Origin of the sequence: Haloarcula sediminis, from assembly GCF_035656455.1 — an archaeon.
Classification (GTDB): Archaea; Halobacteriota; Halobacteria; order Halobacteriales; family Haloarculaceae; genus Haloarcula; species Haloarcula sediminis.
Window position 1 is genome coordinate 219567 of sequence record NZ_JAYMGA010000007.1, and the last position, 56274, is coordinate 275840.

General features: G+C 67.2%; 54 protein-coding genes and 1 tRNA gene (2 of these 55 running past the window's edge). 36 read left to right on the top strand and 19 right to left on the bottom strand.

All coding sequences use genetic code 11. From position 1 onward, the window contains the following. Positions 1–105: the 5' end (the start) of a malate dehydrogenase gene (gene mdh / locus VJ162_RS13615; protein ID WP_324665057.1), read on the bottom strand. Its footprint begins 810 nt before the window's first position; 105 of the gene's 915 nt are visible here — the first part of the coding sequence; the start codon lies at positions 103–105; the stop codon falls past the left edge of the window. A gap of 171 nt (positions 106–276) precedes the next feature. Between mdh and VJ162_RS13620 the strand changes: the two genes are divergently transcribed. Further along, on the top strand, positions 277–1101 hold the full coding sequence (locus VJ162_RS13620; RefSeq protein WP_324665058.1) for an Sjogren's syndrome/scleroderma autoantigen 1 family protein: 825 nt from the start codon (positions 277–279) through the stop codon (positions 1099–1101). A gap of 78 nt (positions 1102–1179) precedes the next feature. On the opposite strand, the gene VJ162_RS13625 is transcribed toward VJ162_RS13620, so the two are convergent. After that, positions 1180–3678 carry a DEAD/DEAH box helicase gene (locus VJ162_RS13625; protein ID WP_324665059.1) on the bottom strand — a complete coding sequence of 833 codons (2499 nt, stop codon included), beginning with the start codon at positions 3676–3678 and terminating at the stop codon, positions 1180–1182. A 135-nt stretch (positions 3679–3813) separates the two neighbouring features. Here VJ162_RS13625 and VJ162_RS13630 point away from each other — a divergent pair, with 135 nt between their 5' ends. Continuing rightward, positions 3814–5511 carry a histidine kinase N-terminal 7TM domain-containing protein gene (locus VJ162_RS13630; protein ID WP_324665060.1) on the top strand — a complete coding sequence of 566 codons (1698 nt, stop codon included), beginning with the start codon at positions 3814–3816 and terminating at the stop codon, positions 5509–5511. 30 nt (positions 5512–5541) lie between these two features. Then, on the top strand, positions 5542–6420 hold the full coding sequence (locus VJ162_RS13635) for a UbiA family prenyltransferase (RefSeq protein WP_324665061.1): 879 nt from the start codon (positions 5542–5544) through the stop codon (positions 6418–6420). Here VJ162_RS13635 and VJ162_RS13640 read toward each other — a convergent pair. Genes VJ162_RS13640 through VJ162_RS13650 form a run of 3 tightly spaced genes read right to left on the bottom strand, consistent with a single transcriptional unit; the run spans position 6417 to position 9613 of the window. Then, positions 6417–6998, bottom strand: coding sequence for a dolichol kinase (locus VJ162_RS13640; RefSeq protein ID WP_324665062.1), 582 nt, complete (start codon positions 6996–6998; stop codon positions 6417–6419). The two genes, VJ162_RS13635 and VJ162_RS13640, sit on opposite strands and share 4 nt — an antisense overlap. Beyond that, complete coding sequence (glyS, locus tag VJ162_RS13645; RefSeq protein WP_324665063.1) at positions 6999–8771, bottom strand: glycine--tRNA ligase; 1773 nt, start codon at positions 8769–8771, stop codon at positions 6999–7001. Further along, on the bottom strand, positions 8768–9613 hold the full coding sequence (locus tag VJ162_RS13650) for a CBS domain-containing protein (RefSeq protein WP_324665064.1): 846 nt from the start codon (positions 9611–9613) through the stop codon (positions 8768–8770). The genes glyS and VJ162_RS13650 overlap by 4 nt, the downstream gene beginning before the upstream one ends. 390 nt (positions 9614–10003) lie before the next feature. On the opposite strand from VJ162_RS13650, the gene VJ162_RS13655 reads away from it, so the two are divergent. Then, the gene (locus VJ162_RS13655; protein ID WP_324665065.1) at positions 10004–10171 is read left to right on the top strand and encodes a DUF7556 family protein; all 168 of its coding nucleotides are present in this window, start codon (positions 10004–10006) and stop codon (positions 10169–10171) included. A gap of 92 nt (positions 10172–10263) precedes the next feature. After that, entirely contained in the window at positions 10264–11850 is a 1587-nt protein-coding gene (gene serA, locus VJ162_RS13660; RefSeq protein WP_324665066.1) for a phosphoglycerate dehydrogenase, read from the top strand. A gap of 14 nt (positions 11851–11864) precedes the next feature. Here serA and VJ162_RS13665 read toward each other — a convergent pair whose 3' ends face one another. From VJ162_RS13665 to VJ162_RS13685, 5 genes are all read right to left on the bottom strand, one after another. Further along, positions 11865–12074 (bottom strand): hypothetical protein, encoded by a 210-nt coding sequence (locus tag VJ162_RS13665; RefSeq protein ID WP_324665067.1) that lies wholly within the window; start codon positions 12072–12074, stop codon positions 11865–11867. A gap of 87 nt (positions 12075–12161) precedes the next feature. Beyond that, positions 12162–17387 (bottom strand): DNA polymerase II large subunit, encoded by a 5226-nt coding sequence (locus VJ162_RS13670; protein WP_324665068.1) that lies wholly within the window; start codon positions 17385–17387, stop codon positions 12162–12164. Further along, the gene (locus VJ162_RS13675; RefSeq protein ID WP_324665069.1) at positions 17388–17810 is read right to left on the bottom strand and encodes a PPC domain-containing DNA-binding protein; all 423 of its coding nucleotides are present in this window, start codon (positions 17808–17810) and stop codon (positions 17388–17390) included. Positions 17811–17974: 164 nt separating this feature from the next. After that, positions 17975–18487: a 2'-5' RNA ligase family protein gene (locus tag VJ162_RS13680; RefSeq protein WP_324665070.1), complete on the bottom strand. Its 513-nt coding sequence runs from the start codon at positions 18485–18487 to the stop codon at positions 17975–17977. A gap of 92 nt (positions 18488–18579) precedes the next feature. Beyond that, on the bottom strand, positions 18580–18768 hold the full coding sequence (locus VJ162_RS13685) for a DUF7554 family protein (RefSeq protein WP_324665071.1): 189 nt from the start codon (positions 18766–18768) through the stop codon (positions 18580–18582). 88 nt (positions 18769–18856) lie between these two features. Between VJ162_RS13685 and VJ162_RS13690 the strand changes: the two genes are divergently transcribed. From VJ162_RS13690 to argF, 12 genes are all read left to right on the top strand, one after another. Next, positions 18857–19909 (top strand): helix-turn-helix transcriptional regulator, encoded by a 1053-nt coding sequence (locus VJ162_RS13690; protein WP_324665072.1) that lies wholly within the window; start codon positions 18857–18859, stop codon positions 19907–19909. A gap of 128 nt (positions 19910–20037) precedes the next feature. Beyond that, positions 20038–20955, top strand: coding sequence for a hypothetical protein (locus VJ162_RS13695; protein ID WP_324665073.1), 918 nt, complete (start codon positions 20038–20040; stop codon positions 20953–20955). Then, complete coding sequence (locus tag VJ162_RS13700; protein ID WP_324665074.1) at positions 20955–21689, top strand: DUF7345 domain-containing protein; 735 nt, start codon at positions 20955–20957, stop codon at positions 21687–21689. The genes VJ162_RS13695 and VJ162_RS13700 overlap by 1 nt, the downstream gene beginning before the upstream one ends. Before the next feature lie 359 nt (positions 21690–22048). Further along, positions 22049–23296 (top strand): argininosuccinate synthase, encoded by a 1248-nt coding sequence (locus tag VJ162_RS13705; protein ID WP_324665075.1) that lies wholly within the window; start codon positions 22049–22051, stop codon positions 23294–23296. A 4-nt stretch (positions 23297–23300) separates the two neighbouring features. Further along, positions 23301–24797 carry an argininosuccinate lyase gene (gene argH / locus VJ162_RS13710; protein WP_324665076.1) on the top strand — a complete coding sequence of 499 codons (1497 nt, stop codon included), beginning with the start codon at positions 23301–23303 and terminating at the stop codon, positions 24795–24797. A 161-nt stretch (positions 24798–24958) separates the two neighbouring features. Then, complete coding sequence (gene lysW / locus VJ162_RS13715; RefSeq protein WP_324665077.1) at positions 24959–25123, top strand: lysine biosynthesis protein LysW; 165 nt, start codon at positions 24959–24961, stop codon at positions 25121–25123. A 69-nt stretch (positions 25124–25192) separates the two neighbouring features. After that, positions 25193–26173, top strand: a complete 981-nt coding sequence (locus VJ162_RS13720; RefSeq protein ID WP_324665078.1) for a RimK family alpha-L-glutamate ligase — start codon at positions 25193–25195, stop codon at positions 26171–26173. Beyond that, positions 26170–27207, top strand: coding sequence for an N-acetyl-gamma-glutamyl-phosphate reductase (gene argC, locus VJ162_RS13725; protein ID WP_324665079.1), 1038 nt, complete (start codon positions 26170–26172; stop codon positions 27205–27207). The genes VJ162_RS13720 and argC overlap by 4 nt, the downstream gene beginning before the upstream one ends. 19 nt (positions 27208–27226) lie before the next feature. Then, the gene (locus VJ162_RS13730; protein ID WP_324665080.1) at positions 27227–28063 is read left to right on the top strand and encodes an acetylglutamate/acetylaminoadipate kinase; all 837 of its coding nucleotides are present in this window, start codon (positions 27227–27229) and stop codon (positions 28061–28063) included. A 40-nt stretch (positions 28064–28103) separates the two neighbouring features. Then, the gene (locus VJ162_RS13735) at positions 28104–29231 is read left to right on the top strand and encodes an aspartate aminotransferase family protein (protein WP_324665081.1); all 1128 of its coding nucleotides are present in this window, start codon (positions 28104–28106) and stop codon (positions 29229–29231) included. Continuing rightward, on the top strand, positions 29228–30283 hold the full coding sequence (locus VJ162_RS13740) for a [LysW]-lysine hydrolase (protein ID WP_324665082.1): 1056 nt from the start codon (positions 29228–29230) through the stop codon (positions 30281–30283). Before VJ162_RS13735 ends, VJ162_RS13740 begins: the two co-directional genes overlap by 4 nt. A gap of 2 nt (positions 30284–30285) precedes the next feature. Then, the gene (gene argF / locus VJ162_RS13745; RefSeq protein ID WP_324665083.1) at positions 30286–31176 is read left to right on the top strand and encodes an ornithine carbamoyltransferase; all 891 of its coding nucleotides are present in this window, start codon (positions 30286–30288) and stop codon (positions 31174–31176) included. A 157-nt stretch (positions 31177–31333) separates the two neighbouring features. On the opposite strand, the gene VJ162_RS13750 is transcribed toward argF, so the two are convergent. Further along, positions 31334–32062 (bottom strand): SDR family oxidoreductase, encoded by a 729-nt coding sequence (locus VJ162_RS13750; RefSeq protein WP_324665084.1) that lies wholly within the window; start codon positions 32060–32062, stop codon positions 31334–31336. A 251-nt stretch (positions 32063–32313) separates the two neighbouring features. On the opposite strand from VJ162_RS13750, the gene VJ162_RS13755 reads away from it, so the two are divergent. Both VJ162_RS13755 and VJ162_RS13760 read left to right on the top strand, forming a co-directional pair. Beyond that, the gene (locus tag VJ162_RS13755) at positions 32314–32931 is read left to right on the top strand and encodes a class I SAM-dependent methyltransferase (RefSeq protein WP_324665085.1); all 618 of its coding nucleotides are present in this window, start codon (positions 32314–32316) and stop codon (positions 32929–32931) included. Between the two features lie 59 nt (positions 32932–32990). Further along, positions 32991–33506 carry a hypothetical protein gene (locus VJ162_RS13760; protein ID WP_324665086.1) on the top strand — a complete coding sequence of 172 codons (516 nt, stop codon included), beginning with the start codon at positions 32991–32993 and terminating at the stop codon, positions 33504–33506. Here the strand turns inward: VJ162_RS13760 and VJ162_RS13765 are convergent. Together VJ162_RS13765 and VJ162_RS13770 are read right to left on the bottom strand one after the other, a co-directional pair. Next, positions 33503–34354 (bottom strand): translation initiation factor eIF-2B, encoded by an 852-nt coding sequence (locus tag VJ162_RS13765; protein WP_324665087.1) that lies wholly within the window; start codon positions 34352–34354, stop codon positions 33503–33505. The genes VJ162_RS13760 and VJ162_RS13765 overlap by 4 nt on opposite strands. A gap of 61 nt (positions 34355–34415) precedes the next feature. Continuing rightward, a complete protein-coding gene (locus VJ162_RS13770; protein WP_324665088.1) occupies positions 34416–35597 on the bottom strand; it encodes a site-2 protease family protein in 1182 nt (393 codons plus the stop codon). 97 nt (positions 35598–35694) lie between these two features. On the opposite strand from VJ162_RS13770, the gene VJ162_RS13775 reads away from it, so the two are divergent. The 13 genes from VJ162_RS13775 to VJ162_RS13835 all read left to right on the top strand — a co-directional run bounded on the left by VJ162_RS13775 (position 35695) and on the right by VJ162_RS13835 (position 48709). Beyond that, positions 35695–37728 (top strand): DEAD/DEAH box helicase, encoded by a 2034-nt coding sequence (locus tag VJ162_RS13775; protein ID WP_324665089.1) that lies wholly within the window; start codon positions 35695–35697, stop codon positions 37726–37728. Between the two features lie 59 nt (positions 37729–37787). Further along, the gene (locus VJ162_RS13780; RefSeq protein ID WP_324665090.1) at positions 37788–39374 is read left to right on the top strand and encodes a hypothetical protein; all 1587 of its coding nucleotides are present in this window, start codon (positions 37788–37790) and stop codon (positions 39372–39374) included. A gap of 72 nt (positions 39375–39446) precedes the next feature. Continuing rightward, the gene (locus VJ162_RS13785) at positions 39447–41306 is read left to right on the top strand and encodes an SLC13 family permease (RefSeq protein WP_324665124.1); all 1860 of its coding nucleotides are present in this window, start codon (positions 39447–39449) and stop codon (positions 41304–41306) included. A gap of 56 nt (positions 41307–41362) precedes the next feature. Beyond that, positions 41363–41433 (top strand) — tRNA-Pro (locus VJ162_RS13790). A 316-nt stretch (positions 41434–41749) separates the two neighbouring features. Continuing rightward, on the top strand, positions 41750–42181 hold the full coding sequence (locus VJ162_RS13795) for a group I intron-associated PD-(D/E)XK endonuclease (protein ID WP_324665092.1): 432 nt from the start codon (positions 41750–41752) through the stop codon (positions 42179–42181). Between the two features lie 165 nt (positions 42182–42346). After that, a complete protein-coding gene (locus tag VJ162_RS13800; protein WP_324665094.1) occupies positions 42347–42913 on the top strand; it encodes a metal-dependent hydrolase in 567 nt (188 codons plus the stop codon). Positions 42914–43040: 127 nt separating this feature from the next. Further along, complete coding sequence (locus VJ162_RS13805; protein WP_324665095.1) at positions 43041–45137, top strand: minichromosome maintenance protein MCM; 2097 nt, start codon at positions 43041–43043, stop codon at positions 45135–45137. Beyond that, positions 45137–45409: a DUF7854 family protein gene (locus VJ162_RS13810; protein ID WP_324665096.1), complete on the top strand. Its 273-nt coding sequence runs from the start codon at positions 45137–45139 to the stop codon at positions 45407–45409. The genes VJ162_RS13805 and VJ162_RS13810 overlap by 1 nt, the downstream gene beginning before the upstream one ends. A gap of 39 nt (positions 45410–45448) precedes the next feature. Further along, on the top strand, positions 45449–46018 hold the full coding sequence (locus tag VJ162_RS13815) for a DUF7504 family protein (RefSeq protein ID WP_324665097.1): 570 nt from the start codon (positions 45449–45451) through the stop codon (positions 46016–46018). A 44-nt stretch (positions 46019–46062) separates the two neighbouring features. Continuing rightward, entirely contained in the window at positions 46063–46398 is a 336-nt protein-coding gene (locus VJ162_RS13820; RefSeq protein WP_324665098.1) for a DUF7855 family protein, read from the top strand. Beyond that, on the top strand, positions 46395–47216 hold the full coding sequence (locus tag VJ162_RS13825; protein ID WP_324665099.1) for a DUF7856 family protein: 822 nt from the start codon (positions 46395–46397) through the stop codon (positions 47214–47216). Before VJ162_RS13820 ends, VJ162_RS13825 begins: the two co-directional genes overlap by 4 nt. Positions 47217–47249: 33 nt before the next feature. Then, positions 47250–48047: a DUF7857 domain-containing protein gene (locus VJ162_RS13830; RefSeq protein WP_324665100.1), complete on the top strand. Its 798-nt coding sequence runs from the start codon at positions 47250–47252 to the stop codon at positions 48045–48047. After that, positions 48044–48709, top strand: coding sequence for a MinD/ParA family ATP-binding protein (locus VJ162_RS13835; RefSeq protein ID WP_324665101.1), 666 nt, complete (start codon positions 48044–48046; stop codon positions 48707–48709). The genes VJ162_RS13830 and VJ162_RS13835 overlap by 4 nt, the downstream gene beginning before the upstream one ends. Here VJ162_RS13835 and VJ162_RS13840 read toward each other — a convergent pair. Further along, positions 48688–49548, bottom strand: a complete 861-nt coding sequence (locus VJ162_RS13840) for a transcription initiation factor IIB (RefSeq protein WP_324665102.1) — start codon at positions 49546–49548, stop codon at positions 48688–48690. The two genes, VJ162_RS13835 and VJ162_RS13840, sit on opposite strands and share 22 nt — an antisense overlap. 170 nt (positions 49549–49718) lie before the next feature. Here VJ162_RS13840 and VJ162_RS13845 point away from each other — a divergent pair, with 170 nt between their 5' ends. The 3 genes from VJ162_RS13845 (at position 49719) to VJ162_RS13855 (ending at position 52169) form a co-directional block, all read left to right on the top strand. Beyond that, complete coding sequence (locus VJ162_RS13845; RefSeq protein WP_324665103.1) at positions 49719–50213, top strand: DUF7858 family protein; 495 nt, start codon at positions 49719–49721, stop codon at positions 50211–50213. A gap of 208 nt (positions 50214–50421) precedes the next feature. Continuing rightward, the gene (locus VJ162_RS13850) at positions 50422–51942 is read left to right on the top strand and encodes a hypothetical protein (RefSeq protein WP_324665104.1); all 1521 of its coding nucleotides are present in this window, start codon (positions 50422–50424) and stop codon (positions 51940–51942) included. Continuing rightward, on the top strand, positions 51942–52169 hold the full coding sequence (locus VJ162_RS13855; RefSeq protein ID WP_324665105.1) for a hypothetical protein: 228 nt from the start codon (positions 51942–51944) through the stop codon (positions 52167–52169). The genes VJ162_RS13850 and VJ162_RS13855 overlap by 1 nt, the downstream gene beginning before the upstream one ends. Here the strand turns inward: VJ162_RS13855 and VJ162_RS13860 are convergent. The 5 genes from VJ162_RS13860 to VJ162_RS13880 are packed head-to-tail and all read right to left on the bottom strand — an operon-like array spanning position 52155 to position 55523. After that, positions 52155–52598 (bottom strand): TIGR00725 family protein, encoded by a 444-nt coding sequence (locus VJ162_RS13860; protein WP_324665106.1) that lies wholly within the window; start codon positions 52596–52598, stop codon positions 52155–52157. The two genes, VJ162_RS13855 and VJ162_RS13860, sit on opposite strands and share 15 nt — an antisense overlap. Positions 52599–52640: 42 nt before the next feature. Then, positions 52641–54080 carry a class III poly(R)-hydroxyalkanoic acid synthase subunit PhaC gene (gene phaC / locus VJ162_RS13865; RefSeq protein WP_324665107.1) on the bottom strand — a complete coding sequence of 480 codons (1440 nt, stop codon included), beginning with the start codon at positions 54078–54080 and terminating at the stop codon, positions 52641–52643. 1 nt (position 54081) lies between these two features. Continuing rightward, entirely contained in the window at positions 54082–54624 is a 543-nt protein-coding gene (locus VJ162_RS13870) for a poly(R)-hydroxyalkanoic acid synthase subunit PhaE (protein ID WP_324665108.1), read from the bottom strand. Positions 54625–54667: 43 nt separating this feature from the next. Further along, on the bottom strand, positions 54668–55219 hold the full coding sequence (locus VJ162_RS13875; protein WP_324665109.1) for a hypothetical protein: 552 nt from the start codon (positions 55217–55219) through the stop codon (positions 54668–54670). Between the two features lie 7 nt (positions 55220–55226). After that, positions 55227–55523, bottom strand: a complete 297-nt coding sequence (locus tag VJ162_RS13880) for an AbrB/MazE/SpoVT family DNA-binding domain-containing protein (protein ID WP_324665110.1) — start codon at positions 55521–55523, stop codon at positions 55227–55229. Positions 55524–55822: 299 nt separating this feature from the next. On the opposite strand from VJ162_RS13880, the gene VJ162_RS13885 reads away from it, so the two are divergent. Further along, positions 55823–56274: the 5' portion of a MaoC family dehydratase gene (locus VJ162_RS13885; protein WP_324665125.1), read on the top strand. 97 nt of this gene lie beyond the right edge of the window; only the first 452 of its 549 coding nucleotides appear in the window; it begins with the start codon at positions 55823–55825; its stop codon lies off the right edge, out of view.

A 56274-nucleotide genomic window follows, 5' to 3' on the forward strand; every position in this document is an offset into this window, starting at 1 on the left:
GATGTCGACGAAGACGAGTTCGTCGGCGATGTCCCGCAGCGCGATACTGTAGCCCGCAGCGGCACCGACGGTCCCGGCCGCACCGACAATGCTTACCTTTGTCATACCGAGTGGAAATGGTGGCCGCGGGGAGGTAAACGCTTCTTTTTCTCCCCCGCCTTTCCTCTCCCGGTGCGTACCACTCCCCTCCGTTTACCCGGCCGGAGCCCCCGACTGGGACCGCCCGCTGGTCGCCGGCCCGCAAGCCCTAATCCGCTCGCCCGTCTGTCCACGCACATGAGCGACTTCGACAAGGAAGCCGAACGCGAGAAGCTCCGCGAGAAGTACGGGCAAGAGGAGGAAAAGCGCCAGGCGACCGAGCAGATGAGCGAGTTGCTGTTGAAGGGCGCGACGATGACCAACGCCCACTGTACGGACTGTGGGGACCCCATCTTCCGGTACGACGGCCAGGAGTTCTGCCCTACCTGTCAGAAGCCGGTCGCTCGCGACCAGTCGGGCGCCGACGCCGATGGTGACCAGGACGGCCACATCGAAGTGGCCGACCCGAGCGACGACGCCACGGTCCAGTTCGGCGACGGACAGGACGGCGTCGACGCGGGCGAGACTGAGCAAGACGCCTCCGCGGCGGCCGAGCAGGCTCGCGCGAACGACGCCGCGGATGCGAGCGCCGACGCTTCGGCGGCGGGCAGCGACGCCGCGAGACAGCAGCCGGCCCCCGACCAGCCCGCCGACGCCGCTGGACACCCGTCGCCCGCCGACGCCACACAGGGAGTCCCCTCGGCCGACCCCGGCCGAACGCCGGCAGCGGGCGACGCCCGGGAGCGCGGTGCCGACACACAGTCGGCTGACCCGCCAGCTGATGCGGTGGCGACGGGGTCGGACGCATCAGCTTCGACCCCCGACCGCTCACCGGCGTCGAGCCGGCGCAGCGGCGGTGACGAATCGGTGACGACGGAGCTGTCGGCGGCCGAGTCGCTGCTCGCCGAGACGGTCCACCGGTTCGCACAGCGGGCCGCCGAGACCGATGACCCGCGAACCGCTCGCGAACATCTCGGTGCGGCCCGCGAGGCAGCCGAAGCCCTCGACGCCGTCCGGTTCTAGCTGTCACACTGCGTCACGTACTGTCGGCTGGCCGTTCGTAGAGATAGCCGCTATCCGGGGCGGCGAATCCCGCCAGTCTCAGGGCTCGTACTCGCTGCCGACGACCGAGCGGATGCGCTCGGCTGTCACCTCGCCGATGCCGTCGACGTCGAGGAGGTCGTCGTGGGTGGCGGTCATCACCGACTCGACGCTGCCGAAGTGTTCGAGTAGACTCCGGGCGGTGACGGGGCCGACCTCCGCGACCGAGGCGACGACGTACTCCTGTTGTTCCGCGACGGTCTTTGACTGTTTCTCGCCGTGGACGCTGACCTCGCGGTCGCCGTCGTCCTGCTCGCGGGTCGCGATGGTCTCAAGCAGATCGGCGGTCTCGTCCTGGTCGTCGGTCCGAAGCACGCTCGCGCCGAAGTCAACGGCCAGGGAGGCCAGCGCGCCGTTGATGGACTTTGCGTGGACGTTGCGCTCGCCGTAGAGGTCGCCGCCCTCGATGACGACCACCGGCCGCGCGTAGTTGCGGGCTGCGTCGCCGACCTGCTCGAACATCGAACGGTCCCCGCCGGTCAGCGTATCGAGGAAGTCCGAGACGGTCTTGCGCTCGACGGCGACGCGGTCCGAGAGGACGTAATCCCCAACGGCGAGCGTCTCCAGGCGCGTCTCGACGCCCTCGCGCGTCGAGAGGTCCCGCGCGATGGTCGAATCCAGTTCGCGCTGGTCGGCGACGATCTCAACGGCGTCGGCGTCGCCGCCGGCTTTGGCGACGACACTGTCGTCGCCGTCGTTTTCGGCCACGTCTTGGCCGGCGTCGTCACTTCCGGCGTCATCGTCGTCGGCACTTTCGGCAGCCTCGGCGCTGTCGCTCTCGCCTGTGGCCATGTCCTCCCCGGCGAAGGCGTCCAGCCCGGCCTGACCGTCGTCGGCGCTGGTGCCGTTCGCGGCTGTTTCCGTCGCCGACGCTGTCGCCGCTGTGTCACCGGCCCCCGTTCCGTCCCCCTCGTCTTCGTAGTCGTCCAGCCCGGTCTGGTCCAGCTCCGCGGCGAGTTCGCCGGCGACGCTTTTGAGCTCGTTCAGCTCCGATTTCATCCGCTTTTGGTCGTTGCGGGCCTTCCAGAAGTACGCCTCGTCGCGGGTGTCGTTCGCGAGCAGGACGACGACCCGACCCTTCGCCTGGCGGCCCGTTCGGCCCTTGCGCTGGATGGCTCGAATCGCCGTGGGAACGGGCTCATAGAAGAGGACGAGGTCGACCTCCGGCACGTCCAGTCCCTCCTCGGCGACGGAGGTCGAGACCAGCACCTCGAACTCCCCGTTCCGGAACCGTTCGAGGGTCTCCTGCTGTTCGGTCTGGGTCATCCCCTCGCTGCCGTCGGTGTCGCTTTGCCCGACGAACTTCCGTGTCGTGAAGTGGTCCGAGAGGAAGTCGACCAGCGTCTCGGCCGTGTCGCGCGACTCGGTGAAGACGATGACCCGCTCGCCGTTCTCGATGCCCAGCGTCTCGGCGAGCAGCATCCGGGTCCGGCGGAACTTGGGGTGGAGGTCGTCGTAGCGCTCGGCCTTCCGCATCGCCTCGCGAATCTTGGGCTCGCTGACGAGGCGCTGGTCGGCCTTCGAGGCCCCCGAGGAGCGGGCGGCCTCCTTCAGCCGCTCGAAGTACCGGCGCAGCGACTCGACGCTCTGGGTCTCGACGTAGGTGACTGCGGTCCGCAGTTTGCGTATCTCCGCCAGCAGGCTCATCCCCTGGTACCCCTCGCTCTGGTCGTTGTTCATCAGCTTTCGGAGCTCGGCCTGCATCCCCTGGATGTCCCGCTCGGAGAGGTCCGGCGAGGACTTGTTGGTGACGCCCAGCTCCCTGAGCTGGTCCAGCCGGTCCGCGACCACCTCGTTGATGGCGTCCCGTATCTCGATGACGACCTCCGGCAGGTCGATGCGTTTCCAGTCTACGTCCGTGTCGTGTGTGTACTCGGCCACGTCGGCGTCGTCCTCGGTCATCACCGCGACCTCCGAGAGCCCGAGGTTCTCACAGACCTGCAGGATGGCCTCCTCGTCGTCGCCGGGGGAGGCGCTCATCGCGGTCACGAGCGGGTCGGCGGCGTCGGCGTGGTAGCGGTCGGCGATGTAGTTGTAGGCGTAGTCGCCGGTCGCCCGGTGACACTCGTCGAAGGTGCAGTGGGTTACCCGTCCGAGGTCGATGCGGTTGCCCACGAGGTCGTTCTCGACGACCTGCGGGGTCGCGATAATCACGGTGGCGTCCTCGAAGAGGGCAGCACGGTCGTCGGGACGCACTTCCCCGGTGAAAACGACGATTTCGTCGTCTGGAACCGTCAGGGCCTCGCGGTAGAACTCGGCGTGTTGCTGGACGAGGGGTTTGGTCGGCGCGAGCAGCAGGGACTTCCCGCCGACCTCGTGCAAGCGCCGCGCGGTCACCAGCAGGGAGACGGCCGTCTTGCCCAGCCCCGTCGGGAGACAGACCAGCGTGTGGTCCCCGGCGGCGGTGTCGGCGAGTTCGACCTGGTACCGGCGGTTCTCCAGGAACCCCCCCGTGACCAGCGGATGTTCGAGATGCTCGCCGTCGACGGTGGTCGCCATTGGCGTGGCGTAGTCGCCGTCGGCGGTTAAGGGTTCAGGTACCGCGGTGGAAGTAAAGCGAACCGACCCCGGCGGACGCCAATTTATAAAACGTTTGTCGGAAAGAGTTTAGCTCGGCTGTAGTCTAGTGGCTGCATGGGTTCGGTCATGTCGGTCGAGGCAGCGCTTGTCGCCTTTTTTATGGTTTCCGGGCTAGCACTGGCCGGGCTGGCGCTGTATCTCCGCGCTTCGGGGCTCCCGAACCGGGGTATCCGCTCGTTTATTTCGCTGCTGGTGTTGATGTCGGTGTGGTCGTTCAGCGCCGTCGCGAAGCTGACCATGCCACCGGTCGTCGAGCGGTTCCTGGTCGCGCTGGAGCTGCCGATGGGTGTCGTCTTTGCCCTTCTCTTTTTGGTGTTTGCCTCCCAGTACACGGGCCGGCGGTGGCACCGCTATCGGCCTCTCACCGCCTACGTCGTTGGCTCGCTGCTGGTCCTTGCCGTTGGGCTGTTGACGAACCCGGTTCATGGCCTGTTCTGGGACCGAATCGCGCTCTCGACGGCCGTCTTCCCACACTACGTCCACGAGGGACTCGGACCGCTGTATTTCCTGTACGTGGGCCTCGCGTACTGTCACTTCACGGCAGGGGTGTACGCGCTGGTGAACCTCCACCTCCGGAGCCGCTACAACACGACGGCGATGATGCTCATCACTGTGGGGGCGGCCCTGCCCTTGCTCGTCAACCTCATCTCCATGTTCGACCGGGCGCCGATACCGGGACTTGACTACACCCCCGTCGGGCTGGCCGTTTTCGGCCTCGCGACCACCGTCTCGTTGCAGCTAGAGCTGTTCGACATCGTCCCCATAGCCCGCGACACGGCGGTCGAACAGAGCGGCGAGGGCATGGTCATCCTCGACTCGAAGCGCCGCGTCCGGGACTTCAACCCGACGGCCGAGACCCTGCTCCCGTCGCTACCGGCCCACCGCGGCGACCCCATCGAGAAGGTCATCGACGACACGACCGATCTCTTCGATACGACCACGCCGACGACGATTACGGTCGACGACGGCGACGAACTGACACACCTCTCCGTCCAACTCTCGTCGATTCGAGACGGGCCACACCATCTCGGCTGGACGCTCGCTCTCTCCAACGTCACCGAGCAACACCGACGGGAACGGCACCTCGAGTTGGTCTCCCGCGTCCTCCGGCACAACATGGCCAACCGCATCAACATCATCATGGGTCACGTCGAGATGCTCGCCGACGGCGCCGACGAGACGGACCGCACCCATCTCGACGCCATCGACGACAGCGCGACCGATATCATCGAGACGAGCGCGAAGCTCCGGACTATCCAGGATATCGTCACCGGCGGCCGACCCGCCCGGCCGACCGATATCTCGCGGACGGTCGCGGCCGTCACGAACCGGTACGCCGACCGCTACCCCGAAGCGGCCGTAACGACCGAGATACCCGACGGTGTGTTCGCCTGCTGCCCGAGGGGGTTCCAGGCCGCCCTGGACAACCTTGTCGAGAACGCCATCCAGCACAACCCCGACCCCTCGCCGTCGGTCACGGTTACCGTCTCTGTCACGGAGACGCGGGTCCGCGTCTCCGTCGCCGACGACGGCCCCGGCATCCCGGAGAGCGAGCGCCGCATCCTCGAAGACGGGGAGACCCCGCTCAACCACAGCGCCGGCGTCGGGCTCTGGCTGGTCTACTGCTTCGTCGAGCAGTCGGGGCACGGGCTCACCTTCGAGCGGTCGGCTGCCGGCGGAAGCGAGGTCTGGTTCGACCTCGACCGGGCTGGCGAACCGTCCGGGTCCGGTTCTGACCCCGAGGGGTGGTAATGACGGTCTTCCGACGCGTAGCGGCCCACTGTGCAAGCACACAGTGACTACCGAACCGAACAGAACTGGGAACCGCTCGCGGGGCTTCTCCGGTGGATTCAGCAGTTCAGTCTGCTCCAGGGCCTCGTGGCGGCGGCCAAGACCGGCTTCGCGATGGCGTTGCTCGGCGTCGGCACAGCGCTTCCCGCGGTCGCCGTCGGTCTGGTCGCCTTTGCCGTCTACACGGCCAACGACCTCGCCGACCTCGAAGAGGACGCCATCAACAACCCCGAGCGCTCGTCGTTCGTCGCCGACCATCCCGGCGTCGTGGCCGGCCTGGCCGTCGGGACGTTCGCGCTCGGTGCCGCCCTCGCGTGGCGGGGCGGGGGGTTTGTCGCACTGGCCGTCGCGCTCGTCCCGCTCGCGGCCTCCGTGTTGTATAGCCTCCCCGTCACGCCCGCCGGCCGGCGGCTCAAAGACGTGCTCGGGGTCAACACGGCCCTCGTCGCGCTCGCGTGGGCCGTCACCGTCACCGGCGTCCCCCTGGCCGTCGCCGGACAGCCGGCCGGCCCGGTCGCCGTCGCCGTCTGTCTCTTTTTCTTCCTGCGGACGTTCATCTCGGTGGAGGTGTTCAACGTTCGGGACATTACCGGCGACGCCGCCACCGGGGTCGACACCATCCCGGTGGCGCTGGGCGTGCCCCGGACCCGGCTGATTCTGGCGCTGTTCGAGGGCTGCTCGCTGGCGCTCGTCGTCGCGCTCATGACAGTTCCGTCGGTCGCACTGGTCGCGCTGGCGGCCCTGCCCGTGCTTGGCTACTCGCTGGGATTGACGTGGTTCCTGAGCGAGACCGGTCGGATGGACCGGTTCTGCCTGGCCAAGGACGGCGAGTACCTCCTGCTCGGGCTGGCGGCGCTGGCCCTGGTCTAGAGGACGAGGACCCCGACCCACATCGCGGCGGCGCCAAACACCGGAATCGAGAAGTTGTCGTCGACGACGTAGCCGGCGACAGTCGGCTTGACGCCGTCGGCGAAGGTGGCCGCGACCCCGCCGAGCACCGCCGCCGCGGTCGGGACGAACGGGGCGGCAAGCAGCGTACAGACCCCGAACATCACGAGCAACACCCACGCCTGCTTGACGTTGCTGGCGTCGGCCGACCCCAGCAGGCCGCTGATGGGGTCCCCGATGGCCAGCATGAACATCGCGGCGACGGCGACCCCCGTCGGGAGCCCGACGCTGACCGCCCCGGCCACCGCGGCCATCCCGACGATGTACAGCGCGTACCCGGCCGGATTGTCCTGTTCGTACTCGCGGGTGAGCCGGTCGTAGACGGCCCAGTCCAGCCCGACCGACAGCCGCAGAAACTCAAGGGCGACGACGATGACTACGGCGCCGGCGAGAAACAGCTGGACGACCCGCCAGCTCACGAGATCGCCGCCGAACAGGTAGCCAAGCGGCACCGTTGACCCCGTCACGTGGACGAGCCGGCGGGCGACCTCGTCGGCCATCTACAGCTCGTCGAAGGCGACGTCGCCGTCGACGAGCCGCCCGACCGTCTCGGCCAGCCCGTCGATGGGGACCCGTTTCTGTGCCGTGGAGTCCCGTTCCCTGAGCGTGACGGTGTCTACCTGCAGGTCGTCGGGGTCTTCGCCGTCCTTTGGCTCCCCTATCGACTCGTAGTCGACCGTCACGCAGTACGGTGTCCCGATTTCGTCCTGGCGGCGGTAGCGCCGACCGATGGCGCCGGAGTCGTCGTAGGTGACCGAGTGGCCGGCCTGCCTGAGTGCCTCGGCCAGCTCGCGGGCGTACTCGCCCAGGCCGTCGCGGTCCATCAGCGGGAAGACGCCGACCGTCGTCGGGGCCTGCTCGGGGGGCAGTTCGAGATAGGTCCGCTCCTCGCCGTCGACCTCGTCCTCCCGGTAGGCGTGGGCCAGCACGGTGTAGATGAGCCGACCGACACCGAAGGACGGCTCGACGACGTGGGGGGTGATATGCTCGCCGTTCTCGGTCACTTCCTCGACACTGAAGCCGGTCTTCTCGACGGGGACGGAGACCTCGTCGCCGTCGAGTTCGACGGTGACATCCTCGTCGGCAAACGTGTCGGGCTCGCTCTCGGCCAGCGCTTCGAGGGCGTCGGCGACCGCGCCCGCGTCGCCGCCGAACTCCGGCCCGAGATAGCTCATGTCGGGGTCGACCGTGGGACGCTCGACCGTGACGGGCTCGTCGTACTGTTTGAAGACGGTGTAGTCCTCGCCGGAGTGTTCGGCGTGTTTCTGCAGGTCGTAGTCACCGCGGTAGGCGAAGCCGGTGATCTCGATCCAGTCGCCGTCGATCTCGGCCTCGGCGTCCCAGCAGTCCGAGGCGTAGTGAGCGAGTTCGCCGGGCAGGTGCTGGCGAAAGCGGAACCGGTCCATGTCGATGCCGATGCGCTCGTACCAGTCGCGGGCGACGCCAAGGTAGTAGGCCACCCAGTCGCTGGTGATGACGCCCGAATCGACGGCCTCACCGACCGTCAGCTGCTCGACGCCGCCGCCGTCGGCCTGCTGTGACTCGCCCGAGTAGAGGGGCAGTGTCACGTCCGCCACCTGTTCGAGCGGCGGCTCGTCCGTCTCGGGGTCGACGAAGTGTTCCAGCTCGGCCTGCGTGAACTCGCGTACGCGCACGAGGGACTTCCGCGGGGAGATCTCGTTGCGGTAGGCTTTGCCTATCTGTGCGACGCCGAAGGGGAGCTGGTTGCGGGCGTACTCCGAGAGCTGGGGGAACTCGACGAAGATGCCCTGGGCGGTCTCGGGGCGCAGGTAGCCCGGCGAGGACGTGCCGGGGCCGATGTTCGTCTCGAACATCAGGTTGAAGTTGTCGACCGGCTCGTCGGCCAGCGACGCCTGACAGGAGGGACAGGGGATGTCGTGGTCGGCGATGATCTCCATGACCTCCTCGTTGGGGAGTGACTCGGCTTCCTCGATGTCGGTGTTGTCCTCGACAATGTGGTCGGCCCGGTGGGTCGCGCCACACTCCCCGCACTCGATTATCATGTCGTCGAAACCGTCTAGGTGGCCAGAGGCCTCGAAGACGGGTTCGGGCATCACGTCGGGCGCGGATATCTCCTGGTGGCCGGCCCGGACGACGAAGCGGTCGCGCCAGGCGTCCTCGATGTTGTCCTTCAGGGCGGCGCCCTGGGGCCCGTAGGTCCAGAAGCCGGCGGCGCCGCCGTAGGCGCCCGCGGCGGGGAAATAAAAGCCCCGTCGCTTTGCCAGCTCGGTCAGGCGCTCGCCCTCGTTCATAGCCCCTCCAGCAGGTCGATGTCCCGGACGATGCCGGTGAGTTCGTCGCCCGAGACGAGCGGAATCTGTTCGATGTCGTGCTCTATCATCAGCTGGGCGGCCTCCTTGGCGGTGCGCCGTTTGCTGACGGTGACGACCTCGCCGGTCATGAACTCACGGACGGGTTCGACCGGTATCTCGACGTTGCGGGTGGGCATGTAGCGCCCGCCGACGGCCTTGATGCCCTCCCAGGCCCAGTCGTCGTCCTGGTTGGCGATGGAGTCGCCGGTGTCGTCCTCGCCCTCCACGACGCGGGCGACCTCGATGATGTCGACTACGGTGAGCATTCCGGTCATCTCGCCCTCGTCGTCGAGTACAACGCCGTAGGGCACTTCGGCGTGGGACAGCTCCCGCTCGGCGACGGTCAGCGGGCTCCCGGCATAGAGGCAGTTGATGTCGCTGCGGGCCAGCCCGCCGACCTCGCTGTCGCCGGCGGCGTCGCCGTTGGCGATGGCGTGGACGATGTCGGTTATCGTGACGATACCCTCCAGCCGCCCGTCGACGACCGGCACCCGGCGCTCGCCCTCCGTGAGCATCAGCTCGGCCGCCGCCTCGATGGTGGCGTCGGCGGTGATGGTCGGGACCTCCTCGACCAGCAGAGCGAGCTGGTCCTCGTCGGGCTGGTCGATGAGGGCGTCCCGGGAGACGAGCCCCCGGAACTGCTCGCCGTCGTCGGTCTCCTTGATGACGGGAACTGACGAGAAAGCCCGCTTCTGAAGATACTCCAGCACGTCGTCACGGGTGCCCGGAATCTCGACCGTGACGACCTCCGAGCGCGGCGTCATAGCGTCTGCGACGTTCATACTGGCCAAAGCTCCGCCCCGCACCTACTAAGTAGTTAACATCGGGCTCGCGGTCTCGGCGAACCTGTCCCCTGCCGGGTTTTCGCTGTCTGACGGCCGTCGGCTCGTGGGGATGACCCATTGACCGCGTCTCCCCGCGGTCCGCGCCACTGTTCCCCACGGCGAACTGACCTGTCGACCCGACGGGGTAGACGTCGTTACCGGCTGTGGCTGCCACTGATAAGAACGCCATACCTAGAGATATCGGCCGATAACGCCCTCGTACGCCCACATCGGCACTCCTGTTTCAGTCGTTGATTCTCGCCCGGTATGGTTCAGAACTATGATACTACGGCCGCGTTGTCCGTGGATTTCGCAGTTTTTATATACGGGTGTTACATATTGACATGCATGGAGCCGGATACGGTTGCCCCAGCGCAGGTTGCTGCCGAATCGGAGGTCATGGCTTCCGTCGAGGAAGGGCCGACTGACACGTTCGTCATCGCGGACGTCTCGACCGACGACGCGTACATGACACTCCCGCTTGCGGACGCCGCCTCGCTCCCCGAGTGGCGGTAGCGAAAGACGTTTCTCCGGATTCGCTGTGCCGATAGTGACCACCTCGCGCCGAGAAAACAAGCGTTATGCCGTCCCGGTAAGTTCGGTCCGGTATGAAGGTACTCGTCACGGACCCCATCGCGGACGCCGGGCTCGACCGGTTACGCGAGGCGGGCCACGAAGTTGTCACAGCCTACGACGTCGAGGGCGACGCGTTGCTCGATGCGGTCTCGGATGCCAACGCGCTCATCGTCCGCTCGGGCACCGAAGTCACCGACGAGGTGTTTGCCGCCGCGTCCGACCTCATCATCGTCGGCCGCGCCGGCATCGGCGTCGACAACATCGACATCGACGCGGCCACCGAACACGGCGTCATCGTCGCCAACGCCCCGGACGGTAACGTCCGCGCCGCCGCCGAACACAGCGTCGCGATGGCCTTTGCCACCGCCCGCTCCATCCCGCAGGCCCACGACCGCCTCAAGGGCGGCGAGTGGGCCAAAGGGGAGTTCCTCGGCACCGAGGTCAACAACAAGACTCTGGGCGTCGTCGGCTTTGGCCGCGTCGGCCAGCAGGTCGCAAAGCGCCTCGGGAACCTCGGCATGGACATTGTCACGTTCGACCCCTACATCAGCGAAGAGCGCGCAAAGCAGTTCGGCGCGACGCTGGTCGACGACCTCGACGACTGTCTCGAGGCTGCGGACTTCGTCACCATCCACACGCCGCTGACCCCCGAGACCGAGAACATGATCGGCGAGGAGGAACTCGCCCTGCTTGAGGGCGGCTACGTGGTCAACTGCGCCCGCGGCGGCATCATCGACGAGCCCGCCCTGGCCGACGCCGTCGAGGACGGGGTCCTCAACGGCGCCGCGCTGGACGTCTTCGGCGAGGAACCGCTCCCCGACGACAGTCCGCTCCTCGACGTCGACGACATCATCGTCACGCCCCACCTGGGCGCCTCGACCGAGGCCGCCCAGGAGAACGTCGCCACCTCCACGGCCGACCAGATCATCGCCGCGGCCAACGGCCAGCCGGTCGCCAACGCCCTGAACGCTCCGTCGCTGGACCGGGCCACCTTCGAGGCCGTCGAGCCGTACCTCGAACTCGCCAGCACGGCGGGCCGCATCGCCGTCCAGCTGTTCGACGGCCACATGAGCTCCGTCGAGGTCACCTACGCCGGCGACATCGCCGACGAGGACGTCGAGTACGTCACCGCGAGCGCGCTCGAAGGCGTCTTCGCCCCCTCGGACATCCAGGTCAACGCCGTCAATGCCCCCCAGATCGCCGAGGAGCGGGGCATCGACGTGACCGAGTCGAAGACCTCCTCGGCCGAGGACTACCAGAGCCTCATCACCGTCACCGTCTCCGACGGCGCCGAATCGGTGTCGGTCTGTGGGACCCAGTTCGGCGGCGAGGAGTCCCGCATCGTCCGCATCGACGGCCACCGCATCGAGGCGGTCCCCCACGGCCACATGCTCGTCGTCCGCAACCGCGACGAGCCCGGCACCATCGGCTTCATCGGCACCGCGCTGGGCGAGGCCGACATCAACATCGCCGGGATGTTTAACGGCCGCGAGACAATCGGCGGGGAGGCCCTCTCCATCTACAACCTGGACGAGAAGCCCGCCACCGACCTCATCGACCGCCTCAACGCCGACGACCGCATCATCGAGACGACTTACGTCGCGCTGGGCGGCGAGTAACGCAGCGACCCCCGTTACCGCTCGGCCAGTAGCCGCTCGTAGCGGTCGACGACGGCCTGACGCTTTTCGCGCTCGGCTTCGAGTTGCTGTTCCAGAGCGGCCACGTGACACTCCAGGACGGCCACCTGGAGCTCCTGGACGGTGGTCGAAACCGCTCGCGCCTCGCGCGAGTCGGGGACGGTCGGCGACCGGGGTGGTGCCACTCGGTCGGGATGCGTTGTCATACCGAATACGATGCGGGTGACTCGTCAAAAGCACCCATCGGACGGCCGGCGGACGCCCGTCTTGCGGCCTGACCTGGAAAGGTAGAGCTACATGAAATCGGCGATGCCGGACTGTTTGTTGTGGTCGTTCTGGAAGACGGACTCTATCTTGGTCTCCAGAATCTTGAGCCGCTGTTTGGTGTAGTCCCGGGCGCCGAACTCGTCGGCGACGCGAATCGCCGTGTCGATGTACTTGTTGACCGAGCCCTGGTGGACGGTGAGGTTCACCCGGCCGCCACACTCCCGGCAGTCGCCGGTCAGGGGCATCCGCCGGTACTTCTCGCCACAGTCCAGACAGCGGACCTCCTGGCGGGAGAAGGCCCGGAGGTTCCCGATGAGGTCAGGCAGGAAGTGGTACTCGATGATGCGTTCGGCCACGTCCGACTCCACGACGGCCCGTAGTTTCCGCGAGAGATGCAACTGGGCGTCCATCTTCTCCTCCATCGACCCCAGCGTCTTGTACGCCGAGAGGTCCGGTCCCGCGGCGATGTTCGTGGTGTCGTGGGTGTGGCGGAAGTCGGTGTACTCGCGGTCGGTGCCCAGCGTCTCCTCGGCGATGGTCATGATGTCCTCGACCTCCTCGGGGGCGGTGAGTTCGCGGGTCGCCTCGTAGAACTCCCGCGGGTACCGCTCCATGATGTCCATGTTGTGGGCCTCGTCGTCGATCTCGCTCGGGTCGATGCGGGAGGACATCACGAGCGGGGCGTCCATGCGGCCGCCGCGCTTGTCGGGGAGATAGGACTTGCTGAAGTTGAGGAGGCCGTCCATCAGCAACATTACGCAGTCTTCGTCTCCATCGCATTGCGAAACCGACAGGTCTTCTGCGACCAGTGAGTGTTTCTCTTCGACAGTGAGACAGTAGACGTGGTCGGTGTCAGACTGCTCGAAGGTTGTTTCTGCAACTGGGTCGAGCAGGAAGTCGTCGGTGTCAGACTGCTCGAAGGTTGTTTCTGCAACTGGGTCGAGCAGGAAGTCGTCGGTGCCACCGTCGAACGCGTACGCAGGGGCGGCTCCTACGTTCGTTGTCCGTACAGTCTCGCGGAGTTGCGTACGCTTGCGGGAGAGGTGGAGAGCCACTTTTTGATCGAACGTCACTGCATCTTCCCGTGAAACAGCGATTCGGTAGCATGGCCGCGAGACCGATTCGTCATCTTCGTCGTAGAACTCGGGGAACTGCTCGGATAGTAGCTGTGGCTCTCGCGTTCGAACCTGCGCGGTCATACCTAGCCGCGAAAGGAGTCCAACGATATCGGACTTGAGTTCGGTGCTGACCGTTGTAGCCGCGATTCGTGGCGCCTGCCCATCGACTGCCCCGTCACCGCTGAAGTAGCCACCGAGATACGCGCCCACTATCGAGTCCGGGGCATCGAATATACACTGGGGCACGCGTTTGGTGTGGGCGTGTGACCGCGCGTCCAGCACGGTATCGAAGAACGTCCTGAGCAGCCGGCCCGAGACGGTCACTTTGGCGTGATTCTCGACGTACGGGTCGACGCCGAACTCGGTTTCGAGCACGTCGAGGAAGAGCTCTCTTGCCTCTGTTTCGGTCCCGCAAATTGTCGTCTGGTGTATCGTTCCCTTCGGCGTCTTTTGCTCTCTGACGAACCCCTCAGCGGCGTAATAGCCGAGCAGCGTCGCTGTCCGATCGGTGAGTGGAATGTGACGGTTAATCTCCGTTTTGTCTCGCTTCATTCCGAGCGTCACGCCGTCAGGCACGAACGCGAGCAAGTCCTCCTTCGTCTCGAAGAACTCACCGAGCAGACTCACCGGGATGCTCTCCCGATACAGGTAGTTGCTCAACGCCTTCTTCGTCAGTCCGAGATGCTCCGCCGTACTCTGTAACGGGTAGAATCGCCCGTCCCAGTCATCGGCCAGGCGTTGCTCAAATAGCTCGTACAGGCGGTCCTTCTCTAGCCCTTTGACCATCAGCCGGTCGTTCTCGATACTCTCGGCTTTGAGGAACTCCTCCAGCAGGTCGAACCGTCGTGGTCCGGCCGTCGGCTCGACGCTATCGAGGTGTGCAGGTGTAACGAGTGTCTGGCTCTCGTCTATCTCGCTGGCGGCGACTTCGACGATACGGCCGAGGTCAGCGTCGTAGACGTGCACCTCGTGGTCTGGCGTCAGCCGGAGACTCCGGCCGGACTTCGTCTCGATGTGGACGAGATGGTCCGGTGCCGGGTGTTTGCTGAGGGCCTCGACCTGCTGTGCGGACTGCTTGCCATCGTCTCCGAGCGCAGGCACCCGCAGTGTCCCGTCGAGCCCGTCCAGTTCGTCAACGAGCGTCCCGAAGTCGTCTTCTTCCGCCCGCTCCGGGTCGAGATACGTTTCGACGAGGTCGTCAATCCGCTCGTGGTGCCACTCGTCGTCTTCATCCTCGTACCAGACTTTCGTCTCCGGATGGAAGCAGTTGCGCCGCTTAGCCGCGTGAAAATACGGATGCGCATACCCGACCGCAGCTGATGTAAATCCGACAACTCTGCCAACTGTCGCCGCGCTGGTGTGTGGGGCCATCCCGAAGACGAGTTCGCCCACCAGGTCGTCGCGGTCGTCGAACTCGTAGTACCGCTCCAGTCCGTAGTACTGCTCCAGCAGGTCGTCGACGAACGCCGCGGTCTGGAGCATGTGTTCGGCGGCGCCCTCCGAGAGGACGATGTCCTGGACTTTCAGCTCGAACAGCTGGTCCTCGCCCGTCAGCGGGTCGCCGTGGATGTCGGTCTCGTAGCCGAGCGCCCGCAGGCGCTCGGGGTCGACGTCCAGCTCGGCGGGCCGCAGCGCCGTCACCGGCAGGTCGGTCATGTCGTAGCGGACGGTCCCGTCCTTGAACGCCGAGACGTCGTGTTTCGCCCGGAGGATGCCCTTCTCCATCGGTTCGGGGAGCTTGGTCTCGCTGGTGAGCCCCTTGACGGCTTTCAGCGTCTCGAAGGCCGTCTCGCGCTCCTCGGCGTTCTGCAGGGCGTCCCGATAAATCTCTTGCAGGTCCAGTTCCTTGTACTGGGTCGGCGAGGCCATCGTCTCACAGCGGCCACACTCCGCGCGGCCGGACTCGTCGGGCTCGACCTCCCGCTCGCAGTCCGGACAGACGTAAATTGTCTCGGCCAGCGAACCACACGACGGACAGCGGGCCTCGTGGCCCTCGGTGCCGCAGTCGGGACAGCGCCGCCGCGCCACTTCGACCTCGACGCGGCCCGGCGTCTCCGTCATCGAGTCCGAGTGCTTCGTCGCGGCGGCCACGTCGCGCTGTGCGCCGCCGGCCTCGCCGATGGGAAAGAGCGTGTGGACGGCCGGCGAGAGGTCCCGACGCTCGGATTTCTCGGGTCGACCCATCCGGTTGCCGATTCGGGTCGGCGCCCGTTCGCGGACCTCGAAGGGGGATATCTCGTTGACCGCCTCGATGGCGTTGCGACCCGCCACGTCGCCCAGCTCGTCGTCGACGTAGCCGATGGCGTCGCTCGCCTCCTGCTCGCCGTAGGTCCGGGCGTGCTCGGAGAGGTCCTCGGGGGTCCAGTCCCGGGAGAGCGACCGCGAAAACCCGAGCGTCCGGACCAGCGGGAGCCAGTCCGCCACGACCAGGCGGTCGCCGTCCTGCGTGTGTTCGACGAGCAGGCGTTCGAGCGCCGCCCGAACGAGGTCGGTGTTTTCGAGGACGAGGTCGCCGTCGCTCGCTTCCGGCGACTCGACGACGGCTCCGTCGGTGGCTGTCACATCGGCCGTCTCGACGGCGTCGGCCAGCGCCTCGAACTGCTCGATTGTCACGTCGTGCCAGAGGTAGGTGTATTTCGGGTGCAGCGGGGCGTCGTACTCCCTGGCCCAGTCGAGGGCTTCGGCGGCGCTGGGGTCCGCGAGGTCGACGCCCGGGTCGTCTCGCATCGCCTGCACGTCGGCGCCGGCGGCCTCGAAGTCCTGCTCCCACCACTCGACGGTGTAGGACGCGGGCGCGAGCGGGTGGTTGTTCTCGACGAACTCGCCGTAGTTGACGAGGTACTCGCCCAGATCCAGTATCTTCTCGACGCCGTTGCCGATCTCGCGGGCCGTCTCCACGTCGTCGATGCGGCGCACGTCGCCGTTGGCCAGCCGAACCGTCGGCCCCTCGATGCTGTCGACGGGGACGACGCCGGCGGCTTTCCCGGGTCGCTCGGTCTTTATCTGCGTCCCGGTGGCGAGGAAGTCGTCGACGAGATGCATCGTCGCCGGATGCACCCCGGCGGTCGCGAAGCCGTGATTGCGGGCCCGACCGTACCGCAGCCGGAACCCGCCCGACTTGGAGGGATGAGAGAAGACCGGGCGGCCGGCGATGAGGTCCCGGAGGTACTTTTTCGCTGGGTCGACCCGTGGCGGGCCGGCCCGCTCGTCGCCCTCGCCGTCGGCGTCCCGGTCCTCGGTCGCGGCGTCGCCGCTCGCGTCCTCCGAGGCCTCCCCCTCGTCGGCCTCGCTCTCACCGATGGTCCCGTCGATGAGGTCCTGCAGCCACGGCCAGTCGACCTCGTCCAGATTTCGCGTGTAGCGCTGAATCTTGGGCGCTTTCAGCGCGATACCCTCCGCGAGGACGAGACACATGCCGCCGCGAGCGGAGTTCGAGTCGACCCGCTCCAAATCGCGGTACCCGGAGACCTCCTCGTCGCCGGTGGCCTCCCCGTCCAGCATGATGGGCATGTGCTCGGCGATGAATTTCGTCTCCTTTTCCTTGGGTGAGTACTGGAGGCCGGTGTCCTTGTCGTAGAGGTCTATCTCCTCGGCGTAACGGCCGATCTCCTCCTCGCGGGCGTTGTACTGCTCGATGCCAAGCAGCGCGCGGGCGTAGTCGGCCACGAGGACCGAGAGCGCCTGTGCCGTCCCGCCGGCGGAGCGAATCGGACCGGCGTAGTAGACGTTGATGAACTCCGTCCCGTCGTCGTTTTCGAGCAACTCGACGCGGTCTATCCCCTCGATAGGGGCCGCGACGACCCCCTCGGTCAGCAGCGCGACGGCGGTCCGGACCGCGCCCTCGACTTTCCCCTCGCGGGTGTCGTAATCGCCGACGGTGCCCTCGACGAAGTCATCCACGAGTTCGAGGGCGGCCTCCTCGCGGGACATCTCGCCTTCGAGCTCGCGGACCCGCTCGGCGACGCCGTCGATGCCGAGGATGTTCTCGACCCGGTCGGCCATGTCGCGGGCGGTCGGAATCTCCACCTCGGGCTCTGGGTCGCCGCCGCGCTCGCGGGCGCGCTCGGCGACGCGCATGGCCGAGTCGAGCTCGGTTTCGAGCGTCTCGAAGTAGCGCTCGTCGGCCTCGCGCATCTACAGCTCCCAGAGGTCGAGGTCGGTCGGTTCGTCGTGAACCCGCTCCAGCTCCGCATCGAAGGCCTTGACGTACAGCTCGCCGGCCCAGACGGTCGCGCTGTTGAGATGGCCAGCGATAGCCTCGCCGTCGGGCCGCGAGAGGACGGCGTGTGTGTGGGCAAAGCGGTCGCCGTCCAGCCACGAGACGTTGCCCACGCAGGCGGCGACCTCCAGTGGCTCCGAGAAGACCATCGAGTCGTACTCCAGCCGGTCCTGGTCGTAGAACCACACCTCGGCGTCCTCGACGGCGCCCAGACCGTAGAAGAACCCGGCGTCTATCCCCTCGTCGTCGGCCAGCGACTCGATTTCGGCGCGCCAGTCCGCGCCGTGGTCCAGCCGGCAGACGTACTCCTCCGAAGTCTCGACGGACCGATAATCCATACTCGATATCGAGGGTGGGCGGCGGCAAAAGCGTTGCTACGTCGCTCCGGAGGTTCATACGGGATGCCGGTGCCACCACTGGCCATGCGCTGACCAGCGCCCCGGAGCGGGACGCGATTGCGCGGCACGACGCTCCGGGCCCGCGAGTGCCGCCTGTTCGCCACTCACGCCGGGAGCGACACCCGGCTGACCGACTGGCCCCGCTCGGCGTCGAAAAAGACCAGTTCCTCGACGGTCCACTCGATGGGCTCTATCTCCCGCTCGGCCAGCCGCCGGGCCGCCGCAGGGTCGCCGCCCCGGGCTATCGTCACGTGGGGGACGTAGTCGCCGGGGCCTTCCATCCCCGCGACGGGGTCGAACGCCCCACAGAGCCGTTCGTGAAGCGCCCGCAGCGGCGCGCTCTCGACGGCCAGGTAGACGACCGGCGAGGGGCCGGTCTCGGCCGCCTCGAAGCAGTCGACGCCGGTGACGCGGACGCCGAAGGGACCAGTCCCCCGGAGGGCGTCGCGAGCGCGCCCCTCAAGACGCGCGTAGGCCGCGTGGTCGCCCCCGCCCAGTCGCTTGACGACCAGCGTGTGTTCCCCGCGCGGCCTTGCCTGCGCCTGCGGGAGGTCACGCGCCAGCCGACCCGCGAGCGAGGTGACCGACGACGGCAGCGAGACGTTCAGGCTGTACACACCGGAAGCAGGCCCGGCGGGGACAAAAGGAGCGCGTTCAGTTTCTGGAGACGCTGTGTGTCTCCCGACCCTCGCCGAGCCGGTGGCTCCGCTCAGAGTCGGCCGGTCAGGTAGAGCACGATGAGGACGATGAGCACGAGCCCGAGCAGCGGCTGGAGCGGCCCGAGTACCGCCGCGAACAGCCCGAGCACCTCGCCGACGACCTCCAGCGCAATCCAGATGACAATGAGCACGAGCAGTATCTTCAACAGCGTGTCGACGTCGAGTTTCCCGCGGTCCATACGGGACGTTTCCGGCAGGCGGGGAAACCCCTTGTGGCCCGGCGGCGGCAACAAGTCATATAGTCGGTGGCAGAAAAGCGGTGCACGAATGCGACGAGTGAGTATCGCCCTGGCAGTGCTGCTGGCGGCGGCGCTGGCACCGACGGCGGCCGGCGCTGCCTTCGGCGGCCTCTCCCAGCAGTCCGTCGACGCCGACGTGGTCGTGATGACCGCTGACGTGACCGCGAGTGGCGACGCGGCCTGGACGATCGACTACCGCGTTCGTCTGGCCGACGACGACGAGACGCGGGCCTTCGAGGACCTGCGGGCGGACATCCGGGCGAACGAGTCGACCTACACCGACCGGTTCCGCGACCGGATGGCCCGGACCGCCCGGGCCGGCGAGAACGCGACCGGGCGGGCGATGGCCGTCGACAACGTCTCCGTCGAGACTACCCGGGAAGATATCGGCCAGTCCTACGGTGTCGTCACCTACGAGTTCCGGTGGACGAACTTCGCGGCGGTCAACGACACCCACATCCGGGCCGGGGACGCCGTCGGCGGCCTGTACCTCGACCGCAACACCACGCTGACGGTGCAGTGGCCCGAGGCGTACCGGCGCGCGAGCGTCCGGCCGTCGCCCGACGAGAGCACCGACCGGTCGGTCACGTGGCGCGGTCGGCAGTCCTTCGGCGACGACGAGCCACGCGTCGCCGTCACCAACGATTCCCAGCCCTTCCGTGACGCTCCCGGAGGGATGTCGCTCTGGCCCGCCGTCCTCGCGCTCGTGGCCATCGCCGCCGCCGGCTACGGCGTCTACCGGTACGTACGGACGGACGACAGCGGCGGCGACGGGACGGACGAGACTGGAGATGTCCCGCCGGCCACAGGCGAGAGCGGTGACGGCGCCGAGGCCCCGCCCGCGGAACTGCTCAGCAACGAGGAGCAGGTGCTCAAGCTCCTCCAGGACAACGGGGGCCGCATCAAGCAACAGCGCGTCGCGAGCGAGCTGGACTGGACGGCCGCAAAGACCAGTCAGGTCATCGGCGGCCTCCGCGAGGACGGCGACCTGGAGACGTTCCGCATCGGTCGGGAGAACGTCGTGACCCTTCCCGACACGGACCTGACCGACGTGGACGAGTCCGACGAACGCGACACCTGAACCGACGGCCACGTCGCTGCTTCGACGCACATCGGCGCGGTACGGCGGTTTAATCCGGCTTAATCGGCACAGAATCGGGTTGAACGCCTGTTGTTTATATACCTACCCGGAGGTAAGATACGGGTGTAATGCAACGAACCGCGACCGCCGCGCTGGCGGCCCTGCTCGTGATCGGGACGCTGGCAGCCGTGCCAGTCGCCATGGCACAGGGTGCCGACCAGACGAGTCAGACGAACCGGACGGCCGGCAACAGCAGTGTCGCACCCGGCGAACAGCTGTCCGCCGTCGTGGGGGTCGGCGAGGCCGAACTCAGCGGGGACGTCGAGTCACGCGCGTACAGTATCCGGGTCGACCGGGCGAACAGCTCCGACGCGAAAGCCGCCGTCGTCGCCGACCAGCTGAACGCGACCGACGAGCGGCTGGCCGAGCTAGAGGCCGAGAAGGCGGAACTACAGGCCGCTCGCGACAACGACTCGATAAGCGAGGGGCAGTACCGCGCCCGGATGGCGACGCTCCACGCGGAGAGCCAGAGCGCGTCCCGACTCGCCAACCAGACGAACGAGACGGCCGGTGAGCTTCCCGCCGAGACGCTCGAAGCCAACGGCGTCAACGTCACCGCTATCCGGACGCTTCAGGACCGCGCGGCGAACTTGAGCGGGCCCGAGACGGCCGCAATCGCCCGGAGCATCGCCGGCGAGAACGTCGGGCAGACCGCCCGAGCCGGTGAGGCGGCCGACCGCTCCGGCGCGGGTGACCGCGCCGGGGCCAGCGGTGGTACGGACACCGAGACGCGCGACGGGTCCACCAACCAGACGAGCGATGGTTCGACCACCGAGACGAGCGACGGGTCCACCAACCAGACGAGCGATGGTTCGACCACCGAGACGAGCGACGGGTCCACCAACCAGACGAGCGATGGTTCGACCACCGAGACGAGCGACGGGTCCACGCCGACCGAGGGCGGGTCGACCGCCGACGGTAGCGACAGTAGCTCCACGGACGGCACCGACAGCGAATCGCCCACCACCCGTCGCGGGCCGAACTGATGCGGGCGAGACACACACTGCTGACGAGCGTCGCTCTCGGCGCGTTGCTGGTCACGGCGGCCGTGGCGCCCGCCGGCGCGACCCAGACCGCCGACGCACCGCCCGAACCGTCGCTGACCGTCGCCCTCGACGCTGACGGGGACGCCAGGGTGACGCTGGTCTCGACGTTCGACCTCACTGACGAGAGCCAGCAGGTCGCCTTCGACGATCTCCGGACGAACGAGACGGCCCGCGATGCCTACCGGGCCCGGTACACCGACCGCTGGGCGAGCGTCGCCAACGAGACGGCAAACCGGACCGGCCGAGAGATGGCCGTGACGAACAGTTCGCTTGCCCTCTCGCGGACGAACTCGACCGGGGTCGCCGCGTTCTCGCTGACCTGGGAGGGGCTCGCGACCGTCGAGGACGGGCTGGTGACCCTCGACGAGCCCTTCGCCAGCGGCTTCGACCCCGACCGTCAGTTCGTGGTCGTCCCTCCCGAGGAATACCAGCTTGAGAGCGTCTCGCCGGGGCCGGCAATCAGCAGCGACAGCCGGCTCGTCTACGCCGCTGACGCGGATCTCGACGGGCTCAGCGTCGTCGCCAGTACCACGACGGCGCCCGCCGGAACGCCGGCGCCCAGTCCGACGGCGACGTCGGTCGGCACGACTGGCGGGAGCGGTCCCGGCGTCGGTGCCATCGGTGCGCTCGTCGCGCTGGCGGCGGCCGGGCTGTTGGCCGGCCGCCGCGGGTGACTGTTGCGGTTCGCCGACATCGGCCGACACGGACGCGTGGGGCGACCCAGCCCGTATGCGAACCGGGCACACGCCCCGTCGAACTCGGAAGCTATTTGTACGGGAGATACGGTAGTCGCTGATACATGACGCGGACTGTCAACACTGGGGCGCTCGCCGTCGCCAGCGACGGGTCCGCTCGCGTTTTCGCCGACCAGTCGGCGTCCGACAGTATCCGACGCCGACGGCGGGCCCTCCGTTAGGCCCACTACCACTTCTCCTCTCGACGGTTCGGTTCGTCTCAAACCACGGCCGGTCGGCTGTCCGGCTCGTTACTCCAAACCGACAGTCACACCACGGTAACAAACGACTACCCACCCATGACAGACGGAAACGGCACCGTCGCGCTCGCCTTCTCGGGCGGGCTCGACACGACGGTCTGTGTATCGCTGTTGAAAGAGGAGTACGGCTACGACGAGGTCATCGGCGTCACGGTCGACGTCGGCCAGCCCGACTACGAGTTCGAGGAGGCCGAGGAAACCGCCGAGGCGCTGGGCGTCGACCAGTACGTCGTCGACGCGAAAGAGGAGTTCGCCGACCTCTGCCTGAAGGCCGTAAAGGCCAACGCCGACTACCAGGGCTACCCGCTGGGTACCGCGCTCGCGCGCCCGGTCATCGCCAAGGCGATTCTCTCGGTCGCCGAGGAAGAGGGGTGTGACGGCATCGCCCACGGCTGTACCGGCAAGGGCAACGACCAGCTACGCTTCGAGGCCATCTGGCGCGACTCGGACCTGGAGGTCATCGCCCCGGTGCGCGAACTCGGCCTGACCCGCGAGTGGGAAAACGAGTACGCCCGCGAGAAGGGCCTCCCCGTCGAGGGCGGCGACGGCGGCCGCTACTCCATCGACACGAACCTCTGGAGCCGCTCCATCGAGGGATCCGAACTCGAAGACCCCGCAGAGATACCGTCCGACGACATCTACAAGTGGACCGAGAACCCCTCGGGCAAGTCGCCAGAACTCGTCGAGGTCACCTTCGAGGACGGCGAGCCCGTCGCCGTCGACGGCGAGGACCTTGGCTCGGTTGAGCTGGTCGAACAGCTCAACGAGCGGGCCGGCTCGCATGGTATCGGCCGCACGGACATGATGGAAGACCGCATGCTCGGCCTGAAGGTCCGCGAGAACTACGAACACCCCGCGGCGACCGTTCTCCTCACCGCGCACGAGGCTCTGGAAGGGCTCGTGCTCACGCAGGAGGAGCGCCAGTTCAAGGCCCAGGTCGACCAGCAGTGGTCCCAGAAGGCCTATCAGGGCCTCGTCGACGCGCCCCTGACCGGCGCGCTGGAGGCCTTCATCGACGACACGAACGAGCGCGTCACCGGGACCGTGACGGTGAAGATGGAAGGCGGCCACTGCCGCCCGGTCTCGCGCGAATCCGAGTACGCCGTCTACAGCGAGTCGGCGGCCTCGTTCGACGAGGAGGCGGTCTCGGGCGGCATCACCCAGCAGGACGCCACCGGCGTCGCAAAGTACCACGGCTTCCAGTCCCGCCTGGCAAACGACATCCTCGAAGACGTGAAGTCGGGGAAGGCCGCCGCGGACGGTTCGGGCGAACAGTCGGAGGACTGAACAGATGAGCGAGGACGGAACGGACGACGGTACTGACGCGGGGTCCGAGGAGACGGCCGTCCGCCGCGACCGCTTCAGCGGCGGCCCCGCCCGGTCGTTCCTCTCCTCGCTCGCCGACGACGAGCGCATCTTCGCGGCCGACCTGGCCGTCGACCGCGCCCACGTCGTGATGCTGGCCGAACAGGGCATCGTCGAGGCCGACACCGCCGGCGAGATTCTGGCCGCCCTCGACGACATCGAGGCGGCGGGCCACGCCGACCTGTCCGACGGCGAGGACGTCCACGAGGCCATCGAGAGCGCGGTCATCGACCGCGTCGGGCCCGAGGGCGGGAAGATGCACACCGCCCGCTCGCGCAACGACGAGGTCGCGGCGTGTATCCGCTATCGGCTGCGCTCGGACGTACTCGAACTGGTTTCGACCCTCGTGGGCGCCCGCGAGCAGTTGCTCGACGTGGCCCGAGCCGAGACCGGGACGGTGATGCCGGGCTATACGCATCTCCAGCCCGCCCAGCCGACGACGGTGGCCCACTGGCTGGCCTCCTACGAGCAGGCGCTCCAGCGTGATACGGCGCGGCTGCTCGATGCCTACGAGCGCATCAATCAGAGCCCGCTCGGAGCGGCGGCCTTCGCCGGGACGCCTTTCGACGTGGACCGCGAGCGCACCGCCGACTTGCTCGGCTTCGACTCGGTCGCGGAGAACTCGATGGACGCCTCCGCGACGCGGGACTTCCTCGTCGAGACGACCAGCGCCGTGGCCGGGCTGGCGACGACGCTCTCCCAGCTGGCCGAGGACGTGGTCGTGATGGCGAGCAAGGGCCACGTCGAACTCGACGACGACTACGCCTCGACGAGTTCCATCATGCCCCAGAAGAAAAACCCCGACACGCTGGAACTGGTCCGCGGGCGCACGGGCGACGCGACCGCCGGCCTGAACGGCCTGCTGACCAACCTCAAGGGCCAGCCCCGGGCGTACAACCGCGACCTCCAGCGCGCGGGTCGTCACGCCTGGGACGCCATCGACAGCGCCACCGAGAGCGTCGAGGTGGCGGCCGGCGCCGTGGCGACCGCGGCGTGGCCCGCCGAGCGTCTGGAAGCGGCCGCCACCGAGGGCTTTGCGACCGCGACCGGCGTCGCGGACCTGCTGGCGATGGCCGGCGTGCCGTTCCGCACTGCCCACGAGGTCGTCGCCGAGGCCGCGGCGGGGCTGGACTCGGACGAGGACGCCCCCGGCTACGACGCGCTCTCGGCGGTCGCCGAGGAGGTACTGGGCGACCCGCTCGCCGAGTACGTCGACCGCGAGGCCGTCGAACGCGCGCTGGACCCCACCGAGAGCGTCGCGATGCGGGACTCTCGGGGCGGGCCGGCGCCCGACGCGGTCGGGGCACAGCTATCGGCGGCCGAGGACGTGTTGGCGAACCACGGTGACCGGCTCGACGCGGCCGAGACGGCGGTTTCGGGCGCACGCCAGCGCCTGCAGACGGAGGTCGAAACGTATGTGTAACCGACGACCCCCGCTCGGGGCACTTATACTAGAAATCTGATACAGAAATCGGACGCGTGCGGATAAAGGGCTTCTAACGCCGTTAGAGCGGTGTACGGCCATATAATTTAAGTTACAAGTCCGGTGGTTTTAAGTAGATAGCTCCGCGAGAGTGAGGTACAATGGCAGACTGCATCGAGTGCGGGGCGGAGGTCTCCCTGCACGACAGCCTCGAAGTCGGAGAGATCGTCGACTGTTCCACCTGTGGCGCCGAGCTCGAAGTCATCGATACCGACCCCGTCGAGCTCGACAGCGCTCCCGAGCTCGAAGAGGACTGGGGTGAGTGAGGTGTCCCCGGTGGCGCGGCCGACCGACCGCCGTGACACCGTGACCCACGACCACACGGAGCCAACAGCATGAACATCGGCCTCCTCTACTCGCGCATCCGCAAAGACGAGAAGCTCCTGCTCTCGGAACTGCGCGAGCGCGACCACGACATCGAGAAGATAGACGTCCGCAAGCAACAGTTCAACATCAGCGAGGCCCCCGAGGCCTTCGAGGACCTCGACCTCGTCGTCGACCGCTGTCTCTCGACCTCTCGCAGCGTGTACGCGACGAAGTTCGCGCGGGCCTACGACGTGCCCGTCGTCAACGGCCCCGACGTGGCCGAGGTCTGTTCGGACAAGGTGAAAAACAGCCTCGCCTTGGTCGAGGCCGGCGTCCCGACGCCCGACACCGACGTGGCCTTCACCAAGGACGCGGCCCTGGAGTCCATCGAGGACTTCGGCTACCCCTGTGTCCTGAAGCCGGTCGTCGGCTCGTGGGGTCGCCTGATGGCGAAAATCGACTCCCGCGACGCGGCCGAGGCCATCCTCGAACACAAGGAGACGCTCGGTCACTACGAGCACAAGATCTTCTACGTCCAGGAGTTCGTCGACAAGCCCGGCCGGGACATCCGCGTACTGGCAGTCGACGGCGAGCCGATAGCGGCGATGGTCCGCTCGTCGGACCACTGGCTCACCAACGCAGCGAAGGGCGCCGAGACCGACCCCTTCGAACTGGACGACCGCGCGCTGGAGCTGGTCGAGAAAGCCTCCGACGCGGTCGGTGGCGGCCTGCTCGGTATCGACCTGATGGAGGTCGGGGTGTCGCAAAGTGACACCCAAGAGTCGAGCGGGGAGAGCGAGGCGGGAACCGCCTCGGATGCGAACGGCGATAGCCGTGAGCAGAGCGACCCGCGAGACTACGAGTTCGACGACTACACGGTCCACGAGGTCAACCACACCGTCGAGTTCAAGGCACTCAACGACGTGAGCGAGGTGGACGTGCCGGCGAAGGTCGTCGACTGGCTCGAATCGAAGGCACAAAGCGGGAGCGCCACAGAGACGACAGCATGACTTACTCAGCCAGCGTCGTCGGCGGCTCCGGTTTCACCGGCGGCGAGCTGCTTCGCCTGCTGGACGGCCACCCCGAGTTCGAGCTCGCACAGGCCACCAGCCGCTCGAAGGCAAACAAGACAATCGGACACCAGCACCCGAACCTGCGTCACTCGGACCTCCGGTTTTCGGACCCGGGCGATCTGGAGAGCGTCGACGTGCTCTTTGCGGCGACGCCCCACGGCGTCTCGATGGAGCAGATAGACGCCTTCCAGGACGCGGCAGACACCGTCGTCGACCTCTCGGCGGACTTCCGGCTCGACAGCGAGGCCCAGTACGAGGAGTGGTACGACGGCCACACGCGCCCGGAGCTGCTGGCCGAGTCGGAGTACGCCCTACCCGAGCTGAACCGCGAGAACCTCGAAGGCGCGGACCTCATCGCCTCGGGCGGCTGTAACGCCACGGCGACCATCCTGGGCTTGCTGCCCCTCTTCGAGCACGGCGTTCTCAGCGGCGACGAGCAGATCGTCGTCGACGTGAAAGTCGGCTCCAGCGAGGGCGGGGCCGGCGGCGGCGAGGCCTCCTCGCATCCGGAACGCTCGGGCGTCGTCCGTCCCTACGCCCCGACGGGCCACCGCCACGAGGCCGAGATTCAGCAGTTCCTCGGCGTCGACGTTTCCTTTACCGTCCACGCCGTCGACATGGTCCGTGGCGCCAGCGCGACCTGTCACGTCTTCCCCGACGGCCCGGTCTCGAAGGGCGACCTCTGGGGCGCCTATCGCGGCGAGTACGAGGACGAACCGTTCGTCGAGCTCGTCTCCGGCGGTGGCGGCGTCTACCGCTACCCCGAACCGAAGGCCGTCGCGGGGACCAACCGCGCGGAGGTCGGCTTCGAGCTCGACCCCGGAAACAAGCGCCTCGTCGTGTTCTCGGCCATCGACAACATGATGAAGGGGTCGGCCGGCCAGGCCGTCCACGCCGCCAACGTCGCGCTCGGCATCGAGGAGACGGCGGGCCTGGAGTTCCAGGGGCTCCACCCCGTCGGCGCACCCTGACACCTGGACAGATATTTTCATGACAGTCGTTATCAAAGTCGGCGGCGCTCGCGCGGTAGACCCCGCGGGCGCCCTCGCGGACGTCGCATCACTCGTCGAAGATGGCGAACGGGTCGTCGTGGTCCACGGCGGCTCCACCAAGGTCGACGAGACGCTCGAACGGCTCGGCATCGACCCGGAGTACGTCGAGACGCCAAGCGGCGTCGTCGGTCGCTTTACCGACGAGACGACGATGGAGGCCTTCGAGATGGCCTTTGGCCACCTCAACACCCAGCTCGTCGCGGGTCTCCAGAGCGAGGGTGTCGACGCCGTCGGTCTGAACGGCGTCGACGGCAAACTGCTGTACGGCCCTCGGAAATCCGCCGTTCGCGTGGTCGAAGACGGTAAGAAAAAGATCCGCCGGGGCGACCATTCGGGCACCATCAAGCAGGTCAACGGCGACCTGCTCCGGACGCTCCTGTCCGACGGATACACGCCCGTGGCCGCCCCACCGATGGCTGGAGACGACGACGGCGAGGTGCTCCCCGTGAATACGGACGCCGACCGCTCGGCGGCCGCCATCGCGGGCGAGCTCGACGCGACGCTGGTCTTGCTGACCGACGTGGAGGGGGTCTACGAAGACCCCGAGGACCCGTCGACGCTCATCGAATCGGTCGAGACGGGCGACGGCTGGGCCGACCTCGAAGCCGCCGCCGAGGGGTTCATGGGCCGGAAGATAATGGCCGCCGAGGAGGCCCTTTCGGGCGGGTCGCCGGAGGTCGCCGTCGCCGACGCCAACGCCGACGAGCCGATTCTGTCGGCCCTGGACGGTGACGGGACACATATCAAGGCCGAGGCTGTAACGGAAAAACAATGACTGTCCACACGACACGTGTCGACGACGGAGGTGCGTCGCTGTGAGCGGCTTCGTCTTCAACGAGAAGCCGATTCAGATAGAGCGCGGTGACGGCGCCTACGTCTACGACGACAGCGGCACCGAATACCTCGACATGGGCGCCTCCTACGCCTGTGTCCCGCTGGGCCACGGCCACGAGGCCGTCCAGTCCGCCGTCGCCGAGCAACTGGAGAAGATCACCTACGTCCAGGCTTCCTACCCAAACGCCGAGCGAACGGCGCTGTATGACCTGCTCGCCGACACCGCGCCGGACCCCATCGACAAGACCTGGCTCTGTAACTCCGGGACGGAGGCCAACGAAGCGGCACTCAAATTCGCCCGGTCGGCGACGGGCAACTCCAAGATCGTCGCCACGATGCAGGGCTTTCACGGCCGCACCATGGGCTCGCTCGCGACCACCTGGAAGAACAAGTACAAGGAGCCCTACGAGCCTCTCATCGGCGACGTGGAGTTCGTTCCCTACGACGACGCCGAGGCGCTCGACGAGGCCGTGGACGAGGACACCGCGGCGTTCATCGTCGAGCCGGTCCAGGGCGAGGGCGGTATCAACCCAGCCTCTGACGGTTATCTCGAAGCCGCCCGCGAAATCACCGAGGAAGCGGGTGCGGCGCTGGTCTTCGACGAGGTCCAGACCGGGATGGGCCGGACCGGCGCGCTGTGGAACTCCCAGCGGGCCAACGTGGCGCCGGACATGATAACGTCCGCCAAGGGACTCGGGAACGGCCTGCCCATCGGCGCGACGCTGTGTCGGGACTGGATTGCCGAGAACTACGGCTCCCACGCCTCGACGTTCTCGGGGGGGCCGGTCATCTCCGCGGCCGCCGGGGCCACGGTCTCGACCATCATCGAGGACTCGGTGCCCGGCAACGCCGCCGTCATCGGTGACTACCTCCAGACGGAACTGGAGGCCGCTATCGGCGACGAGGTCCGTGACATCCGCGCTGAGGGCCTGATGATCGGCGTCGAGGTGGGCCGGGGCGCGAACAAGGCTCTGAAGCAACTGGCGCTGAACCACGACGTGCTGGCGCTGCCGGCGGGCCGGACCGTCGTGCGCCTGCTCCCGCCCCTGACTATCGGCGAGGCCGAGGCCGACGAGGTGGTCGACGCGCTGACAGAGGTGGTGGGATGAGCGAGGCACAGACCCGCGAGGCCGACACGGAAGCGCGGGACCTGCTGGAGGACGTGGTCCGCATCCCGTCGGTCTCACGGGACGAGCGCGAGGCCGCCGAGCGGCTCAAAGCGTTCTTCGAGGCCCACGACCGTGAGGTGTGGTTAGACGAGGTCGGTAACGTCCGCGCGCCGGCCGACGACGGCGTCCTGCTGACCTCCCACGTCGACACCGTCCCCGGCGATATCCCGGTCCGGGTCGAGGAGACCGACGACGGCGAGGTGCTGTGGGGCCGTGGCTCCGTCGACGCGAAGGGGCCGCTCTGTGCGATGGCCGTCGCCGCCGTCCGCACCGGGGCCTCATTCGTCGGTGTCGTCGGCGAGGAGGTCGACTCGAAGGGCGGACACTACCTCGTCGAGGACCGCGATAGCGAGCCCGACGCCGTCATCAACGGCGAGCCCTCCGGCTGGGAGGGCATCACGCTTGGCTACCGCGGCCTGCTCGGTGGCACCTACGTCGCCACCAGCGAGTCGGGCCACTCCTCGCGCCCGGAGAACAACGCCATTCAGGACGCGATGGACTGGTGGGAGGCCGTCGAAGACGAGTTCGCCAAGGACGAGTGGCACCCCGTCTTCGAGCGGGTCACCTGCAAGCCCGTCGACTTCCGCGGTGGCATCTCCGACGACGGCCTCTCCGTCGAGGCGACCATGCAGGTCCAGCTGCGGGTCCCGCCGGAGTACACCACCGACGAGATACGCGAGATGGCCGACGGCCACCTGGGCAACGGCACCGTCAACTGGGACGACAAGGTCGAACCGGTCATGCAGAGCCCCCGCACCGCCGTCGGCCGGGCGTTCCGGACGGCCATCCGCGACCACGGCGGCGACCCGACGCTGCTGCGCAAGACCGGGACCAGCGACATGAACGTCTACGCCAAGGCCTGGGACTGCCCGATGGTGACCTACGGCCCGGGCGACTCCGACCTCGACCACGCGCCGAACGAACACATCCACCTCGCGGAGTACGACCGCGCGGTGAGCGTCCTGACGGACGTGACCGAACGCCTGCTGTAACCATGCACTTACTCGACGTCGACGACCTCACGACCGACGAACTGACCGCCGTCCTGGACCGCGCCGCCGCTATCAAAGGTCCGGACGGCGAGGACGCCAGCGACCTGCTCGACCAGCAGACGCTCGGGATGATTTTCGAGAAACCCTCGACCCGAACCCGGGTCTCCTTCGAGACGGGGATGACACAGCTGGGCGGCCACGCCGTCTTTCTGGGCCCCGACGACATCCACCTGGGCCACGGCGAGCCGGTCAAGGACACCGCCCGGGCGCTCGCCCGCTACGTCGATTTCGTCATGGCCCGCGTCTACGACCACGAGGACGTCGAGGAGCTGGCCGAGTACAGCGACGTGCCCGTCATCAACGCCCTGACCGACGACGCCCACCCCTGCCAGACGCTCGCGGATCTGCTGACGGTGCGAGAGCAGTTCGGGGGCTTCGAGGACGTCTCGGTGGCCTGGGTCGGCGACGGCAACAACGTCTGTCAGTCGTTCGTGCTGGGCGCGGCGATGGTCGACCTCGACCTGACCGTCGCCACCCCCGAGGGGTACGAGGTCGACGACGACGTGCTGGAACGGGCCGAGGACCTCGGCACCGCGCCCGAGACCACCCACGACCCCGAGGCGGCTGTTTCGGGTGCAGACGTTGTCTACACGGACGTGTTCGTCAGCATGGGTGAGGACGACGTTCGCGAGGAGAAACTCGCGGAGTTCGACGGCTTCCAGGTCACGACCGACCTGCTGGGCGACCGCACGCTGATGCACTGTCTGCCCGCCCACCGCGGCGAGGAGGTCACCGACGACGTAATCGAGTCCGACAACTCGGTGGTGTGGGACCAAGCGGAGAATCGCCTGCACGCCCAGAAAGGATTGTTGGCGTGGCTGTCAGAGCAGTAGCGTCGGCTTGCGAGTGAAGCGCATACGGCGAGCGTAGCGAGCCGTTTCCCCGGACCCGAACGTAGTGAGGGTCCGGCCTTTTTTCCCACGTTTTTGCAAGGAGCGGTCCGAGCGCGCCGTAGGCGCGACTCGAACCCGACGCAGTAAAAAGTGGGTCCTAGAAGTGCGAGAACTTGTCCCGCCGATACACGTCGAGTTCGTTGACCGTCGTGGGGGGTTCCTGCGAGAGCGCGAAGGCGACGGCGTCGGCGACTTCCTCCGGTTCGGTCACCTCGCCTTCCTCGAACACCTCCTCGAAGGGGGTGCCGTCGGCGCTCTCGAACTCCGTTCGGACCTCCGCGGGGTTGACGACGGTGACGCCGATGTCGTCCTCGCCGACCTGTGCGGCGAGGCTCATCGCGAACCCGCGGACCCACCACTTCGTCGCCGCGTAGACGGGGTTGAACGGCCGGGGGTACTTGCCGGCGAAGCTCCCGATGAAGACGACGTTGCCCGCCGTCTCGCGGAGGTGAGACAGCGATTCGCGAGCGGTGAAGAAGGCGCCGTTGACGTTGACCTGCTGCATCGTCAGGAACTCGTCGTCGGTCATGGACTCGACGTCGCTCCCGCGGGCCAGCCCGGCGTTGACGACGACGCCGGTGAGCGGACCGAGCGTCTCGACGGTCGACTCGACGGCGGCCGCGACTTCCGCCGACTCGCGCACGTCGGCCGGCACGACGTGAGTGTCGACGCCGTGTTCGGCCGCGACCTCGTCGGCCAGTGCCCGCAGGCGGTCCCTGCTGCGGGCAAGCAGCGCCACGTCCGCCCCGTCGGCGGCGACCCGCCGGACCGTCGCCGCGCCGATACCCGAACTCGCACCTGTGACCAGAACCGTCTCGTCTGCCATACTGACATCCCCGGCCGAGACGCGTATAGAAGTTGGCCCGTCGCTAGCGCTTAACTAAACACTGCCCTTCGCGGGCGGGGCCATCCTCGCGTCGCTCGCGGCCGACATCTACCCCGTCGCATACGCGGAGGTGGGGCCGTCCATCACGCTGGCGACGGCGGTCGGCTCCCTCGGGACCGTCCCGCTGTGACTGTCGGCCGGTCGCCGCCGAGACCGCCATCTTATTGACCGAGAGCACCCTCCACGACGGTATGGACCCCGAGGACGTCCGCCGGGACTGGGCCGAGCGGTCGGGCAAGTACTCCCCCGAGTACTACGCCGACATCGGTCCGAACGAGGTCAGCGAGACGCTCCGGGACGTGCTGGGCCACTACGTCACCGAGGACGCCGCTATCCTCGAGGTCGGCTGTGGCTCCGGGCGCCACCTCGAAGCGCTCCGGCGGGAGGGCTACGAGAACCTCACGGGTATCGACATCAACGAGGACGCATTCGAGGTGCTGGGCGAGCGGTACCCCCGCCTCGCCGAGACCGGCGAGTTCCACGCCGGTGCGATAGAGGACCTCGTCGGGGAGTTCGAGGACGGCGCCTTCGACGTTATCTACACCGTCGAGACGCTCCAGCACATCCACCCCGAGGACACCTGGGTGTTTGAAGAACTCGCCCGACTCACCTCGGACCTGCTGATTACGGCCGAAAACGAGGGCAACAGCCCTCAGCGGGGCCGGGGCGAGACCGCGGTGAGCTACGTCGACGACGAGTTCCCGCTGTATCACCGCAACTGGAAGGAAGTCTTCTCCGAGCTGGGGCTGGCACAGCTGATTCGGGAGCCGACCGACCGGGACACGATTCGCGTGTTCCGGACGGTGTGACCGGCGCCCCGCGGCACCGATGTCAGGATTTATGATTTCACCGTGACAACACGATGGGTATGTCGCCCTCCAGTACCGTCGAACTCGCAGACGCCGTCTCCGACGTGCTCTATGCGCTCGCCGGCTGGCTTCTGGTCGGACTCGGCACGCTCGGCGTCGTCGTCGCCGTCCTCTCTGCGTTCAGTGGCACCGCGTCAAGCCTCGTCGCGTCGTCGGTCGTCGTGGTGCTCTCGCTGTGTCTGGTCGCGTTCGGCGTGTTCGTCAACCCCGGATTCCGCCGCCGGCTCGACCGCCGTCGCTCGCTCGGGCAGTTCGGCCGTTCCCGCGTGGTCGAACACCGCGTTCTGCGTCCCGGGGAGGACCGGACCGACCGCTGTGTCGACTGTGGGACCCGGGTGACGGAGGGGGAACTCAGACGCTATCGGGAGGAGTTCTGTCTCGCCGGGCTGCCGGTGTACACCCACAGCGAGGGGCAAAACGCCTACTGTCCCGACTGCGCGACGGCCGGTTTGCCGGACGAGGGGAAAGCTTCCGCCGACGAGCGGGCCCGGGCGGAGCCGCTGACGGAGCCCTAAAACTCCATGACGGCGTTCTCGGTGACGACCGAGTCGATGAGCCGCGTCGGCGTCGCGTCGTAGCCGGGGTTTGCGACCTCGAACCCCTCGGCCGGTTCGAGCATGACTTCGCTGGCCGGCCGGTAGGTGTTCTCGAAGGTGAAGCCGCTGCCGATGAACTTCGACGAGGAGCCAACCGCCGTGACCGGGACGCCGTGGCTGGCCGCCGTGGCGACGACCGAGTGGGTGCCGATGCGGTTGTACACCACGTCGTCGATGAGGCAGTTCATCCCGATGAGCACGCGGTCGACTTCCGAGAGGTAGTGGCCGGCGGCGCCGTCGGTGATGAGCGTCGTCTCGACGCCGTCGCGCTCGGCGAGCTGTCGGGCGGTCTTCCGACCGAGGAACCGCGGCCGGGACTCGGTGACGAACGTCTCGACCGCCTTGCCGGCGCCCACTATCTCGTCGAAGGTGGTCATCACGGTCGAGGAGTTCTCGTGGGTGAGCAGGACGTCCCCGTCCTCGACGAGCCCGGCCGCGCGCTCGGCGGCCCGCTGCTTGCTCGATTCGACCTCCTCGACGACGTCCTCGATGGCCCCGACCAGTGCTTCCTTTGCCGCCTCGACGGTGTCGGCGTCGGACTCAGTGACGGCCTCGACGATGCGCTGTTGGGTCGTATAGAGCGGGGCGTGCGAGCGGTTGGCTCGCTGGAGCGCAGAGGAGTTGCGCTCGACGACGCGATAGAAGTCCTCGACGGTGTGACACTCGCGCTCGGTCAGCTCGCGCAGCGCCTCGGCGGCCTTGACGGCGACGATAGAGGAGCTCTGGGTCTGCATCTCCTCTATCTCCCTGACTGTTTCGTCTATCATGCATGTACATGCGACTGTCGGGAATAAGGACCTTCCCCCATCGCTCGCCGAGACGGGCGGGTCAGGACTCCGTCCGGAGCCGCCCTGTCCGGAGTCCGGCGTCCTCGCTTGAGCGCAGGATAGAGAGCGCGGTCATGATGTCAGACCGGGTGAGCAGCCCCCGGAACTCGCCGCCGGCGTCGGTGACGACCAGCCGGCCCACGGAGTTGTCCTGTAGCTCGTTCAGCGCGTCCATCACGTCCGTCTCGGGCGTGACGGTCACGAGGTCGGTGGTCATCACGTCGCTGACGGTGTAGGCGTCGCGTTCGACGTCCCGGACCGCGCGGGCGTCCTCCAGCGTGACCAGGCCGACGACCTCGCCGTTCACTTCGACCGGGTAGCCGGTGTGGCGCTCCCGGAACATCGTCTCGATGAGCTCACGGACCGACATCCTCGGCGTGACCGTGGTGACGTGGGCCGCCGGCGTCATCACGTCTCTGACTTGTACCCCCTCCAGGTCGGCCCGCATCGTCGTCTCGCGGGCCTCGCCGGCTGCCCCGATATAGATGAAAAAGGCCAGCCCGGCGAGGAAGATGTTGCCGATGACGAACAGGCCGACGAGGCCAAGCAGGATGGCAAACACCTTGCCGACCTCCGCGGCGATCTCGGTCGCCCGGGCGTACGGTCGGGTGCGGGCAAGCAGCGCCCGAAGCACCCGACCGCCGTCCATCGGGAACCCCGGCAGCATATTAAAGGCCGCAAGCGCGACGTTCATCACCGCGAGATACGCGAAGACGAAGCGGGCGGACTCGACGGCGGCCGACCCGGTCCCCGGCAGGACGAGGAAGACGGCATACGAGAGCACGCCCAGCGCGACGCTGACGACGGGACCGGCGACGGCGATAGCGAGTTCCTGCTTCCAGTCCTCGGGCATCTCGGTCAGCTGGGCGACGCCGCCAAAGAGCCACAGCGTGATAGAGTCGATTGGGAAGCCGTAGCGAATCGCCACGAGCGAGTGGCCAAGCTCGTGGAGGACGACGCCGGTAAAGAGCCCGACGGCGGCGACGACCCCCAGCACCCAGACCAGGCTTCCGCCGGTCAGTACGGCGGGGTCCAGCCCGGTCCCGAGCGAGTCGTTCAACAGCCCCGCCGTCTGCTCGATCTGTGTCCCGATTATCCAGGCAAACAGCGGCAAGACGAGCAGGAAGGTCAGGTCGAGTTGGATGGGGATGCCGAAGGCGCTCCCAATACGGAACCGTCGCATAGCTGTCCGTTGGCGGCGGATAGTGATAAGCGCCGGTGGCCTGTGGGCTCGGCTCGTCCCGAGCCAGTAAAGTAGCTCCCCGACCGTAGAAACTGTCGTGTCGAAGCAGGCTGCGGAGGTCGAGACACTCTTCCTTCACGAACACGGCGACGACGTCCGTGTCGTCGCCCAGCGCGACGGCTCGCGACTGTTCCGCGCGGTCCTCGAACTGAAAGAGACCGACGCGGGGCCACGCCCCCGCCGGCTCCGCATCGAGGACGGCTCCGGCGAGCAGCTGCGCTCGCCCGACCAGTTCGTGGAGCTGGCCCGCCGGGCGGCCCGCATCCGCATCTCCGAACAGACCGGTCCCATCGCTCGCGACCGCATCAAAGAGATGCTCGACGGCTACCAGCTCGACGCGAAGGTCGTCCGGACCTGCCGGTTCTGTGCCTCTGCGGGTCGGTACTCCCCGATTACGAGCGAGACGGCCATCGAGGCCGACGGCGAGTCCATCTGCCCGGAGTGTGCCAGTCAGGAGCTCGACCGTCAGCTCGCCTTCGACGGCCAGATCACGGGCGACGCCCGCGAGCGGTTGGAGGAACTCCTGCTCGAAGTCCAGGACTTAGACCGCATCACGAACCTGCTGTCGGGACAGCTAGACCCCGACCTGACGAAGTTCGACGAGATATCCGCGACCACCGACGAGGTCGACCCCGTCCGCGTCGACTCGCTGGGGCTCCACCCCGGTATCCAGGACCACCTGGAATCCCGGTTCGAGACGCTGCTGCCGGTCCAGAGCCTCGCGGTCGAACACGGGGCGACCGACGGCGAGGACCAGCTCGTCGTCTCGGCGACGGCCACGGGCAAGACGCTCGTCGGCGAGATGGCCGGGCTGGACCGCGTGCTCAACGGCGAGGGGAAGATGCTTTTCCTGGTCCCCCTCGTCGCGCTGGCAAACCAGAAGTACAACGACTTCCAGGACCGCTACGGCGACATGGTCGAGGTCTCACTGCGCGTGGGCGCGAGCCGCATCGCCGACGAGGGCGGCCGGTTCGACCCCGACGCCGACATCATCGTCGGTACCTACGAAGGTATCGACCACGCGCTCCGGACCGGCAAGGACCTCGGCAACGTCGGCACTGTCGTCATCGACGAGGTCCACACGCTGGGCGAGGACGAGCGGGGCCACCGGCTGGACGGCCTGATTTCCAGGCTCAAGTACTACTGCGAGGAAGCACAGACCGATACTCAGTGGATTTACCTCTCGGCAACGGTCGGCAACCCCAGCCAGCTGGCCAAGAAGCTCCGCGCGAAACTCATCGAGTTCGAGGAGCGGCCGGTCCCCATCGAGCGCCACGTCACCTTCGCCGACGGCCGCGAGAAGATAGAGACAGAGAAGAAGCTGGTAAAGCGCGCGTTCGACTCGAAATCGAGCAAGGGGTATCGCGGCCAGACTATCATCTTCACCAACTCCCGGCGGCGCTGTCACCAGATATCCCGGAAGCTCAACTACTCCTCGGCGCCCTACCATGCCGGCCTCGACAACCGGAAACGGAAACAGGTCGAGCAGCAGTTCGCCGACCAGGAACTCGCCGCCGTCGTGACGACTGCCGCACTCGCGGCCGGGGTCGACTTCCCCGCCTCGCAGGTCGTCTTCGACTCGCTGGCGATGGGCATCGAGTGGCTCACGGTCCAGGAGTTCAGCCAGATGCTCGGGCGGGCGGGTCGGCCCGACTACCACGACAAGGGGACCGTCTACGTCCTCGTCGAACCGGACTGTACCTACCACAACAGCATGGAGATGACCGAGGACGAGGTGGCGTTCAAGCTCCTCAAAGGGGAGATGGAGCCCGTCATCACCCGCTACGACGAGGGCGCGGCCGTCGAGGAGACGCTGGCGAACGTCACCGTCGCCGGCAAAGCGGCAAAGCGGCTCAACGACCGGATGGTCGGCGAGGTCCCCACGAAACACGCGCTAGGGAAGCTACTGGAGTACGAGTTCATCGACGGGCTGGAGCCGACGCCGCTGGGGCGTGCGGTCACGAGACACTTCCTCGCCCCCGACGAGGCGTTCCAGTTGCTCGACGGCATCCGCAAGGGGACGGACCCCTACGATATCGTCGCGGAGATGGAGCTGCGCGACGAGCACTGACAGTCACTCGTCGACACTCGGTCCGTACCTTCATGTGGCCACACAGTCTTGCGGTGTGCATGGGGCTGTTCGATAGCATCCGGCGCGTGGTCGGCGGCGGCGACGACACCGACGACAGTGATGTGACGACACAGCCTGACCTTGTCGACACGCGTGACCTCGACGTGTCGGCGCTTCGTGACCGGGCCGAGAGCGTCGCCGGCGAGGTTGGGGTGCTCGACTTCTCGCTTTCCTCGCTCGACCAGTTCGACGACGCCATCGACGCGGGCTACGACGAGGACCTGGCCACGTCCGACCGACCGGGGGCCTACGCCACCGACACGGTTCGCTTTGGCTGTTATCTCGGTGAGGTGCTCGTCCGGGCCTACGGCGGCGAGTGGACCCGAAACCCGGACTGGGGGGTCACTCTCTCCGGGCCCGACGGCACCACCACCGTCGCCGTCTTCGACGTGGCGGAACGCTCGATAACCACCGGCGCGGTGTTTGCCCCGGTCGCCGACCGGGCCGCGGTCGAAGTCGGACTCGACGGGGGGCCGGCCGGCGCCGACGAGCCGGCTGGCAACGACACGGGTGCAACGGCCGAGAGTGACGACACCGACGAGCCACGGGCGGCCGAAGACCCGGACGACGCGACACCGGCCGCGATAGCGGACGATACCGCCGACGAGCCGGCGGCTGGGGACCCACGCCCGGACGACCCGGCGGCTGACACATCGAGTGACGACACCCCCGCGGCCGAGGGTCCGAGCGGCGATGGACCGACCGCCGGGGTAGCCGACGGTGACGGACAGACGACTGACACGCCGGCCGACGACACTACTGCCGGTCCGGACCCGTCGGCGCCCGACCCGACCCCGAGCGAAGCCGCCGAAGACGCGGTCGGTGATACCGAGTCGCTCATCGAGGAGGCGGAGCCGGGCGACACCGCGCCGGCGGGCAGTTCGGGAACCGAGCCGGAGACGGTGGCCGACCCGGACGAACCGGAGACGACACCCCCGGCCGCGCCCGAGGGCTCGGACGCGCTGTTCGAGGGGGACACCGACTCGGCGGACGAGCCCGCCCGGGACACCTCGCCGTCGCTGTTCGACGACGCGGCCGCCGGGTCTGGTCCGACGGTCGACGACGCCCCCTCCGCCGCGGACGGGCCACCGCTCTCCGAGGCCGACAGCGGCGCTGAACGGGACGACGGGACGACCCTCGACGCCGATACCGGCGACACGGAGCCGACAGACGGCGACACCCTCCGTGAGACCTACGCCGAGGCGGCCGAGGAACTCGTCTCCTTCTGGACCGAGTACGACCTCGACTACACGCCCGAGTCGCTGGAGCGCCTCGACGCCCTGGTCAGCGAGGAGTGGGACGACGACCGGTTCGACGACGCCGACTTTGGCAGTGACGACTCCTTCGACGACCGCGTGTTCACGAGCGTCTCCACGGAGCTGGGCGGCTACTTCGGCGAGGTCCTCGTCAGGGAACTCGACGCCGAGTGGAGCGACCAGACGGCCACCGACGCCGTCGTCGTCGAGGGCGCCGACGGCCCGCTGGCCATCCCGGTGTTCAAGGTCGCCGGCACCTCCATCAGACAAGAGCCGGTGTTCGCCCGGAGCTACGCCTCGTTGCTTTCTGACCTGGACGGCGACGGGTAGCCGACAAACCCCACGCTTTTCCCCGAGCCTGACGACCCCAAACCTGTGTCGCTGCCACCGATTACGCCCGCGATGGCGTTTGTCTTCGCCCTGATACTCGCGGCGCTCGTGCTCTTTGCGACCGAGCTGGTCCCGGTCGATGTGACCGCTATCGCGGTGATGGTGGCACTGCTTTCGGCCGAACCGGTGACGGCGACGTTCGTCGACCTCGGGCTGCTCGCCGAGCCACTGTACGTCCTCCACCAGCCCGGCGACGATGTCTCACCGCTGGCCCAGGGGCTGTCCGGGTTCGCCTCGACGGCGACGATTACTGTCCTGGCCATGTTCATCCTCTCCGACGGCGTCCAGCGGACCGGTATCGTCCAGCTGCTTGGCGCGAAACTCACTACCCTGACCGGCGACAGCGAGACCAGACAGCTGGGGGCGACGGTCGGGCTGGTCGGCCCGATCTCCGGATTTATCAACAACACCGCTGCCGTCGCTATCCTGCTCCCGATGGTGACGGATATCGCACACGAGGGCAATATCTCCCCCTCGAAGCTCCTGTTGCCGCTCTCCTATGCCTCTATGTTCGGCGGGATGCTCACGCTCATCGGCACCTCGACGAACATCCTCGCCTCCCAGCTGTCGGCCGAGCTGCTTGGCCGGCCGTTCTCCATGTTCGAGTTCACGCAACTCGGCATCGTCGTCACTATCGTCGGCACCGTCTACCTCCTGACGGTCGGCCGGTGGCTCGTTCCCGCCCGTATCAAGCCACGCAAGGACCTCACCGAGGAGTTCGAGATGGCCGACTACCTCACCGAGGTGGTCGTCCGCGAGGACTCGCCCATCGTCGGCCAGACGGTGCGGGAGGCCCTGGCCGCGACTGACCTCGACGTCGACGTGGTCCAGCTGGTTCGGGACCAACGGACCTTCCTCGAACCGCTCGACCAGAAGATGATACGCGTCGGCGACGTCTTCGCGATCCGGACTGACCGCGATACCCTGGTCGAACTGCTCGACCTGGACGGGCTGGACGTCATCCCCGACGTCGAGGTCGACGACGACGAGCTCGAACGGGCCAGCGACCAGCAGAACCTCATCGAGCTCGTCGTCGCGCCCGGCTCCGCGCTCGTCGGCGAGACGCTGGTTTCCTCGAACTTCCGCCAGCGCTACGACGCGACGGTGCTCGCGTTGCGCCGCGGCCGCGAACTGTTCCGCCAGCGGATGGACCGCGTCCGCCTGAAGGTCGGGGACACACTGTTGGTCCAGGCCACCGTCGACTCCATCGACCGCCTCGACGTGAACCGCGATTTCATCGTCGCCCAGGAGGTCGAACGCCCCGACTACCGCAAGTCGAAGATTCCCGTCGCCGTCGGCATCGTCGCCGCCGTCGTCGGCGTCGCCGCGCTCACGCAGGTCCACATCGTCATCTCGGCGCTCGGTGGCGCGCTGGCGATGGTACTCACGGGCTGTCTCCGGCCCGGAGAGCTGTACGACGCCGTCCAGTGGGACGTCATCTTCCTGCTGGCCGGCGTCATCCCGCTCGGTATCGCCTTACAGGAGACCGGCGGCGCCGACCTCATCGCCGACCTGTTCGTGCTGGCCGCGCCCGGTCTCCCGGCGATTCTCGTGCTCGGGCTGATGTATGTCGTCACCGCCCTGCTGACGAACATCATCTCGAACAACGCCTCCGTGGTGCTGATGATCCCCGTCGCCGTCGAGGCCGCCGGGCAGTTGGGCGCCAACGCCTTCGCGTTCGTGCTCGCCGTCACCTTCGCCGCTTCGACGGCCTTCATGACGCCGGTGGGCTACCAGACCAACCTGCTCGTCTACGGTCCCGGGGGGTATCGCTTCACCGACTACCTGAAAGTCGGCGCGCCGCTGCAGGCTATCTTTGCCGTCGTGACGACGCTGGGGATCGCGTACTTCTGGGGGCTTGCCCCGGCGTGACACGGTTCGGGGCGCAACGAAACCCTTTACTCCGTGACGGGACGATTCAGATGTGCGGGACCATGGGTTAGTGGTATACTCCAAGCCTTGGGTGCTTGTGACCCCGGTTCGAATCCGGGTGGTCCCACTTCTCTCCCCGTTTTATCCGTCATCACTGTTACAAACTACCGACACGAGTTCATCATAGAGTGTCGGATGGTGTTCTTCGAGCAGTTCGAGATCATCGGGTAGTTCCTCGTGAATTCGCCGGCGTGCCCGTGATACTGCCTCGTACCGTCGCTGTTCGTCTTCTGGGTCACCAGCTATTCGCTCACGCTCCTTCTCGGTCAACAGCGCTCTGGACATTCCGTACTAGACTGTTCTGACTCCGGGCACTAAGCACAGAAGGTTGCGTATTTACGCAACTTCATAAACTATCGCGCCTAACATTCCCACAGGCTATCATGAAATCACATGAGCGGGGTGACGCGACAGAGGCACGAGTCGTTGCGGAGTTGAAAGAACGAGGAATCCCAGCCGCTATTCCATTTAGCGATAACCAGCGCTACGACATCATCGTCGAAACTCCAGCAGCCGAATTACTCCGGATTCAGATCAAAACTGGCCGCCTACAAGCAGGTAAAATCGACTTCCACGGTAAATCCCAGCACACGAATTCGACCGGGAATACCTATCAAAAGTACGACGGCGATGTGGATTACTTCCTCGTCTATACCCCAGCACTCGACAGTCTGCATGCGATTGGCGAACACGAGTTCGATACACGGATTCAGCTCCGCGTCGACGATCCCGAACAGGCAGATTCGAGCATCAACTGGGCCGAAGAGTACGAGTTCGACGACCGCTGGCCGTTACAGCCGACACAGGAAGCATAACCCGGCGCTGTGCCGTCGACGAACACACGTTTCGACCGTCCCTGTCCACTTCTATCGTCTTTGGCCAGCCCACATGTCCTCTGCAGAAACGGCTGTGAGTCGGTCGGCCGACGCAGAATCATTGAATCAATAACATGTTTCACTGTGAAGCCCCTCATTGGTACCATGGTAGATGTCCTCGGCCACCTCGGCATGGCGCTGCTCTGGCTCGCGCCCGTCTGGTACTTCATCGACCACCGCCGGACCGCGGCGCTGGTCGTCGCCGGCGGGTTCTGGTTCGGGATGCTCCCGGACATCGACCTCCCGCTTTCGGCCTGGGTCGCGGGGATTCACCACCACGGCGTCGTCCACACGGTGCTTGCCGTCACCATACTCGCGGTGGTTATCGGGCCGCTGCTCGGGCTGGCGTTTACGCGCATCGGGACACGAACGGACCCGACGTGGTTCTACGCGTCGGCGCGGGAGCGCGCGGCGGCCATCGGCGCACTCACCGTTCTGGTCACGGGGGTCGCGCATCTCTTTGCCGACATGCTGTCGGCGCCTGACGTCTCGACGCGAATCGAACCGCTCTGGCCGGTCGTGAAAGGGCCCGTCGTCATGATGGACGTACTCTGGTACCAGTCGTGGTGGGCGACCTGGGGGCTGTTCGTCCTCGGCGTCACGGTCAACGGACTGGCGTGGTATCTGACGGACAGGCCGGACGAATCGGCGGTGGGGGCGGCCGTCGAGTGACTGCCGGCCTGTCGCTGACTCGACTGTCGAGCGAACCGATACGGCGTCGGCCCGGCCCCTCACACACCACTTCCACCCCGGCATACCAACCTTCTTAGGTCATCCCGCACAAACCCTGTACACTCAGATGGCGACCGCCGAGAACACCGAGCTCATCGACCGTTTCGAGGAGTTCTATCGCAACTACTACCGCAACGAGATCGGTGAGCTCGCCCAGAAGTACCCCAACGACCAGAAGTCGCTGTACATCGACTGGGACGACCTCTACCGCTTTGACCCGGACCTGGCCGACGACTACCGCACGAAGCCAAGCCAGCTCCAGGAGTTCGCCGAGGAGGCGCTGCGCCTCTATGACCTGCCCGTCGACGTCTCGCTCGGGCAGGCCCACGTCCGCGTCCGTAATCTCCCCGACTCCGAGGACATCCGCGACATTCGCCACGAACACCACGGCAACCTCATCGCGGTCCAGGGCATCGTCCGCAAGGCGACCGACGTGCGGCCGAAAGTCACCGAGGCCGCCTTCGAGTGTCAGCGCTGTGGGACGCTGACGCGCATCCCGCAGGCCGCCGGCGACTTCCAGGAGCCCCACGAGTGCCAGGGGTGTGAACGCCAGGGTCCATTCCGGCTCAACACCGACCAGTCGCAGTTCATCGACGCCCAGAAGATTCGGGTTCAGGAGTCCCCCGAGGGGCTGCGGGGCGGCGAGACGCCCCAGTCCATCGACATCAACGTCGAGGACGACATCACCGGTACGGTGACGGCGGGCGACCACGTCCGCGCGACGGGTATCCTCAAGCTCGACCAGCAGGGCTCGGACCAGGACAAGTCCCCGATGTTCGACATCTACATGGACGGCGTCTCCATCGTCATCGAGGACGAACAGTTCGAGGACATGGACATCACCGACGCCGACAAGAAAGAGATCGTCGAACTCTCAAACGAGTCCGACATCTACGACAAGATGGTCGGCGCCATCGCGCCCTCCATCTACGGCTACGAGAAGGAGAAGCTCGCGATGATGCTCCAGCTGTTCTCCGGGGTCAGCAAACAGCTTCCTGACGGCTCGCGTATACGTGGCGACCTCCATATGTTGCTGATAGGGGACCCTGGGACCGGAAAATCGCAGATGTTGTCATATATCGAACAGATTGCGCCCCGCTCCGTCTACACCTCGGGGAAGGGATCTTCCAGCGCCGGGCTCACCGCGGCCGCAGTTCGCGACGACTTCGGTGACGGCCAGCAGTGGACGCTGGAAGCGGGGGCGCTCGTCCTCGCCGACCAGGGCATCGCGGCCGTCGACGAACTCGACAAGATGAGCCCCGAAGACCGCTCGGCGATGCACGAGGCGCTCGAACAGCAGCGCATCAGCGTCTCGAAAGCGGGCATCAACGCCACGCTCAAGAGCCGCTGTTCGCTGCTGGGCGCGGCAAACCCCAAGTACGGCCGCTTCGACCAGTACGAGCCCATCGGCGAGCAGATAGACCTCGAACCCGCGCTCATCTCGCGGTTCGACCTCATCTTTACGGTCACGGACAAGCCCGACGAGGAGAAAGACCGGAACCTCGCCGAACACATCGTCCAGACCAACTACGCCGGCGAACTCCACACACACCGGACGAACAACCCGACCTCGAACTTCTCCGAGGAGGAGGTCGACACCGTCACCGACGAGGTGGCCCCCACTATCGAACCCGAGCTCCTGCGGAAGTACATCGCCTACGCGAAGCGCAACTGCTTCCCGACGATGACCGAGGCGGCCAAAGAGACCATCGAGGACTTCTACGTCGACCTGCGGATGAAAGGGCAGGACGAGGACGCGCCGGTGCCGGTCACGGCCCGGAAGCTCGAGGCGCTCGTCCGGCTGGCCGAGGCGTCGGCCCGTATCCGCCTCTCCGATACCGTCGAAGAGAGCGACGCCGACCGCGCGGTCGAGATTGCCCACTACTGCCTGAAGGAGATCGGCGTCGACCCCGAGACGGGCGAGTTCGACGCCGACGTGGTCGAGACGGGCCAGTCCAAGACCCAGCGCGACCGCATCCAGAACATCCGCGGCATCATCTCGGACATCGAAGACGAGTACGACGAGGGCGCGCCCATCGACGTCGTCGTCGAGCGTGCCGAGGAGGTCGGTATCGAGGAGTCCAAGGCCGAACACGAGATAGAGAAGCTGAAACAGAAAGGCGAGGTGTACGAGCCCCGCACCGACCACCTCCGGACTACCTGATGGACCGAATCAGCGCGCTGCGGAACGTCGAGGACGCTCTGGCAGCCTTCGAACGCGGCGACTGCTCGCTGTCGGAGCTGGAGGCCGACGTGCGCGCCATTCTCCGGACGTACGCGGCCGACTTCGAGGGCGACCTCCGTGCCTACCGGGCCAGCGGTGCCGGTTCGGCCGACGGGCTGGTCGTGCTTGCGGCCTCGGCACCGGAGGCCCGTGACAGGGTCGCCGCGCTGGTCGACGAGCCCGGCGACTTCACCGTCTCACCGGTGGAGTGAGGAAAGCTGTTTTACTGTCGGGTGATGAGTCCCCATCCGATGAGCTCGCTCCGCGAGGCAGTCGGTGACGCCGCTGTAGCGCTGGTGTGTACGTCGTCGACGGGTCCCGAGGACAGCTGTCTGGAACTGCTATCGGCGACGGCCCCCGAGACGACGGTCCTCTGGGTCACCTACAGTCGCTCGCCGTCGGTCTGTCTCGATCACTTCCGTGCGGCCGGGGCGTCGGGGTCGCTGTCGGTCATCGCCGTCGGCGAGTCACCGACCGACATCCCCGACAGCGAGGACGTGACCGTCAAGTCAGTGTCGACACCGGAGGATCTCACCGCGCTCGGAATCACGCTCAGTCAGGCGCTCTCGACTCACGACGACGCCGTCGTCTGTTTCGACTCGCTGACCGTGTTGCTCCAGTACGTGGACACCGAGCGGGCCTACGAGTTCCTCAATGCCCTCACCGGACAGCTATACGCGGCCGACGCCGAGGCGCACTTTCACCTCGACCCCGCTGCCCACGACACTCGGACCGTCGACGCGCTCGCGTCGCTGTTTGACGCCATCGTCGAGGATACAAACGGGACGTGGTCGGCCCGGCACCGGGAAATATTACGGTAGAGAAATAGAAAATTTAAATCCGCTGTGCGGACCTACCCATTCCCGTGCTGCTGGTCGTCACGTACACGCGCGGGGCGCGTCGGGACCTCCGGAACGTCTGTCGGGCCCACGAGGACTGTGTGGTCCGTCACTTCGGCCGGGCCGCCCTGTTGTCGGCCACCGAGTTCGGCGCGTTCCAGGCGCTCAGGCTCCGGGAGAAACATGGGCTCGACGTACAACTGGAGCGGGTTCGTCCCTTCGAGCCCGCGGACGCCCCGGCACGCGTCCGAGAGGCGGCCCGGGCCTACGAGGCCCGCGAGACCGCCTCGACGCCGTACCGTCAGTTCGCCGCTGGTCGGGACCTTCCCACAGCCGACCAGTTGCGTGGTGAGCAGCTGTGAAACTGCGCGTCCACGGGACGACATACGAGGGGCGGGTCGTCGATCTGCGGGGCCGGCCGGTCGCAGGCGGGGACGTGGCCGCGGCGGTCCGGGGTGCGTGGCCCGACCCGCTCGTCGACGCCCCCTCACCCGGACCGGTGTACGACTACTGCGGGCACGTCCACCCGTCGATGGGGCTCCGGACCAGGACGGCACTGGCTACAGCCGCCCGGTCACGGGACCACGAGACCAGTCACGACGACGCAATCGCCGAGCTCCGGGAGCGGCTGGCCGACCTCGACCGTGACGAACCGACGCTGCCCCGGGTACGCGAGGCGGTCGACGACGCCGCCGTCGCAAAACTCCGTGAGCGGGTCGCGGCGACACGCGGCCGGCTGGCGGCCCGCGAGGCTCTGGGCGCGGAGACCGAGGCTGTCGAACAGCGGGTACGGGAGACTGCGGGGACACTCGCGGAACGGGAGACCGAACGCGCCGCCGCCCGGGAGAGCCGGCGCCAGCGACGCGACCGGGCCCGCGAGTACCGGGACCGACAGGCGCGGCGCCAGCGGCTGGAAGACCGACTGGCAAACCGGCGCCGCGACGCGCGGCGCCAACTCGTCGACTCCGTCGCCGACGAGTACGCGGCCGCCCTCGACGCCATCCCCGGTTCGGCGTCCAACGACCTGTGCGAGGACCCGCTCGACGCGCCGCCGGTCCCGGCCGCGCTGGCGACGCTCAGACTCGCCCGTACCGACGCCCCGGTCGTCGTCGAGACCGACCGCTTCCCGAGCCCGGCGGCCGCCGCTGACTGGCTCTCGGCGCCGGTCGTCCGGTGCTGACGTTTAAATCCGAGCGGGCGACCACCACCCGCCATGGTTACGTTCGACTGCTCGGCCAGCCACCACGACGGGGTGACGCTGGTCACCGTCTACCTGCGGGGCCTCGCTGTCCCCACGCGAGTGACCGTCCGGAACTGCCTCGACGGGCCGGTGTGGCCCCCGCGGACCGAGGGGGTGCCCGAGGCCGGCTGGACGGAGGCGGGGTTCTCCGGTGTGCTCGCTCCGGGTTCACACGCGTTCGGGTACGCGACGCCGGCCCGGCCCGAGGGACCGCCGGCCGAACTCGCCGACGCCGTCGCAGTCCCCGAGGCCGACCCCGCCGGGGAGCGGTCGGACCGCCCCGTCGACGTGGTCCGGGAGCTGGGTGACCCGTCACCGCCGGCCGACGCCGTGCCGACCGCCGAACAGAGCGGGTCGCCGGACACGGCACCGGGTGCCGGCGCCGGGTCGCAACCTGCGTCCGACAGTGGGCGCGCGCCCGACCCGGCGTCTGGCGCCGCGGGGGACGACGGGGGCCCGGGCGACTACGGCGCTCTCTCCCGCAGCTCCGACGCCTGTGACGGCCACACCGCACAGCTCCCGGCGTCGGTGGGGCCGTGGTTGGCCGAGATGGAACGGCGGACCGACCGCGCGGTGGCGCTCGCCGACGCCGAAACCCTCCCCGAGGCGACAACGGCGGTCAGAGAGACCGGTGGGCTAACCGAGGTGCGGGCGCTTGCTGACGCCGGTGACGAAGCACAGCTCAGACTCGTCGCCCGGCGGGCGCGCCGGCTCGCCGACCGGCGGGCGGAAGCGACGATACCGGTCGAGACGCTTTCGACGCTCGCATGATCGTCGCCGTCACCGGGGGCAAGGGCGGGGTAGGCAAGTCGACGGTCGCGTACAACCTCGCGGCCCAGCTCGGCGGCTGTGTCGTCGACGGTGACCTCGCCATGGCGGACCTGCCGGCGGGTCACGGGCCGGACCTCCACGACGTGCTGGCGGGCCGGGCGGCCCCCGAGGAGGCCGTACGCGAGGACGGTCCGGTGACGATGGTTCCCTGCGGCCGGACACTCGCCGGCGCCCGTGCGGTCGACCCGACGCAGTTGGCTGACACGCTCGACACGCTCGACTGCGCCCACCGCTGGGTCGTGGTGGATTCACCCGCCGGGCTGCGCGCGGACGTGGGCCTTCCGCTCGCCGTCGCCGACGCGGCGGTGCTGGTGACGACCGACTCGGCGGCCGCGCTGGCCGACGCCTTGCGGGTCCGCGAACTCGCCAGGGAACTGGGCGCCGGGCTCTGCCGGGTAGTCCTCAACCGAGCCGGACCGGAGCCGGCGACTGCCACCGTCGCCGACCGGTTCGGGGCGCCAGTCGTTCCCGTCCCCGACAGCGAGGCCGTTTCGACGGCCCAGCGCCACGGTCTCCCCGTCGACCGGACCGCGCCCGACTCGGCCGCGGCGAGGGCCTTCGAGGACCTCGCGGCCGCCGTCTACTCCTGTAGTTCCGTGTAGGTCGCCCGCAGTGTTACGGGCGTCACGTCGGCAACGGCCGCGGCGTCGGCCTGAGTCAGTTCGCCGTCTCCCTCCTGCGATGCGGTGTAGAGACACGCCGCGGCGATGCCCGCCGGGTTGCGCCCGGCGATGAGCCCGCAGTCCCGGGCCTCGCCGACGAGTTCTTCCGCACGGCTCCGGGTCCCGTCGGATAGCTCCAGTTCGGTGGCAAAGCGCGGGACGTACTCGCGGGGGTCGATGGGTCCGGTCGGCAGCCCCAGTTCCCGGTTCAGGGCGTCGTAGGCCGCCCGCAGCTCGTCCGGATCCGCGCGGGCGGCCCGACACAGCTCCTCGACGGTCCGGGCGACACCCTCGGTGCGGCAGGTGGCATACACAGTCGCCGCGGCAAAGCCCTCAAGCGAGCGGCCCTGGAGCAGGTTCTCGCTCTGTGCCGACTCGAACAGGACACAGGCCCGGTCACGGATGGCCGCCGACAGCCCCAGTGAGCCGACGATGCGCCGTATCTCCGTGAAGGCATACACCTGGTTGCGCTCGCGCTTGGAGCTGACCTGCGCCCGGCGGTGTTGCCGGCGCAGTCGCGCCATCTGCCGTCGTTTGCGTCCCTTGAGCCGCGTCGACCGGCCGATCTCCGTCGAGAGCCCCCGGTCGTGGCGGGACCGGGTCAGCGGCGCGCCGGTCCGGGCACTGTCGGTCTCGTCGTCCTCGAAGCTGCGCCACTCCGGACCGCGGTCGATGCTGTCTTCGCCGACGACCAGCCCACACCGTGTACACACCGTCTCACATCCCTCCTGTTTCAGCGACCCGTCGCATTCGGGACAACCCGTGGTTGTCGTACTCATATCCGATGCTACGGCCGCCAGGTGGGTTAAAAAACCGGCGGTAGTGGCGCTCTCGACCCCGTCTCGGACGAAATCACCTACCGGTAACCGGTAGGTGGGCTGCCTTGCCGACTCGCGTATCGCCCGCGCGAACAGCAGCCTTAAATTCCATGCTCCCGAACGTGATTCCAATGGGGCTTGCCGACATCGCCGCCGGCATCGAGGTGACCGACCGCCAGCGAGAGCGCGGCGTGGCGGCGGTCGACGACACCAACGACTCGCTGGCAGAGCGGTTGGCGCCCTTTTCGGACCGGCTCCCCTGTGACCCCGACGCGGCGGCGACTATCGTCGACGCCTACGCGAGCGGCCGGGCGGTCGACGACTGCGGTCACGTCGCCGACGTGCCGCCCGTGACCGCCGCCAAGACGCTACACCTGCTCGGCGAGCAGGTCTCGCCGGTCGGTCCGACGGGCCGTCAGGTCGTCGCCGACTGGCTCGACGGCCGGCTCGCCCGGAGCGAGGCGATGGCGCTGGCCGGCGTCGGCGAGCGAACGTTCGCCCTGGCGGCGTACGTCGAGAGCACGGACCCGTTGCCGGCGGCTCGCGACGCCGTCGAGGGAGCGCTGGAAACCGAGGACGCGGACCCGCTGGGAGAGGCGCGCAGCGACATCGGCGAGCTGCTGTGAATCCCCGTGTGACCGAAGTCTCGGCGATGTCGCTGGTGAGACACCGGCGAGCTGCTGTGAATCCCCGTGTGACCGAAGTCTCGGCTACGTCGCTGGTGAGACATCGGCGAGTTGCTGTGAATCCTTGTGTGACCGAACGCCCGGTCACTGGTTCTGGAACTCCGTCGACTGGACCACGTTTTTGACCCCCCGCCGAGAACCGGCTGGTATGTCGGCATCCGAACTGGCGGCGGCGGTCGGTCGGGCCCTCGATGTGGACGGTGAGGCGTTCCACAAGCAGACACGCGAGGAGGCGACGGCGCTCAAAGAGGAGATCCGCTCGGGAACGTTCGACAACTCGGAGGCCATCGTCGGGATGGAGCTTGAGCTGTACGCCGTCGACGACCGGACCGACGCCTTGCGACGGATGCCACGCCACCTCCTGGAACTCATCGGCTTCGAGAAGGAACTCGGGCTCCACAACGCCGAGATGCAGACCAGCCCGCAGCCGCTGAACTCCCACGGGCTGGCCGCCCAGCGCGACGAGCTGAAGGCGTCGCTGCTGCCGGCCCAACAGCGGGTCCGGAGCGAGGGTATCCAGCTCGTCTCCGACGGGATGTGGACGGTGCCGCCAAACGGCGAGACGGCACGCGAGTACCTCTGTGACTGCGTCGAGGAGGACGGCGTTCGCATCGGGACCAACATGACCGACGCGGTTCGGTACCACACGATGGCCAACACGGGCTACCCGTCGGCGTTCGAAATTGACGCCCCGCACGTCTCGCTCGAAGCCGAGACGGTGATGCCCGAGGCGCTCATCACCTCTATCCAGCCCCACTACCAGATTCCACACGCCCCGGACCTACCGGAGTATTTCACCTACGCCCTGCGCATCGCCGCGCCAGTGCTCGCGTTGAGCGTCAACTCCCCGTTTTTCCCGCCGGACCTCTACGACGACGCCCCCGACGCCGACATCGTCGCCGATGCCCACATGGAGAACCGCATCGGCGTCTTCGAGTCGGTGCTGAACCCGCCCGAAGGCGATTCGACGCCGCCGAAGGTGTGTTTCCCGCCCGACTTCGACAGCGTCGAGGACGCTATCGACGACATCGTCGAGGACGACACTATCGTCCCCCGCAGCCTTCCGTCGGGCACCCGATTCGACGACGACTTCGTCCACTTCCGGCACAAACACGGCTCGTACTGGCGGTGGGTCCGACCCGTCTTCGAGGGGGCCACGCGGTCGGCGGCCAACGCCCGCATCGAGTTCCGCCCCCTGCCGGCCCAGCCGACCGTCGACGACGCCATCGCCTTCGAGGCGCTGGTCGCCGGCCTGATGGAGAGTCTGGTCCGGTTCGAACACCCAATCCAGTCACAGGACTGGGAAACCGCGAAGGAGAACTTCTATGCCGCCACTCGCCACGGGCTCGACGCGGACATCGAGTGGATCACCGCCGACGGCGCGACGACCACGTCGACCGACGAGATATACGGCGAGCTGTTCGAACACGCCCGCGAGGGGCTGGAAGGGCGCGGGCTTTCGACGGAGGCCGCCCACGAGTATCTGCGGCCGCTGCGCGAGCGCGTCGACCGCCGGATGACGCCGGCCCGCTGGAAACACGACTACGTCCGAAAGCGCATCGAGGAGAACGTCCCGCTCGCCGAGGCTATCTGGGGGATGCAGGCCGCCTACATCCGCCAGCAGGAGGAGACGCTGCTTTCGGGGACGTTCCTCGACTGGCTCGAATAATGGTCCGTATCGACCTCTCGCCTCGACTGCTCTGGGTCGGGGCCGCGCTCGCCGGCCTCGTCCATCTGCTGGTCCCCGGTATCTTGCTTCGCTCGGCCGAGTACGCCTACCGATGGGTTCTGCGGGTCGAGTTCGACCCGAAACCGGGGGCGAAACGCCGCGTCCGACTCGTCGGCTTCGTGTTTCTGGCCGCCGCGGCTGTCATCCGACGACTACTCGACCGCTGACTCGACGAACGCTACCGCTCGCTTGGCCGTCTCGACGTGTTCGATGCCTTCGAGAGAATGTGTTCCGATACCCGCCACGGGCCGGTCCATATCCAGAGCGTGGCCCAGCTCCGAGAGCGTCCCGTTACTGCCGTCGACGGCAATAACGGCGTCGCCGTTCATGACAACCAGTACGTTCCGGGCGTTGCCCAGCCCCGTCGCGATGACCGTCTCGACGTGGTCGTTGGCAGCCGTGCGGTCCTCGTTCGGGAGAATGCCGATTGTGTGTCCGCCCGTCTCGCGGGCACCCGCACAGACCGCCTCCATCACGCCGCCGAAGCCGCCACAGACGACCTCGTGGCCCCGCTCGCCGAGCAATCGGCCCACGTCGCGAGCCTGTTCGTACTCCCGGTCCGTCACTGTCGAGCCGCCGATGACGGCCACGCGCATGTCCCGGCTACCGACCGGGAGATAGAAAAGCATCCCTGCCGCTCAGAGCTGGTCGAGCCAGTCCTGGGCCTGCGACGGCGAGGCGTTGGTGATCTCGGCCAGTTCCGCGGCGTCGTGTGCTGTCAGGTCGTCGACCGTCTCGATGCCGGCGTCGCGGAGACGGTCGGCGTAGGTCGGGCCGATACCGGAGACGGTGTCGACGTCGGCGGGCTGCTCGCCCGCGGTGTCGTCCGCCTCGTCGTTGGTCTCGTCGCTCGGTTCGGTGTCCGCCCCAGCGTCTTCGACGGCCTCCCCGGCGGCGTCAGCGACCTCTTCGACGGCCGCCTGTGCGTCGTCTTCGGGGGACTCGACCTCGATGTCGACCTCGTCGTTGTTGCGCTCGCTGTACCACTCGGCCACGTCGGGCCACAGCTCGGCGTGGGTCGAGGAGGAGACCGAGAGGCCGATGTGGCCCGTCGAAAACTCCATAATCTCCGTGTCGTCGCTGGGGATGACGTCGTTGAACGGCTTCGAGGCGTCCGCCGGGACGAGGTGGTCGTACTCGCCCATCAGCTGGAGGACGGGCATGTCGATGTTCTGGATGTCGACGTGCTTGCCGTCGAGCTCCAGTTCGTTTTTGTAGAGCTTGTTGTCCTGGTAGATGTCTTCGAGGAACTGGACGTAGGTCTCGCCCGCGACGTCGATGCCGTCGCCGAGCCACTTCTCCATCCGGCCGAAGTTCTCGACGAAGTCCTCGTTTTCCATGTTCTCGGCAAAGCGGACGTACTTCGAGACGTAGTTCTCGACGGGGTCCATCAGCGCGAAGCCGATGTCGAGCATCTCCGCGGGGACGTTGCCGAAGGTGTCGGTCACGTCCGAGGGCTCGTAGTACTCGCCCGCGCCCCACTCTTCGAGGACGCCGCCGGTCTGGTCGAAACAGAGGCCGGCGGCCATCAGTCCGAGGGTGTTTACCTTCTCCTTGTGGAGAGCGCTGTACATCACCGACATCGTCCCGCCCATGCAGTAGCCAAGCAGGTTGATAGCGTCCTGACCGGAGCGTTCGCGAACCACGTCGACGCAGTTGTCGATGTAGCGGTTGACGTAGTCGTCCAGCGTGAGATGCTGGTCGAGCCGGGAGGGCTCGTTCCAGTCGATGAGATAGATGTCGTGGCCCCCCTCCAGCAGACGGCGCACCACCGACCGCTCCTCCTGGAGGTCCAGGATGTACGGGCGGTTGATGAGCGCGTAGACGATGAGGATGGGCACGGACTCCTTGTCCGCCTCGTCGACCTCGATGCCGGCGGCCTCGGCGTCGTAGTGGAGCAGTTCGAGCTTGTTCTCCTCGTAGACGACCTCGCTTGGCGTCTGGCCGACCTCGACGGACTCCATCAGTTCGAGGCGCTCGTCGGCGATCGACGACTTCTCGACGGTGTCGGTCATCGCTTCGAGGGACTTGCGCTGCCAGTCGAGCGCGGCCGTAAACGGGTTGTAGTTGCTGGACATGTTACTCCAGTTGGTCGATGATGCGGTCGAGCTTCTCCTCGACCGCGTGCTGGCGGCGTTCGAGTTCGACGAGGCGCTCGGCGACCTCGTCCATGTTCTCCTGGGTGGGAAAGCCCATCTGGGCGATGGCGTCCTGGGAGAGCTCCTCGGCCTCCTGTTGCATCTCCATCATCGACTCGACGAGCTGACCGTTGGCCGCGGCGAAGGCCGACGTGCCCATCACCTGCTTGAACGCCTCGTTGGCGGACTTGAGCCAGATGTCGCGGAATTCGGCCGGGTCCACGTCCTCGCCCTGTGCGGCTGCGGTCGACCGCTCGACCATCTGTTCGGCGGCGTCGACCCACTCCTCGTAGGCTCGGTTGTACCCCTGGAGCCCCTCGCTGAGCTCGTCCTCTTCGGGGATAGAGTCCTCGACGGCGTCGGCCCACGACTCGACGAAGGCGGCCTGTGCCTTCATGTTCTGTTCCATGGAGTCGGCGACCGCTGTGTTCATCTCCTCAACCATCTCCGTCCACTCCTCTTGCATCTGGTTTGTATCGCTCATTGGTGTACTATCGTCCTGTAACGCACAAAAAACGGCTGGTTAGTTACGCCTCGACGGCGTCGGCGGCCTGGGCCTGCACTTCCTCGACCTGCTCCTGTATCTCCTCGACCTGCTCTTGGACCTCTTCGAGCTGGTCACCGAACTGCTCGGCGACCTCGACGGACTGGGACTCCAGTTCCTCGTGGGCCTCGACGAGCATGCCGACCTGCTCGTCGACGGCCGCGACGTAGTCCTCGGTCATCTCGTCGTAGGCCTCGACGCCCTCTAGCATCTCGCTTTCGACGTTGTCGAAGACTTCGGCGTGGTTTTCCAGCAGGAAGTCGTACTGCTCGTCGACGGTCGCACGGAGCTCGTCGATGGTCCCGGCCATGCCGGGGACGGTGGCCTCGACGGCGTCGAGGTAGCTGTGGAAGGCGGTCTTCGAGAGCTCGACGCTGCGGCGCTGGGCCGACTCCTGGGTGTCGAGGCTGTCGATGAGCGCCTCGTTGACGTTTTGCTGGAAGCTCACTGTCTGCTCTAGGGCCTTCTGGCTCTGTTCTATCGTCGCACGCTGCATCTCGAAGGCGGTCGTGACGGGGGTGGTGTAGTCTACCATTGGTGTATCACTCTTGGTTATTGGCGACCGGGAGGACGACTGTCTGGACGATGTCACCTTCCTCGATGCCGAGCGCCTCGCGCTCCGCGTCGGGGATGCTGATTCGGCCACCGCTCTGGACGCGCGTTTTGAACGTCGCCATCTGGCTCATCGCTCCCAGCTGATTCATATCGAAACTCGGCATGCCGCCGCTGGCGAACAACTGCTTCATCATCTGTTGCTGCTGTTCCATCGCGTTCTCGCTCGCCTGCTGCATCCCCTTGAACATCGGGGGCCACATCAGACCATCGTCCTCATCGGCCATCGGTATCAGTCTCTACTCCCCTCAACGACTTAAAACTTTCCGTGATTTACCATCTGCTACCATTGAATGGTATTGAATGGTATCGGCGATGCAGTGGCGACGAGCGCACCGCTCGCCGTCGTAGCGCGCGTTAACTAAACTCAATTCTGCCGTTGACACACGGTAGACGCCGTCTGCCGGCCATCGAGTGGAATTTAACACCAAGGTTTAATAGCCAGACCGCTAAATACGATTCATCAATGAGTTCTGAACCGTTGCGGAACCCACTGCTCGATACGTGGACTGAGACCTCTTCTCACATGTTCAACAGCGTCGTCGCGGCCAACCGGGCGGCGTTTGCGGCCTTCGGCGTCAACCCCGACGAGGACCTCCCGACGCCCGCCGAGCGCATCGAAGCCGACGAGGACCTCCCGGAGTGGCACGTCTCCATCTCGGCGGACCACCCCGACAAGCTCGGTGTCGGTGACAGCGTCGAGTTCACCAAGACCATCTCCGAGAACGACGTCAAGCAGTTCGCCGCCGCCAGCGGCGACACGAACCCGCTGCACCTCGACGACGAGTTCGCGGAAGGGACCCGCTTCCGTGGCCGTATCGCCCACGGCACCCTCGTCGGGAGCCTCATCAGCGCCGCCCTCGCGCGCCTGCCCGGACTGACCATCTATCTCTCTCAGGACCTGGAGTTCCACAACCCCGTCCGCATCGGCGACCGCCTCACCGCCGAGTGCGAAATCGTCGAGGACCTGGGCGACGA

Excerpts from the sequence above, each read along its gene's own strand:
- VJ162_RS13620 (WP_324665058.1), top strand. The coding sequence starts at position 277 with ATGAGCGACTTCGACAAGGAAGCCGAACGCGAGAAGCTCCGCGAGAAG.
- VJ162_RS13625 (WP_324665059.1), bottom strand. The coding sequence starts at position 3,678 with ATGGCGACCACCGTCGACGGCGAGCATCTCGAACATCCGCTGGTCACG.
- VJ162_RS13630 (WP_324665060.1), top strand. The coding sequence starts at position 3,814 with ATGGGTTCGGTCATGTCGGTCGAGGCAGCGCTTGTCGCCTTTTTTATG.
- VJ162_RS13640 (WP_324665062.1), bottom strand. The coding sequence starts at position 6,998 with ATGGCCGACGAGGTCGCCCGCCGGCTCGTCCACGTGACGGGGTCAACG.
- glyS (WP_324665063.1), bottom strand. The coding sequence starts at position 8,771 with ATGAACGAGGGCGAGCGCCTGACCGAGCTGGCAAAGCGACGGGGCTTT.
- VJ162_RS13650 (WP_324665064.1), bottom strand. The coding sequence starts at position 9,613 with ATGAACGTCGCAGACGCTATGACGCCGCGCTCGGAGGTCGTCACGGTC.
- VJ162_RS13655 (WP_324665065.1), top strand. The coding sequence starts at position 10,004 with ATGGAGCCGGATACGGTTGCCCCAGCGCAGGTTGCTGCCGAATCGGAG.
- serA (WP_324665066.1), top strand. The coding sequence starts at position 10,264 with ATGAAGGTACTCGTCACGGACCCCATCGCGGACGCCGGGCTCGACCGG.
- VJ162_RS13665 (WP_324665067.1), bottom strand. The coding sequence starts at position 12,074 with ATGACAACGCATCCCGACCGAGTGGCACCACCCCGGTCGCCGACCGTC.
- VJ162_RS13670 (WP_324665068.1), bottom strand. The coding sequence starts at position 17,387 with ATGCGCGAGGCCGACGAGCGCTACTTCGAGACGCTCGAAACCGAGCTC.
- VJ162_RS13675 (WP_324665069.1), bottom strand. The coding sequence starts at position 17,810 with ATGGATTATCGGTCCGTCGAGACTTCGGAGGAGTACGTCTGCCGGCTG.
- VJ162_RS13685 (WP_324665071.1), bottom strand. The coding sequence starts at position 18,768 with ATGGACCGCGGGAAACTCGACGTCGACACGCTGTTGAAGATACTGCTC.
- VJ162_RS13690 (WP_324665072.1), top strand. The coding sequence starts at position 18,857 with ATGCGACGAGTGAGTATCGCCCTGGCAGTGCTGCTGGCGGCGGCGCTG.
- VJ162_RS13695 (WP_324665073.1), top strand. The coding sequence starts at position 20,038 with ATGCAACGAACCGCGACCGCCGCGCTGGCGGCCCTGCTCGTGATCGGG.
- VJ162_RS13700 (WP_324665074.1), top strand. The coding sequence starts at position 20,955 with ATGCGGGCGAGACACACACTGCTGACGAGCGTCGCTCTCGGCGCGTTG.
- VJ162_RS13705 (WP_324665075.1), top strand. The coding sequence starts at position 22,049 with ATGACAGACGGAAACGGCACCGTCGCGCTCGCCTTCTCGGGCGGGCTC.
- argH (WP_324665076.1), top strand. The coding sequence starts at position 23,301 with ATGAGCGAGGACGGAACGGACGACGGTACTGACGCGGGGTCCGAGGAG.
- lysW (WP_324665077.1), top strand. The coding sequence starts at position 24,959 with ATGGCAGACTGCATCGAGTGCGGGGCGGAGGTCTCCCTGCACGACAGC.
- VJ162_RS13720 (WP_324665078.1), top strand. The coding sequence starts at position 25,193 with ATGAACATCGGCCTCCTCTACTCGCGCATCCGCAAAGACGAGAAGCTC.
- argC (WP_324665079.1), top strand. The coding sequence starts at position 26,170 with ATGACTTACTCAGCCAGCGTCGTCGGCGGCTCCGGTTTCACCGGCGGC.
- VJ162_RS13730 (WP_324665080.1), top strand. The coding sequence starts at position 27,227 with ATGACAGTCGTTATCAAAGTCGGCGGCGCTCGCGCGGTAGACCCCGCG.
- VJ162_RS13740 (WP_324665082.1), top strand. The coding sequence starts at position 29,228 with ATGAGCGAGGCACAGACCCGCGAGGCCGACACGGAAGCGCGGGACCTG.
- argF (WP_324665083.1), top strand. The coding sequence starts at position 30,286 with ATGCACTTACTCGACGTCGACGACCTCACGACCGACGAACTGACCGCC.
- VJ162_RS13750 (WP_324665084.1), bottom strand. The coding sequence starts at position 32,062 with ATGGCAGACGAGACGGTTCTGGTCACAGGTGCGAGTTCGGGTATCGGC.
- VJ162_RS13755 (WP_324665085.1), top strand. The coding sequence starts at position 32,314 with ATGGACCCCGAGGACGTCCGCCGGGACTGGGCCGAGCGGTCGGGCAAG.
- VJ162_RS13760 (WP_324665086.1), top strand. The coding sequence starts at position 32,991 with ATGTCGCCCTCCAGTACCGTCGAACTCGCAGACGCCGTCTCCGACGTG.
- VJ162_RS13765 (WP_324665087.1), bottom strand. The coding sequence starts at position 34,354 with ATGATAGACGAAACAGTCAGGGAGATAGAGGAGATGCAGACCCAGAGC.
- VJ162_RS13770 (WP_324665088.1), bottom strand. The coding sequence starts at position 35,597 with ATGCGACGGTTCCGTATTGGGAGCGCCTTCGGCATCCCCATCCAACTC.
- VJ162_RS13780 (WP_324665090.1), top strand. The coding sequence starts at position 37,788 with ATGGGGCTGTTCGATAGCATCCGGCGCGTGGTCGGCGGCGGCGACGAC.
- VJ162_RS13785 (WP_324665124.1), top strand. The coding sequence starts at position 39,447 with ATGGCGTTTGTCTTCGCCCTGATACTCGCGGCGCTCGTGCTCTTTGCG.
- VJ162_RS13795 (WP_324665092.1), top strand. The coding sequence starts at position 41,750 with ATGAAATCACATGAGCGGGGTGACGCGACAGAGGCACGAGTCGTTGCG.
- VJ162_RS13800 (WP_324665094.1), top strand. The coding sequence starts at position 42,347 with ATGGTAGATGTCCTCGGCCACCTCGGCATGGCGCTGCTCTGGCTCGCG.
- VJ162_RS13805 (WP_324665095.1), top strand. The coding sequence starts at position 43,041 with ATGGCGACCGCCGAGAACACCGAGCTCATCGACCGTTTCGAGGAGTTC.
- VJ162_RS13810 (WP_324665096.1), top strand. The coding sequence starts at position 45,137 with ATGGACCGAATCAGCGCGCTGCGGAACGTCGAGGACGCTCTGGCAGCC.
- VJ162_RS13815 (WP_324665097.1), top strand. The coding sequence starts at position 45,449 with ATGAGCTCGCTCCGCGAGGCAGTCGGTGACGCCGCTGTAGCGCTGGTG.
- VJ162_RS13830 (WP_324665100.1), top strand. The coding sequence starts at position 47,250 with ATGGTTACGTTCGACTGCTCGGCCAGCCACCACGACGGGGTGACGCTG.
- VJ162_RS13835 (WP_324665101.1), top strand. The coding sequence starts at position 48,044 with ATGATCGTCGCCGTCACCGGGGGCAAGGGCGGGGTAGGCAAGTCGACG.
- VJ162_RS13840 (WP_324665102.1), bottom strand. The coding sequence starts at position 49,548 with ATGAGTACGACAACCACGGGTTGTCCCGAATGCGACGGGTCGCTGAAA.
- VJ162_RS13845 (WP_324665103.1), top strand. The coding sequence starts at position 49,719 with ATGGGGCTTGCCGACATCGCCGCCGGCATCGAGGTGACCGACCGCCAG.
- VJ162_RS13850 (WP_324665104.1), top strand. The coding sequence starts at position 50,422 with ATGTCGGCATCCGAACTGGCGGCGGCGGTCGGTCGGGCCCTCGATGTG.
- VJ162_RS13855 (WP_324665105.1), top strand. The coding sequence starts at position 51,942 with ATGGTCCGTATCGACCTCTCGCCTCGACTGCTCTGGGTCGGGGCCGCG.
- VJ162_RS13860 (WP_324665106.1), bottom strand. The coding sequence starts at position 52,598 with ATGCGCGTGGCCGTCATCGGCGGCTCGACAGTGACGGACCGGGAGTAC.
- phaC (WP_324665107.1), bottom strand. The coding sequence starts at position 54,080 with ATGTCCAGCAACTACAACCCGTTTACGGCCGCGCTCGACTGGCAGCGC.
- VJ162_RS13870 (WP_324665108.1), bottom strand. The coding sequence starts at position 54,624 with ATGAGCGATACAAACCAGATGCAAGAGGAGTGGACGGAGATGGTTGAG.
- VJ162_RS13875 (WP_324665109.1), bottom strand. The coding sequence starts at position 55,219 with ATGGTAGACTACACCACCCCCGTCACGACCGCCTTCGAGATGCAGCGT.
- VJ162_RS13880 (WP_324665110.1), bottom strand. The coding sequence starts at position 55,523 with ATGGCCGATGAGGACGATGGTCTGATGTGGCCCCCGATGTTCAAGGGG.